This is a genomic window from Sporomusa acidovorans (assembly GCF_900101845.1).
GTDB classification, from domain to species: domain Bacteria; phylum Bacillota; class Negativicutes; order Sporomusales; family Sporomusaceae; genus Sporomusa; species Sporomusa acidovorans.
In genome coordinates this window covers 1-54,687 of sequence record NZ_FNAM01000040.1, presented here as the reverse complement: position 1 = coordinate 54,687, position 54,687 = coordinate 1, and the positions used below count along the sequence as shown (strand labels likewise).

The 54,687-nt window shown below is 44.1% G+C and carries 50 protein-coding genes, 8 tRNA genes, 1 rRNA gene and 4 pseudogenes; 40 read left to right on the top strand and 23 right to left on the bottom strand.

What is annotated here, in order from left to right:
• From BLR65_RS21850 to BLR65_RS31865, 4 genes are all read left to right on the top strand, one after another.
• Nucleotides 1-76 (top strand) — tRNA-Val (locus BLR65_RS21850).
• A 71-nt stretch (nt 77-147) separates the two neighbouring features.
• Nucleotides 148-224 (top strand) — tRNA-Asp (locus BLR65_RS21845).
• A 103-nt stretch (nt 225-327) separates the two neighbouring features.
• Nucleotides 328-404, top strand: a tRNA-Arg gene (locus BLR65_RS21840).
• Between the two features lie 195 nt (nt 405-599).
• A complete protein-coding gene (locus BLR65_RS31865) occupies nt 600-839 on the top strand; it encodes a helix-turn-helix domain-containing protein (protein ID WP_169716934.1) in 240 nt (79 codons plus the stop codon).
• 262 nt (nt 840-1,101) lie between these two features.
• Here BLR65_RS31865 and BLR65_RS21830 read toward each other — a convergent pair whose 3' ends face one another.
• The 11 genes from BLR65_RS21830 to BLR65_RS21780 all read right to left on the bottom strand — a co-directional run bounded on the left by BLR65_RS21830 (nt 1,102) and on the right by BLR65_RS21780 (nt 10,949).
• Nucleotides 1,102-1,587 (bottom strand): hypothetical protein, encoded by a 486-nt coding sequence (locus BLR65_RS21830; RefSeq protein WP_245692976.1) that lies wholly within the window; start codon nt 1,585-1,587, stop codon nt 1,102-1,104.
• Between the two features lie 76 nt (nt 1,588-1,663).
• Nucleotides 1,664-2,278, bottom strand: coding sequence for a TetR/AcrR family transcriptional regulator (locus BLR65_RS21825; RefSeq protein WP_093796290.1), 615 nt, complete (start codon nt 2,276-2,278; stop codon nt 1,664-1,666).
• Nucleotides 2,279-2,304: 26 nt separating this feature from the next.
• Nucleotides 2,305-2,529, bottom strand: coding sequence for a TrkA C-terminal domain-containing protein (locus tag BLR65_RS21820; protein ID WP_169716933.1), 225 nt, complete (start codon nt 2,527-2,529; stop codon nt 2,305-2,307).
• Entirely contained in the window at nt 2,526-3,293 is a 768-nt protein-coding gene (locus BLR65_RS21815; RefSeq protein ID WP_093796288.1) for a potassium channel family protein, read from the bottom strand. The genes BLR65_RS21820 and BLR65_RS21815 overlap by 4 nt, the downstream gene beginning before the upstream one ends.
• 54 nt (nt 3,294-3,347) lie before the next feature.
• Nucleotides 3,348-4,010, bottom strand: a complete 663-nt coding sequence (locus BLR65_RS21810; protein WP_169716932.1) for a flavodoxin family protein — start codon at nt 4,008-4,010, stop codon at nt 3,348-3,350.
• 83 nt (nt 4,011-4,093) lie between these two features.
• On the bottom strand, nt 4,094-4,330 hold the full coding sequence (locus BLR65_RS21805; protein ID WP_093796286.1) for a hypothetical protein: 237 nt from the start codon (nt 4,328-4,330) through the stop codon (nt 4,094-4,096).
• A gap of 264 nt (nt 4,331-4,594) precedes the next feature.
• Nucleotides 4,595-7,699: an efflux RND transporter permease subunit gene (locus BLR65_RS21800; protein ID WP_093796285.1), complete on the bottom strand. Its 3,105-nt coding sequence runs from the start codon at nt 7,697-7,699 to the stop codon at nt 4,595-4,597.
• On the bottom strand, nt 7,696-8,820 hold the full coding sequence (locus BLR65_RS21795; protein WP_093796284.1) for an efflux RND transporter periplasmic adaptor subunit: 1,125 nt from the start codon (nt 8,818-8,820) through the stop codon (nt 7,696-7,698). The genes BLR65_RS21800 and BLR65_RS21795 overlap by 4 nt, the downstream gene beginning before the upstream one ends.
• Nucleotides 8,821-8,824: 4 nt before the next feature.
• The gene (locus BLR65_RS21790; RefSeq protein WP_093796283.1) at nt 8,825-9,052 is read right to left on the bottom strand and encodes a hypothetical protein; all 228 of its coding nucleotides are present in this window, start codon (nt 9,050-9,052) and stop codon (nt 8,825-8,827) included.
• A gap of 166 nt (nt 9,053-9,218) precedes the next feature.
• Nucleotides 9,219-9,782 carry a TetR/AcrR family transcriptional regulator gene (locus BLR65_RS21785; protein ID WP_093796282.1) on the bottom strand — a complete coding sequence of 188 codons (564 nt, stop codon included), beginning with the start codon at nt 9,780-9,782 and terminating at the stop codon, nt 9,219-9,221.
• 444 nt (nt 9,783-10,226) lie between these two features.
• Nucleotides 10,227-10,949 (bottom strand): reverse transcriptase/maturase family protein, encoded by a 723-nt coding sequence (locus tag BLR65_RS21780; protein ID WP_245692975.1) that lies wholly within the window; start codon nt 10,947-10,949, stop codon nt 10,227-10,229.
• 452 nt (nt 10,950-11,401) lie between these two features.
• Here BLR65_RS21780 and BLR65_RS30010 point away from each other — a divergent pair, with 452 nt between their 5' ends.
• The 10 genes and pseudogenes from BLR65_RS30010 to BLR65_RS21730 all read left to right on the top strand — a co-directional run bounded on the left by BLR65_RS30010 (nt 11,402) and on the right by BLR65_RS21730 (nt 20,018).
• Nucleotides 11,402-11,578 carry a hypothetical protein gene (locus BLR65_RS30010; protein ID WP_176772786.1) on the top strand — a complete coding sequence of 59 codons (177 nt, stop codon included), beginning with the start codon at nt 11,402-11,404 and terminating at the stop codon, nt 11,576-11,578.
• A gap of 91 nt (nt 11,579-11,669) precedes the next feature.
• Nucleotides 11,670-12,659, top strand: coding sequence for an amidohydrolase family protein (locus tag BLR65_RS21775; RefSeq protein WP_093796281.1), 990 nt, complete (start codon nt 11,670-11,672; stop codon nt 12,657-12,659).
• 176 nt (nt 12,660-12,835) lie between these two features.
• The gene (locus tag BLR65_RS21770; RefSeq protein ID WP_093796280.1) at nt 12,836-14,242 is read left to right on the top strand and encodes an amidohydrolase; all 1,407 of its coding nucleotides are present in this window, start codon (nt 12,836-12,838) and stop codon (nt 14,240-14,242) included.
• A gap of 328 nt (nt 14,243-14,570) precedes the next feature.
• Complete coding sequence (locus BLR65_RS21765) at nt 14,571-15,323, top strand: CPBP family intramembrane glutamic endopeptidase (protein ID WP_093796279.1); 753 nt, start codon at nt 14,571-14,573, stop codon at nt 15,321-15,323.
• 119 nt (nt 15,324-15,442) lie between these two features.
• A pseudogene (gene folP, locus BLR65_RS21760) lies at nt 15,443-16,236 on the top strand (dihydropteroate synthase).
• A 131-nt stretch (nt 16,237-16,367) separates the two neighbouring features.
• The gene (locus BLR65_RS21755; RefSeq protein WP_093796294.1) at nt 16,368-17,048 is read left to right on the top strand and encodes a Crp/Fnr family transcriptional regulator; all 681 of its coding nucleotides are present in this window, start codon (nt 16,368-16,370) and stop codon (nt 17,046-17,048) included.
• 142 nt (nt 17,049-17,190) lie between these two features.
• Nucleotides 17,191-18,405, top strand: a complete 1,215-nt coding sequence (locus tag BLR65_RS21750; protein WP_342741403.1) for an MFS transporter — start codon at nt 17,191-17,193, stop codon at nt 18,403-18,405.
• Nucleotides 18,406-18,462: 57 nt separating this feature from the next.
• A complete protein-coding gene (locus BLR65_RS21745) occupies nt 18,463-19,104 on the top strand; it encodes a class I SAM-dependent methyltransferase (RefSeq protein ID WP_169716931.1) in 642 nt (213 codons plus the stop codon).
• Nucleotides 19,105-19,138: 34 nt separating this feature from the next.
• On the top strand, nt 19,139-19,471 hold the full coding sequence (locus BLR65_RS21740) for a YbaK/EbsC family protein (RefSeq protein ID WP_093796275.1): 333 nt from the start codon (nt 19,139-19,141) through the stop codon (nt 19,469-19,471).
• A 220-nt stretch (nt 19,472-19,691) separates the two neighbouring features.
• Nucleotides 19,692-20,018: a M20/M25/M40 family metallo-hydrolase gene (locus BLR65_RS21730; RefSeq protein WP_169716930.1), complete on the top strand. Its 327-nt coding sequence runs from the start codon at nt 19,692-19,694 to the stop codon at nt 20,016-20,018.
• A 213-nt stretch (nt 20,019-20,231) separates the two neighbouring features.
• On the opposite strand, the gene BLR65_RS30005 is transcribed toward BLR65_RS21730, so the two are convergent.
• Nucleotides 20,232-20,393 (bottom strand): hypothetical protein, encoded by a 162-nt coding sequence (locus tag BLR65_RS30005; protein ID WP_169716929.1) that lies wholly within the window; start codon nt 20,391-20,393, stop codon nt 20,232-20,234.
• Between the two features lie 200 nt (nt 20,394-20,593).
• Entirely contained in the window at nt 20,594-21,250 is a 657-nt protein-coding gene (locus BLR65_RS21725; protein ID WP_169716928.1) for a nitrilase-related carbon-nitrogen hydrolase, read from the bottom strand.
• Nucleotides 21,251-21,401: 151 nt separating this feature from the next.
• Here BLR65_RS21725 and BLR65_RS31635 point away from each other — a divergent pair.
• A pseudogene (locus BLR65_RS31635) lies at nt 21,402-21,871 on the top strand (PEP/pyruvate-binding domain-containing protein).
• A complete protein-coding gene (locus BLR65_RS21720) occupies nt 21,853-23,508 on the top strand; it encodes a PEP-utilizing enzyme (protein ID WP_245692974.1) in 1,656 nt (551 codons plus the stop codon). Before BLR65_RS31635 ends, BLR65_RS21720 begins: the two are co-directional and overlap by 19 nt.
• Here BLR65_RS21720 and BLR65_RS21715 read toward each other — a convergent pair.
• From BLR65_RS21715 to BLR65_RS21700, 4 genes and pseudogenes are all read right to left on the bottom strand, one after another.
• Nucleotides 23,505-24,086, bottom strand: a complete 582-nt coding sequence (locus tag BLR65_RS21715) for a cyclase family protein (RefSeq protein WP_093796272.1) — start codon at nt 24,084-24,086, stop codon at nt 23,505-23,507. The genes BLR65_RS21720 and BLR65_RS21715 overlap by 4 nt on opposite strands.
• Nucleotides 24,087-24,387: 301 nt before the next feature.
• On the bottom strand, nt 24,388-25,713 hold the full coding sequence (locus BLR65_RS21710) for a lipase family protein (RefSeq protein ID WP_425441021.1): 1,326 nt from the start codon (nt 25,711-25,713) through the stop codon (nt 24,388-24,390).
• A 142-nt stretch (nt 25,714-25,855) separates the two neighbouring features.
• Nucleotides 25,856-27,972: pseudogene (locus BLR65_RS21705) on the bottom strand (efflux RND transporter permease subunit).
• Complete coding sequence (locus BLR65_RS21700; RefSeq protein WP_483881000.1) at nt 27,969-28,334, bottom strand: efflux RND transporter periplasmic adaptor subunit; 366 nt, start codon at nt 28,332-28,334, stop codon at nt 27,969-27,971. Before BLR65_RS21700 ends, BLR65_RS21705 begins: the two are co-directional and overlap by 4 nt.
• Before the next feature lie 271 nt (nt 28,335-28,605).
• Between BLR65_RS21700 and BLR65_RS21695 the strand changes: the two genes are divergently transcribed.
• From BLR65_RS21695 to BLR65_RS21665, 8 genes are all read left to right on the top strand, one after another.
• A complete protein-coding gene (locus tag BLR65_RS21695; protein ID WP_093796271.1) occupies nt 28,606-29,202 on the top strand; it encodes a TetR/AcrR family transcriptional regulator in 597 nt (198 codons plus the stop codon).
• Nucleotides 29,203-29,232: 30 nt separating this feature from the next.
• Nucleotides 29,233-30,285: a C45 family autoproteolytic acyltransferase/hydrolase gene (locus BLR65_RS21690; protein ID WP_093796270.1), complete on the top strand. Its 1,053-nt coding sequence runs from the start codon at nt 29,233-29,235 to the stop codon at nt 30,283-30,285.
• A gap of 195 nt (nt 30,286-30,480) precedes the next feature.
• The gene (locus BLR65_RS30000; RefSeq protein ID WP_169716927.1) at nt 30,481-30,624 is read left to right on the top strand and encodes a hypothetical protein; all 144 of its coding nucleotides are present in this window, start codon (nt 30,481-30,483) and stop codon (nt 30,622-30,624) included.
• Between the two features lie 8 nt (nt 30,625-30,632).
• On the top strand, nt 30,633-30,842 hold the full coding sequence (locus tag BLR65_RS21685; RefSeq protein WP_093796269.1) for a Rossmann-fold NAD(P)-binding domain-containing protein: 210 nt from the start codon (nt 30,633-30,635) through the stop codon (nt 30,840-30,842).
• A gap of 202 nt (nt 30,843-31,044) precedes the next feature.
• A complete protein-coding gene (locus BLR65_RS21680) occupies nt 31,045-31,959 on the top strand; it encodes an alpha/beta fold hydrolase (RefSeq protein WP_093796268.1) in 915 nt (304 codons plus the stop codon).
• A gap of 77 nt (nt 31,960-32,036) precedes the next feature.
• On the top strand, nt 32,037-32,846 hold the full coding sequence (locus tag BLR65_RS21675; protein WP_093796267.1) for a carboxylesterase family protein: 810 nt from the start codon (nt 32,037-32,039) through the stop codon (nt 32,844-32,846).
• A gap of 54 nt (nt 32,847-32,900) precedes the next feature.
• Complete coding sequence (locus tag BLR65_RS21670) at nt 32,901-33,611, top strand: CTP synthase C-terminal region-related (seleno)protein (protein ID WP_093796266.1); 711 nt, start codon at nt 32,901-32,903, stop codon at nt 33,609-33,611.
• A 47-nt stretch (nt 33,612-33,658) separates the two neighbouring features.
• Nucleotides 33,659-34,201: an HIT family protein gene (locus BLR65_RS21665; RefSeq protein WP_093796265.1), complete on the top strand. Its 543-nt coding sequence runs from the start codon at nt 33,659-33,661 to the stop codon at nt 34,199-34,201.
• 54 nt (nt 34,202-34,255) lie between these two features.
• Here BLR65_RS21665 and BLR65_RS21660 read toward each other — a convergent pair whose 3' ends face one another.
• Both BLR65_RS21660 and BLR65_RS21655 read right to left on the bottom strand, forming a co-directional pair.
• The gene (locus BLR65_RS21660) at nt 34,256-35,470 is read right to left on the bottom strand and encodes an MFS transporter (RefSeq protein ID WP_169716926.1); all 1,215 of its coding nucleotides are present in this window, start codon (nt 35,468-35,470) and stop codon (nt 34,256-34,258) included.
• Between the two features lie 228 nt (nt 35,471-35,698).
• Nucleotides 35,699-36,592 (bottom strand): LysR family transcriptional regulator, encoded by an 894-nt coding sequence (locus tag BLR65_RS21655; protein WP_093796263.1) that lies wholly within the window; start codon nt 36,590-36,592, stop codon nt 35,699-35,701.
• A 795-nt stretch (nt 36,593-37,387) separates the two neighbouring features.
• Here BLR65_RS21655 and BLR65_RS21650 point away from each other — a divergent pair.
• Together BLR65_RS21650 and BLR65_RS21645 are read left to right on the top strand one after the other, a co-directional pair.
• The gene (locus BLR65_RS21650) at nt 37,388-38,107 is read left to right on the top strand and encodes a flavodoxin family protein (protein WP_093796262.1); all 720 of its coding nucleotides are present in this window, start codon (nt 37,388-37,390) and stop codon (nt 38,105-38,107) included.
• Nucleotides 38,108-38,259: 152 nt separating this feature from the next.
• Complete coding sequence (locus tag BLR65_RS21645; RefSeq protein WP_093796261.1) at nt 38,260-38,841, top strand: DJ-1/PfpI family protein; 582 nt, start codon at nt 38,260-38,262, stop codon at nt 38,839-38,841.
• Between the two features lie 127 nt (nt 38,842-38,968).
• Here the strand turns inward: BLR65_RS21645 and BLR65_RS21640 are convergent, their stop codons facing one another.
• Nucleotides 38,969-42,130, bottom strand: a complete 3,162-nt coding sequence (locus BLR65_RS21640) for an efflux RND transporter permease subunit (protein WP_093796260.1) — start codon at nt 42,128-42,130, stop codon at nt 38,969-38,971.
• Between the two features lie 11 nt (nt 42,131-42,141).
• A complete protein-coding gene (locus BLR65_RS21635) occupies nt 42,142-43,296 on the bottom strand; it encodes an efflux RND transporter periplasmic adaptor subunit (RefSeq protein ID WP_245692972.1) in 1,155 nt (384 codons plus the stop codon).
• A 638-nt stretch (nt 43,297-43,934) separates the two neighbouring features.
• On the opposite strand from BLR65_RS21635, the gene BLR65_RS21625 reads away from it, so the two are divergent.
• From BLR65_RS21625 to BLR65_RS21605, 5 genes are all read left to right on the top strand, one after another.
• Complete coding sequence (locus tag BLR65_RS21625) at nt 43,935-44,255, top strand: hypothetical protein (RefSeq protein WP_093796257.1); 321 nt, start codon at nt 43,935-43,937, stop codon at nt 44,253-44,255.
• A 202-nt stretch (nt 44,256-44,457) separates the two neighbouring features.
• On the top strand, nt 44,458-45,060 hold the full coding sequence (locus BLR65_RS21620; protein WP_211285172.1) for a nitroreductase family protein: 603 nt from the start codon (nt 44,458-44,460) through the stop codon (nt 45,058-45,060).
• Between the two features lie 346 nt (nt 45,061-45,406).
• Entirely contained in the window at nt 45,407-45,955 is a 549-nt protein-coding gene (locus BLR65_RS21615; protein WP_093796256.1) for a LytTR family DNA-binding domain-containing protein, read from the top strand.
• A gap of 19 nt (nt 45,956-45,974) precedes the next feature.
• Nucleotides 45,975-46,394, top strand: coding sequence for a hypothetical protein (locus BLR65_RS21610; protein WP_093796255.1), 420 nt, complete (start codon nt 45,975-45,977; stop codon nt 46,392-46,394).
• A gap of 118 nt (nt 46,395-46,512) precedes the next feature.
• The gene (locus BLR65_RS21605; protein ID WP_093796254.1) at nt 46,513-47,343 is read left to right on the top strand and encodes a helix-turn-helix domain-containing protein; all 831 of its coding nucleotides are present in this window, start codon (nt 46,513-46,515) and stop codon (nt 47,341-47,343) included.
• 69 nt (nt 47,344-47,412) lie between these two features.
• Here BLR65_RS21605 and BLR65_RS21600 read toward each other — a convergent pair.
• Nucleotides 47,413-49,979: pseudogene (locus BLR65_RS21600) on the bottom strand (efflux RND transporter permease subunit); the annotation flags it as partial.
• The gene (locus BLR65_RS21595) at nt 49,960-50,244 is read right to left on the bottom strand and encodes a hypothetical protein (RefSeq protein ID WP_093796253.1); all 285 of its coding nucleotides are present in this window, start codon (nt 50,242-50,244) and stop codon (nt 49,960-49,962) included. The pseudogene BLR65_RS21600 and the gene BLR65_RS21595, both read right to left, overlap by 20 nt.
• A gap of 206 nt (nt 50,245-50,450) precedes the next feature.
• Between BLR65_RS21595 and BLR65_RS21590 the strand changes: the two genes are divergently transcribed.
• From BLR65_RS21590 to BLR65_RS21550, 9 genes are all read left to right on the top strand, one after another.
• Nucleotides 50,451-51,101 (top strand): TetR/AcrR family transcriptional regulator, encoded by a 651-nt coding sequence (locus tag BLR65_RS21590; RefSeq protein WP_093796252.1) that lies wholly within the window; start codon nt 50,451-50,453, stop codon nt 51,099-51,101.
• Between the two features lie 176 nt (nt 51,102-51,277).
• Entirely contained in the window at nt 51,278-52,510 is a 1,233-nt protein-coding gene (gene fabF, locus BLR65_RS21585) for a beta-ketoacyl-ACP synthase II (protein WP_093796251.1), read from the top strand.
• 77 nt (nt 52,511-52,587) lie between these two features.
• A complete protein-coding gene (locus BLR65_RS21580; RefSeq protein ID WP_093796250.1) occupies nt 52,588-53,469 on the top strand; it encodes an AraC family transcriptional regulator in 882 nt (293 codons plus the stop codon).
• Nucleotides 53,470-53,658: 189 nt separating this feature from the next.
• Nucleotides 53,659-53,734, top strand: a tRNA-Thr gene (locus BLR65_RS21575).
• A gap of 111 nt (nt 53,735-53,845) precedes the next feature.
• Nucleotides 53,846-53,930: transfer RNA gene (locus tag BLR65_RS21570), tRNA-Tyr, on the top strand.
• 5 nt (nt 53,931-53,935) lie between these two features.
• Nucleotides 53,936-54,012, top strand: a tRNA-Ile gene (locus BLR65_RS21565).
• A gap of 7 nt (nt 54,013-54,019) precedes the next feature.
• Nucleotides 54,020-54,105 (top strand) — tRNA-Leu (locus tag BLR65_RS21560).
• Between the two features lie 118 nt (nt 54,106-54,223).
• Nucleotides 54,224-54,309, top strand: a tRNA-Leu gene (locus tag BLR65_RS21555).
• Nucleotides 54,310-54,618: 309 nt separating this feature from the next.
• Nucleotides 54,619-54,687: ribosomal RNA gene (locus tag BLR65_RS21550) — 16S ribosomal RNA — on the top strand; the annotation flags it as partial.

Genomic DNA, 54,687 nt, shown 5'->3' with positions numbered 1-54,687 from the left:
GGGCGATTAGCTCAGCTGGGAGAGCGCCTGCCTTACAAGCAGGATGTCGGCAGTTCGATCCTGTCATCGCCCACCATCCTCGATATTCGACGCTAGACGTTCGACATTCGAAAAATCGAAAATCTAAAGTCGAGAATCGAATAATGTGGCCCTGTGGTGTAGCGGTCTAACATGCCGCCCTGTCACGGCGGAGATCGACGGTTCAAATCCGTTCAGGGTCGCCATAAGCAGCGAACCAGGTTCTCACAAGCCGATAGGCGAAATGAGAATCTGTGTGAGTCGCTTAGTTCTGAGCGATAGCGAAGAACATCTTTATTATTATTCATTGACTCCGTAGCTCAGCTGGATAGAGCGTTTGACTACGAATCAAAAGGCCGCGTGTTCGAATCACGCCGGGGTCACCATAGATATTTCAAGGGTTTTACGATGTTTTCGTAAAGCTCTTTTCTTCGTTTTCATAGCAGTTTTACAACTGTACAACAACGCGGCGGAAACTGCATTTTCTAATCAGTCTGTTAAGTGAGTGTCTCATGAGTAGATCGGTGCGACCGGAAAGAATTGAGCCATGAGGCGATTTTTTTCTGGCCGCCGGATATCCTGTGCTTAGCATCTGTTGCGGCGCTCAGCGCGTTTCACTTATCCCGTGTATTTGCAAAAGAAGTTGGCGTACCGCTACATGCCTATCAATTACAAGTCCGCTTAAAAAAGCGACCAACCTGTTAGCTTCCGGTAAATCACTTGTTGAATCGGCGCTTGCAACCGGGTTTTCCGACCAAAGCCATTTTCAGAAAGCCTTTAAAAAGAAATTTGGTATTTCTCCAGGACAATATAAATGGTAGAAAAGGTTTGCTTTTTTATTTGATATCGAACTTTTTTGCTAATAAATTATTTTTTAGTGAGGCGAGTCTTAAAATAGACATTTATGTCTCTAAAAACGTGAATAAAAGCCTCAAGAGGAGTTAGATTATACGTCCCGCTAGAAAAAACAGCGGTATCGATTATGCTGCCTGTTGCCGTATCATATACTATCTGCGTTAAAGTTATGTAATATGTGTTTTTTTCTTGTTTTAAGCATAAACGCCGGTAACCGGGTCACCCGAATTAACGATTCAATTGGTCAAGCAGCGATAATGCGGGGACATGATTATTACGCAGAGTAGCAGCCGGCCCGGCCTGTACAAATTCATAAAATCCCCGGTGAACTTTTGGCACAGTGTCAGGAAGTCCCTTTTTCGCGGCATTAGCGGCAAATTCAGCTAAATTAGTACCGGCAAAGTATACTTTGTCGACTTTTAAATCTAATTTTACATCTTGGGAGGTTTCAGTACCGACAATAGCAACAACGTAAGTTGTGCCGCCTGCGGGATTGGCCTTCTGCGCAACAAGAAAACGGGCTCCGCTATATCCTTCGGCCTGCACGTAGTGGTCAATTCTCCAGCCATCTTGCTCAAGATAATGTGTGACAACTTCGCCAATCCGGTCATGATATGCTGCAACGCTGGCTCCGGCAGTTATATAGAGTTGATAAGCTTCTTCATAGTCTTCCTGCAAGCCGGCATAACTGCTGAGTGGCCGAAGCAGCAGCAACAACGTGCAAATTAAACGTGCAAATTAATAGAAAAAAACGTTTCATGATCGATCACCTGATGATGATAAATTTCCCTTAAAGCGGGATACGCCGAATTCCTTGCAAGTAATGGTAAGTAGCTTGTACGGTATAATCCTTGCGCTTATCCTGGACTGATAAGGTCTGTTCCGTTAGCAGCGAAGCAGGGATATAAGGAGCATGCATCATTTCCAGTAGTACGGAGGCTGTGCAGTAAGGGTCTACGGTGGAGAGAAATTCTTTTTGCGAGATTCCGTGACATAAGGCAGAAAAGATGTATTGATACAATTGAACAATATATTCTTTTACAACTTTTACGACAAAGCTCTTTTGGACGGCATCGTGACGGTTAATTTCGTAATGCCAAAGTGAAGCTAGATAAGATTGCTTACGTCTGACCGCAGCAATCACCTCTACGTAGTCAAGCAAATGTTCAGTTGCTGTTAAATTGAAACTTGCTTCCACTTCCCGAAGTGCCTGTAGTGCGGGTGAAAATTGGTTATCCAAAATCATCTGGTAAAGAGTCTCCTTGCTGCCAAAGTAATAGGAAATAGCGGCGCTATTTACATTGGCTGTTTGCGCCAGTAGATTTATAGTGACGTTTTCAAATCCGAGTTCGGCAAATAAGGAAGTGGCGGTATCCAGGATTTTGTTCGCCGTATTCCTTTTCATAGCACCAACTCCATGTTCATCTTTATCTACCCCCCTTCTATCAATCTGGTCAGTTTCTGAATTGAGGCAGGCGGGCCAATCACAATGAGAATATCGTTGGCGGCTATTGTTTCTGTTTCGAGTGAAGTAGGAAGAAAAGCATGGTTTCGGTTGATGGCGGCAATAGTTAAATTAAGAGTTTCCTTAGCCCAAAACTCCCCAAGTTTTTTCCCTACAAGTTTTGATTTTTCGCTAATGCGTATTTCGGTCATGTCAATATAGAGTTCCTGGTTGTAGAACATATTTTGAAAAAAATTATGGGCAAGCGGATTGTTATTGCGGCTAGTATCTGTCTTCCGCCCGAAATGGAAGGCGATATGACCATTGTTGCACCGGCTTGCTTCAGTTTAGATTGAGCCTCTTCTTCATCTGCGCGTGCCGCAACGGTAATATTGTGATTTTGGCTTTTGGCTGATAACGTAACATATACGTTGTCAGCGTCATCTGATAAGGCGGCTACCAGGATATCAGCCTTCTTAACGCCAGCCATCTGCAGTACTTTATCTAGCTTGGCATTGCCGCAGATTGCCATGATCTCGTTTGCCAACAATGAATTGACTTTTTCCGGAGCCATTTCTATTACGACAAATGGCTTCCCGCTGGTTTTTAAGCCTGCTATTACTTGCAGGCCGACCCGTCCGGCCCCGCAGACAACGACATGATGATTCAAATTAGCTATTTTTTGCAGTATCGTGCGCCTCCCCAATCGATCTTTTATATGTCCTTCAATGACGATGCTCATGATCAGTGTGAGCATATAGCCTGCTGTACCAACACCACAAATCATAAAAAGAATAGTAAAGATTTTTCCGGCTGCGGTTACCGGTACTACATCTCCATAGCCGACGGTGGTTATCGTTGTGGTGGTCAAATAGATGGCATCGAGCCATGGCAAGTGTTCAATGGAGGCGAATCCGATGACTCCGATAGCCGCCACGCAGAGAATATACACTACAGCCATTTTTAGTTGATTCATCGAAACACCCGCTTCGCAGAGCTTTTTTGTTTATAACATTGTTTTTGAGTGCGGTTAATATCGAGCCTTTAATTTTTCTGTTGCAGCTTTAAATCCTTGTAAGTATTCATCAATGGGAATAATGGGTTTTTCCAACGCACATTGCGTTTCTACGGATAGTTTCAGATTTACGGCAATTTCCTGACCTGCTTTATACAACAGCTCTCTATATTCTTTTCTTATAAGATCAAGGCGTGATGATTTGGCTGTTAAAACCGGACCCTCAGCTGCATATATTTCTGCTATCAACTCAGAGTGCTTGGCAAAGAAATTCATGGTCCGAGAAAGTGTTTGGAAGCTGGAACGATGGGGAGAACCGGCATTAGCGATCGCTATAATTTTGGGCGGAGTACTTATACCAAGACAATAATTGCGGTCAATGAATACCTTGAGTACACTTGAGACTGTTTCAAAATAAAGTGGTGTGGCGAGTATGGCTATATCGGAAGCAACATATTTGCTAAGTAACTCTTCCATATCATCGCTAATTACGCACTTTCCATCCGCGGACAAACGACAAGAATGGCATCCTTTACAGTGGTTTATATGTTTGTTAACTAAGAATATGTTCTCGACTTGGGCTCCTGCTGATTCCGCACCTTTTAAGAATGCAGCAACCATTACATGGGTATTACTAGTTTCAGCCTTTGGACTTCCATTAAAGGCAGTTATCTTCAAGATGAATCACCTCTCCAGTTAACTTTTCCGATTATTAGTATAGTGTTTATCTTAGTAAGCGAGTTAGGACTCCCGCCTACAGGCTACCATCGGTTCAGATGGAGAAGACTCTCCACCTGAATTCTCGATGTAAGCAAGGTCGCCACCGGCGGATTCATCATAAATCTTAATGTCGTTACGACAGAACCCACTTCATCAGGAATCTCTTTAAAGTCATCCCAGCTTTTGCTGTAATACTCCCGGAACTTTTCAACCCCCAAAGAATATAAACTTTCAAAATCGGTTTTTAGTAAATTTTCAAATTTTGGATTTAACGGCATGATTCATTCCTTCTTTCTTTACTATTTTTTATAAGTAGACTTAGCTTCAGATGGGAGGGTAACCCCACCTGAAGGTTAGTCGCCCTTATCCAGGGATTTAGCCGCTCTTACTCCCGCTTGGAGAAGAGGGAATCTTAGAGCGGGTTAGTCATCGGATAAACAGGGAAATACGCAGCGGCATGTTGCGGCCGCTTAATTTCGTATCTCCCAGTTATCCGAACCACAGAAAGGGCCGTGTTCTCTATCTGATCATAGAGATAGGAATTAGGCTAAAGGAGCATTGCCTTGTTTGCCAGATCCCATCGGAATCTGTGTCGTATGGTTAGGCTGTACTTTGTAGCAGGTGGCATACATAACCGGTAAAACCAGGAGAGTAAGTATGGTGGCACCTAATAAGCCGGCGGCAATGGTTACAGCCAGCGGTCCCCAAAAAACACTGGAAAGAAGGGGAATCATCCCCAAAATTGCTGCCGCTGCTGTCAACAAAATAGGCCGCAACCGGATGACCGTTGCCTCAATTACGGCATTCCACGGGGAAACCCCGGCGGCGATCTGCTGGTCAATCTGGTCTATAAGAATGACTGAGTTACGCATAATAATACCTGACAGGGCTAAAATGCCAAGCTGCACCACAAAACCCAGAGGCTTTCCGGAAATGAACAGGCCCACAGATACACCGATAATGCCTAACGGCGCCGTCAGCAAAGTAAGAATCATTTTCGGCATGCTTTGCAGCTGGGCCATCAAGATGACCATAATAATAACGAACATGGCCGGTACCGGCTCCAAAAGAAAGTTAAGTGCCTTAGCACTGTCTTCATTAGAACCGTCATATTCTATGCTGTAGCCGAAGGGCAGGCTTTCGCGCAACGGTTTAAGCTGATCGTATATTTGTGTGGCCACATCCTGGCCGGTTACATTGTCAGATTTGAGTTCTGCCTGAACTAAGATCATTGGCTTTAAATCACGGCGGTAAATAAGGCCTTCTTCGGCGTCATAGCTGATTTTGGCAATTTGATCCAAAGGTACATAGCGGCCATTACCCGTGTGAATGTTGATATCTTTCAGGTATTGAGGATTGTTGCGGTTTTGCGGGTCAAAGCGAAAGACCATATCCACGGTTTTGTCATCTTCCCGGAATTGCGCTATGGGTAAGCCGGAAAGCTGGGTCTGCAGTGTGGTTGCCAACGGTGCGGACGAAACTCCCAGTTTCCTGGCTTTATCCTGATCGATGGACAGATGTACAATCTTGCTTTTCTCATTCCACTTCATGTTGACATTTTGCACGTGGGGATTTGAAGCCATGGCCGTTTTTACCTGTTCGCTGATTGCACGAACTTTGTCGACATCATACCCCTTTACACGGAGCATGACCGGATAATCAGCGGACGGGCCGATGCTAATGACTTTAGTGTGATATTGTACGGCGGGAAAATCGTCATTTAGCACTTTGGCGTATTTGGCACGCAGTTGGTCGCGTACTTTATCATCCTTGGCGACAATGACAAATTCGGCAAAATTGGTTTTTGGCAGTTCGGGTTCGATTGTCAGGACAAAGCGCGGGGCCCCCTCGCCAACATGGTAAGTATAGTAATCAATTCCGGGATCATCACTAATTCTTTGCGCAAAATCCCGGGCTGCTTGTTCTGTATTTTCGAGGGAAGCGCCTTCATGGAGTCTAAGCTGCACAATTAATTCCGGACGGGCTGACGACGGAAAGAACTGCTGGGTAATATGCGTAAGTAAAAGCACGCCTAAAGCAAAGGAGATGAGGGTTCCTCCCAGCATGATGCCGCGGTGGCTCAGACACCAGGAAAGAAGTCCTCTAAACTTATGGTAAAAGGGCGTGTCATAAACATCATGGCTGCCTTCGCCGGAATGAGGCTTGACTTTAATGAATAGGTAGCCAAACAGCGGAGTGGCGGTACCGGCTACCAGCCAGGATATAAGGAGCGACATAGCAATAACGTAGAACATGGTTACACAGTACTCCGAGGCATTTCCGTTTGAAAAGCCTACAGGAATAAAGCCGGCGCAGGTAACTAATTCACCGGTCAGCCGGGGATAGGCGGTGGAAGCATAGGCAAATTTGGCGGCGCTTAAACGATCCCAGCCTTCTTCCAGCTTTACGACCATGGTTTCTATGGTGATAATAGCATCATCAACCAATAGACCCAGAGCAATAATCAGGGCGCCCAGGGAGGTTCGATGCAAATCGATTCCATTGATTTGCATGACCGTGAACACGGCCGCAATGACCAGCGGTATGCAAAGAGCCACAATCATTCCGGAGCGGAAGCCTAAACTGATAAAACTTACAATTAATACAATACCGATCGCTTCCGCCAGCGCTTCGACAAAATCATCAATGGAGTTTTCCACAACTTTGGGCTGATTAACCGTTTGATGAAGTTCCAAGCCGGCCGGGAGTTCTTTTTGGATGTGCTCCACGGTTATTTCCATATCTTTTCCCAGGTTCAGAATATTACCGCCTGTATCCATGGCCACAGCAATGCCGATAGCCGGCTGGCCGTTGTAATAGAACTGGGGATCGGCGGGGTCGGAATAACCGCGGGTCACTTTCGCAATATCCCCTAACCGGAAGCTGCGGCCATTTATTCCTATGGGAAGGCTTTGAATATCTTCAAGGTTCTCAAACATGCCGGTAACCCGCAGATACACATTGTCACTGGCGGTCTGAAGCATGCCTGAAGGCGCCATAGCGTTTTGCGCTTGGAGGGTGGATAGAATTGTCTCCGGAGGAATTCCGAGCTGCGCCAATTTACTGTTTTCAATCTCAACGTAAATTTTTTCGGTTTGTACGCCGAGCAGCTTGACCTTCCTCACGTTGGAAACACCCAGAAAGACACGGCGGATTTTTTCCGCTTTTTCCCGCATTTGCTCGTAGGAATAGCCGTCGCCGGTAAGCGCGTACACAATACCGTAAACTTCATCAAAGCGATCGTTAAATATCGGATCTATGACGCCGGTCGGAAAGGTACTCTTTACGTCATTGACCATATTTCTGGCTTCCACCCAACGGTTTCTTATTTCCTTTTTGGGCACATTGTCTTTTAAATTAACATAAATAACGGTAAGACCCGGTGTGGAATAGCTTTTTAAATAGTCGAGCCCCGGCAAATCCTGCAATTTTTTTTCGACTTTATCGGTGACTTGCTCTTCCATTTGGCGGGCGGTAGCGCCTGGCCAGGGAACAGCGATGACCATCTGCTTAATTACGAAATCGGGATCTTCCGCACGGCCCATACTTTTATAGGCGAATATGCCGGCGATGAAAGAGAGGATGACAAAAAAGCAAATAAACTGCTTATGTTTCAGCGCCCACTCCGTCAGATTGAATTGGTTCATAAAGAGTCACCGCCCAATTTCACGTTCTGCCCTGCAGTGAGTTTATGTACTCCGGCCGTTACAATCCGGTCTCCTTGCTGCAGTCCGGCGACAACCTGAATGGTTCCATTGCCGAATTTACCGGTTTTAATCGGACGTAAGGCAACAGTGTTGTCTGTTACGACCCAAACACACGGCGTGTCGCCGTTTTGGTAAATCGCTGCCAATGGAATCGTTGCCGTTGGTTGTGTTTCGCTATCCAAAAGAGTAACGGCAGCGGTCATGCCCAGTTTCATTTCCGGTGGCGGGTTAAGTAAGCTGATGCGTACTTTATAGGTACGGGTTACCGGATCGGCCATAGGCGCGATTTCCCGTACTTTGCCGTCCAATATTACATTGGACAGCGCCCAAAATGTCACTTTGAGTTGCTGGGCTTTGCGCAATTCTTCTATCCGATTTTCCGGAACACTGATTTCCACTTCCCGTTCGCCATCCTGCACAATAGTCAGCACCGGCTGTCCGGCACTGACCACCTGACCCACTTCCGCCTTGATGGCGGAGACGACACCCGGCTTGTCGGTGCGCAGCAGGCTGTAATCAAGCTGGTTGGCCCCCTGCGAATGTTGGGCTGAAGCCTGCTGCACCGCAGCGGCAGCCACTTCATAGGCACTGACATTCTGTTCGTAAGTCATGCGGCCGACAGCACCGTCTTCATAGAGCTGCCGGAAACGGTTTAAATTGTTTTCGGCCAGCCGGAGCTGTGACTCAGCCGAGGATACCTGGGCCGAAGTACTGTTTACAGTTTGCTGAATATCCTTGGGATCGATCTGCATCAGCACATCGCTGGCGTTTATTACGCTGCCCAGTTCTACATTCCGTTTTATAATTTTACCGCTGACCTGGAAAGCCAGTTGACTTTCATAGCGCCCGCGGACTTCCCCGGAATACGTATATTCTTGCGCAGCGGCGGCAGCACCAATTACGGTGGTTTGTACTGCTGTAATATCTTCAGCAACTACTTTGGTTTGACGATGTGCATTCCATACCATTCCGCCGATGATACACAACGCCGTTACTATCGCAGTTAAACTGTAATATAATTGCTTTTTTGACACTTTAGTTAGCCAATTCCATTGTTGCATGATGTTACACCTCGCTTTGGTTACGTTTTAAGGGGACATACTGGATTGATGGTTTTTCATAAGAACAGACATGGATCAATTGTCCATCACTAACCAGCTCGACTTTTCCCAGTTGTCTGCCTTCCCATGCCCATGTTTGGATGAGATCGGAAATAAGCTCGTTGATTTCTTCTTTTGGCAATGCCGGGTCCGCCATGACAGGGATGCCGTGAATGATAGTGTATATTTCCATTATTCCTCCTGATCATCAGATTGGTTGATGTTGAAACAAGTTACTGTTGGGGATATTTTCGAAAAAGATGCATAGATTTATTTGTACCGAATTTACATTTTTAGTACAGGTGGTACAAAAGGGTATTTTTAAATCGCACAAAGGTGCGATTTAAAAATACGGTATCTCATTTATTAGGTGGCAGCAGCCCGAATACGAAAATATCAGCCATTGCTGATAGTGAATCTGCATATGTCATGTTGCTTTCTTCAAGGAAGCGGTAGTTGAACAGGTCCTTCGTCACACTCGTTATGATTTGCTTAAGCACAGATACATTAACAGGACGAAGTGAGTGAGTTTCAATACTTTGGATGACAAGAGAAGTCAGGCGATTCAACTGTTCATCGCGACAGTCTGATACCATCTGCCATTCATTTGGATAATAATGGCGAAGGTCATCATAGAGACTATGATTATTGATGGAGCCGAACACCTTTGGGGCGAGTTTAAGCAGAGCCTGAATTTTTTCCACAACGGATAATCCGGAGTTATTGTAGATTTCTTGTTCCTGGTTTTGAACGTCTTGGATGGCTGTAGCTAAAATGTCATGCACAAGTTCATTTTTGGAGGCAAAGTGCTCGTATAAAGAAGTTTTGCTGAGACTGAGACGCCGTGCCAGGTCGCTCATTGTAAATTTTACGCCACGGGTTTTCATTTCATCGGCCGCGGCCATGAGAATTCGATTACGCAAATAAGATCACCTCATCAATTTTGTACCGAAATGACAAAATGGGTACTATGGAATTCAAATTAAGAATATACCACTTTCTAGCAAGTGTCAATACACATCGTAAAAAATCGCAGGCAAAATTTCCCGAATTTTATTCGGGAAATTTTTGGCGAGCATGGCGATCAATAAGCGATTATGGGGTGACTCTTTGACTGATGCAATATTTGTATTGACAGATGATAAAAAAAGGCATATTATGGCACTGTAATATATGTACCATTTTTGTCATACCAGTACAGAGTGATAAATATGGAGTGCTGAAAAGAATTGAACGGAATACCAAACACAGTTAAAAGCTGTGTAATATATTTTCTAATGAAATAGGTGGATTAACAAAGTAACCCACCCCTTCCCGAACCGTACAAGCGACTTTCACCGCATACGGCTCTCCATATTCCAAATGAATTATCGTCGGTTGAGTTGATTGAGCTGAAACTTGTTAGCATCATACGATTTAAGGGCAATGAGACCAATTAGAAAATCATCGGCATACCGGACATATTTTACCCTGCGGAAATGCGGGTCATATCTGTCCGTAGCAGGGAGCTTCTTCATTTCGTTTCGCAGCGATTTGACAATCTTGGCATCGCTACCCTGGCTGACCGCTTTCTTGTACTGATACCTAGCCTTGGCGTATAGAGGATTTTGTCTGCGGTAGTCACCAAGTGTATCTCGTTCGATAATATGTTCCATAAAGCGGTCCAGTTTATCGAGATAGATGTTACAAAGAATAGGACTACAGCAGGAACCCTGAGCATTTCCGATTTTGCCTTTGTGATAGTTAAGTTGCATGTCGAAATATCCGGCTTTGAGAACTTTATTGATGAGACGTAAGAAGCGCTCATCGTTAATACGTTCTCGAAGGATTGATTCCAAGACGCGATGATCAATTTCATCAAAACAAGCGGCAATATCGCCCTCAATTAGCCAGATGGTACCGTTCCAAGTCTCCACATCAGCCAAAGCACTTTGTGTAGAGCGTTTTGGCCGGAAGCCATGTGAGAGGGTAGAAAAGGTAGGTTCATAAATGCATTCTAAGATAATACGAATGGCTTCCTGAACCAGCTTGTCTTTGCCATTGGGAAAACTAAGCTTGCGCATTTTACCATTGCTTTTTGGTATCATCATGGTTCGATTTGGTTGAGGTTGGTAGGATTCTGTGCGCATAGAAGCGATCAGATCGTCAATCCACTCTTGGCAGAAACCATGCAGGGAAGTGCCATCAGAGCCGGAGGTTTCCGCCCCGTCGTTAGACTTAACGGAGTTATAGGCAATGAGGTACAATCCTGATCGTAGAACAGACGATAACCTTCCAATTTCTGCATGAGTTTTGCTTGCTCCATTCAAAGCAACTCCTTTCAAAATGGGAACTTGGAATACTGCCCCCCTTCACCATGTGCCATCCATTACAGAAGGCCGTTGAGCTACTATTAGGGCTCTCTGCCATATACCGTAAAGTACTTAGGCAGGTCACGTTTGACAGCTCCATATAGTGTATCCATACGTAGGTATCCGGTTGGTCGTTTCCCTGCTTACCGCAGGTGCGTCAATGAGCCTGCTTATCCCAAATCTCACCTATATTGGAGATACCCATTGATACCGGAATGGTCCGGCAGCGTTCTTGGCCACAGACCCGGATTCAGCCCACAGGCTTTACCATATATGGCCTGACTCGCCAGGTCACTCGACAGCAGGCGCTGTCTAATCCTGACTTTACCGACATGCTGTTGTCCCCCAGAGGCTTTCGCATGAAGTAAGTCGATTGTCTTACATCGCAACGCAGGAGCGATGATTTCTGTGAAATATATATGAAGCGCACAACGTGCGCACAGCGAGGAGAGAAAGAGAATGAAAAAAACTATGGAAAGCGTAATTAAAAACTACAAGGGAAGCAGTTTGCCTAAAATCGATGTGCATGTTCATTATGTGCCGCAAGCTTATCAGGAAGCGTTATTAATCAACGCCAAGAAAAACCGCGACCGGTTTCCAACCCCGGAGTGGGATATAAAGACTCATTTGGACATAGCCGAACAGTTGGGCATTGTTACTACCATGCTGTCAATTACCTCGCCGCATATTCATTTTGGTGATGATCATGCCGCTAAGGTCCTGGCACGAAAAGTAAATGAAGACGGCGCGGAACTTGTCCGGAAATATCCGGGTCGGTTTGGCTTGCTCGCTTCTTTGCCATTGCCTGATATAGACGCCAGTATGGAAGAAATTCAGTATGCTTTAGATGTTTTGCACGCCGATGGATTTACATTACCAACCAACTCTCAGGGAGTCTACCTGGGTGATCCGCGCTTGGACCCCGTTTTTGCAGAACTAAATAAGCGCAAAGCTATAGTGACCCTTCACCCTACTACTCCCGGCGCGGTACCGGAAAATATTCTCGAAGATTTGCCGATGCCGCTCGTGGAATTTTTCTTTGACACAACCCGCACCATTATTAACATGATCTTAAAAGGCACCTTAAAGCGGTTTCCTGATATTAAAATCATTGTTCCTCATGCCGGTGCCTTGTTGCCAATCCTTGCAGACCGGATGCAGGTCGGTCTTCAGGTATTAAATAAAGGGGAAGCCGTTATCGACGTATATGCCGCTTTACGGAGTTTGTATTATGATGTAGCCGGAGTCTGCCTGCCACGGCAATTGGCGGCTCTGCTGCAGCTGGTAGATAATGACCACCTGTTATATGGCAGTGATTATCCCTATACGCCGGCGGCTGGCTGCATTTATTTAGCAGACGCATTGGATAAGACAAATTTGCTTACCGATGAGCAGCGGCGTGCCATATACCGGGACAATGCGGTTAAATTATTTCCGCGGCTTAGGTAGAAATGCCATTATGCTGCTCGTCAAAACGCAAGGTCCTTGGCCAGTATCCAGGCGGGCGAGAACGAGAAGAAAACAAAAATGGATAGGTGAGCGAAGCATGAGTAGATCGGGAACGAAAGAAAGAATAATAACTGGTTAACCTAATCAACCTCAATGTATTTACAAGGAGGGTCACTATGCTAAAGCAAAAAGTTTGGAGCAACATTGATGAAAATAGTCAGATGTTGAAAAAAATGGCGCGGGATATCTGGGAAAATCCCGAGGTTTCACTGGAGGAAGTATTTGCTTCAAAGCTGCAGGCCAAGGTATTGGAAGAGGCGGGACTAAAGGTATCGCTTGGCCTGAAAGGCATGCCTACGGCGCTTATCGCCGAATACGGGGAGGGAAAACCGGTTATCGGCATTCTGGGAGAATATGATGCGCTCGAAAGTCTGTCGCAGGATTCTGCGCCAGATAGAAAGGTACGGGTGGAAGGCGGTCACGGACATGGCTGCGGTCACAACCTGCTGGGTGTGGCCGGCGTCGGTGCCGCCATAGCCATCAAAGAGGCGATAGAACGGGGAGAACTCAAGGGCACCGTTCGTTATTATGGATGCCCGGCGGAGGAGGAACTTATAGGAAAGCTATTTATGCTACGAGACGGATATTTCGACAATTGCGACGCACTACTGTATTGGCACCCATCTTCTAACAACACCCCCTGGCGGGTGCCGTGTCTGGCGGCCACTTCCGTGCTGTTCAGCTTCAGAGGGCTCACCGCCCATGCACCTCAGGCGCATATGGGACGCAGCGCGCTGGACGCGGTTGAATTGATGAACGTGGGTGCAAATTATCTGCGTGAGCATCTTCCGCGCGAGGTCATGTTTCATTACTCAATCTTAGGCAATGGAATCGCTCCAAACACCGTGCCGGACAGATGCCAGTCCTGGTATATGATGCGGGCTCCCAAACGGACACAACTGGATGAGGCGTTTCAACGTCTTGTGGAAGTGGCAAAAGGGGCGGCGATGATGACGGGGACCATGTTGGAAAACGTTGAGGTCCTTGGCGGAGGAAATGAAGTAATAGTGAATCAGACGATTGCTGATTTGTTCGTAAAGAATATGAACGAACTGGGGGGTGGCCCGGCCTTTACGGAGGAGGATTACGCCTTTGCTGAAAAACTTACCGACCAATTTACGCCCGAGCAGAAACTCAGGGGTGCGCAGGCGTTCCAGATTCCACCCGAATATTATGATAAGGTCTTGATGGACAAGGTAGTATCCAAAACCAACTGCGACGTATTTCCTGTCTCGGGAGATGCAGATCCAAGCTGGTTATTCCCGTTGGGAGCCGTTTACTGCGCCACATGGCCTATAGGTGTGTTTACACACACCTGGCAGGCTACGGCATGTACAGGCTCTAACATCGGTTTTAACGGCATGCTATTTGCGTCGAAAACACTGGCGGGCGCGTGTTATGAATTGATGACCGACAGTGGTTTAGTAGAAAAGGTCAAAGACGAATTCCGGGAAACAACAAAAAATCTGAATTATAAAATGAACATTGGAGCCGATGCGGTGCCCAAGAAAGTGAAACTATAAATAAACAAGGAAAGGATATCTGTCGTTGGTAGATACTGACCACCTTCTGTATGGAAGATTAAAAGTCAACACAACCCAGCAATAGTCTTTGATTACATTTTAGGAACGTCTCCAGACCAAAATACTTCCGGCATTTCCACGTCGGTCTTGGAGTTTCGTAAATAAAACGATAATGCTTCGACAATACGTCATGTCATCTGTTCCCGTGAGGAACCTTTCCCGTAACATTAATTGATCATTAACAAGGTAAAGCTATGTGTGAGCCTTTTTCGCAACACGCCGCAGGTTGAGACAAGTATCAATTCAGGGATGTGAAGGGGATATAAAATTGATACAAACTGAATTTTCAGTGGAACAAACAGCTATTATCCATCCGGAAACGGAACTGCTGATATTTGGAAGCTATGCGGGATTCTACTGCATCATTATCTGGATATGCTCGCTGTTAATAAAAAACTATCCGATCCCTTTATTTGGCTGCCACGAATTCGGCAATGATTTATGGTATGTGTTATTCGCTAAAATAATATTTCTTCTGGTTGTTCCACTTTTTATATACTGCAATAGAGGTTATCATCTATCATCATTACTTCAATGGAAGTTTCAAAGTAAGGAAAAGAATGTTATTGCCACAGTATTCTTTTTGACGGTTGGGCTGCTTATTAATCACAGCTATCTTCGGAGGATTATTGATGTAAGAGACCATATAAATATAATGATGGTGTTGATTTCGTTTTTTATTCCTCTACTCACGGCGGCTATCCCGGAAGAAATCTTTTATAGGGTTATTTTACAAACGCGAATCGAAGAACTTTTCGGTAGTACGATAGGCGTAGTTTGTTCAAGTATAGCGTTTGCCCTGTTTCATTTCCCATCACGATTTATTTTATCTAACGACATGGAAGGCGTGGCGGGGAATGTATTATCAGTGATGATGGGGACGGTATTTCCTGTATTTATAGTAGGTCTTATTTTCGGACTTCTTTGGTCTAAGTTCAAGAATATGTATTTATTAATAGCTCTTCATGCAGGTATAGACTTTTTTCCACAACTCGCAGATTTACTGGGAATAAAGACATGAGTCGATATTGATAGGAGTCTTGCAACAATGTTTGTGATTAGTGGTGAAAATACTGTGTTCGTTCAGTAGATATTTATATATGAAGCGCGCAACGTGAGCATGGAGAGGTTTTTGTGAAAATATCTACCCCAAAAATATTAGGAGTTGTAAATATTACTGACGACAGTTTTTCGGATGGTGGACTTTATCTACAAACAAAGCTATAGAAAAATCTCTTCAGCTTGTGGAAGATGGCGCTGATATCATCGATCTAGGGGCTGCTTCCAGCAATACTGTAACAAAAGAAGTGAAGCCGCAAGAAGAAATTAATCGTCTAAAACCGGTGGTTAATTCTTTGCTATCGCAAAAGATTCCGATTTCAATAGACACTTTTAAGCCTGAAGTTCAAAAATATGTTTTAAAGAATAATGTTCATTATATAAATGATATCCAGGGGTTTCCTCATGCTGAAATTTATTCTGATTTAGCAGAAGCTAATTGTAAACTCATTATAATGCATTCCGTCCAGCGTTTTGGTCCGGCTACAATTGTTGAAACTGAACCCGAAAAAGTATTTAAGGGAATGGTCACTTTTTTTATCGAACGTATTAAGACGCTTCAAAATTCAGGTATTTCATTGGAACGAATGATTTTAGATCCGGGGATGGGAAATTTCTTAGGATCTAATCCGGAATCTTCAATTTATGTTTTAAAAAATATAAAACAGTTGAAGGAATATTTTAAATTACCAATCCTTGTTGGAGTTTCTCGAAAATCATTTTTAGGTGACATCACCAATCGCAAAGTAAATGAGAGAGGGCCAGCTACTTTAGGAGCAGAAATTTATCTAAGTTATATGGGCGTAGACTATATCCGTACACATGATGTACGTGCTTTGAATGATGTACTAAAAGTGATTAACACATTAATCTAGTTTCAATTAAAATAAATTCTAAAAAATATTGGTTGATGTAAAGTTTTCAACTTGATTAGGAGTTTTTTCATTTGCTTTTCTCCTGGATAGGAACACTGTGTATTTATTATTTTCTAATTAAGGATGAGGTTATGGGAAAAGGAAAATACCTATGTTTACATGATACTCCTGTTTTTTTCGGGATTGATATGGTTTCATTTCGTTTGTTTTGTCATGCCATGCGCAAATATTTAAAGAAAAAAGGAGAATATTTGTTCCGACAGGGAGATCCGGCTGATACCATATACTTTCTCAAAGACGGCAGCTTCAAACTGGTTAGTGTAACGCAACAGGGGGAAGAGATGATCACTCAGATTGTTGGACCGGGTGAAGTGATCGGCGAAGCCGCTTTATTTAAAGAAGACATCGTTTTAGCCAACTCAGCAATTGCATTAGAAGAGGCAAAAATCTGTTGCCTTGACCGTCAGGCATTTGAAAATGTTATTGAAAGCCATCCTGAGCTTGCCATACAGATCATTAGAAACCTTGGCAAGCGTTTACATGATACCTGGGAACGATTTGCCGAATTCAGTACGCAAACAACGCAAGAAAAAATAGTAAGTTTATTTATCCGGCTGGCACGAGAATATGGACAATCTTGTAATGAAGGCACGTTAATTAAGCTATACTTGACGCAACAGGAGATTGCGGCGAGTATAGGTGCTTCCCGGGTTATGGTTTCACGAGTTTTACAGCAGCTTATAGAAAGTGACTATATTTGCAAGAATCAAGGATATTATGTTTTAAAACGCAAATGTGTAGTTGATTTGTAAGCCCATTTTTCGCAGTCCTTTGTCATTCGATGACAATAATTTGCCAAATGTGGGTGTAAAATAGTTTACAGATATAATTTCCTTCCTAGTATTACAATGAAAGGCAATACTGGTGAAGGGAAGTGCATTTATTTTGAAAAAGATGCATAGCGGAAATACGGGCACAGCCGTTATGGAGAGCTTATGGACAATGTCATTCGTTCTTACCATATTTACAAATTTTCTAGCCTACTTTGGCAACTTCATGCTTATGTCAACATTACCTTTACATGTCTTACATATTGGAGGAAATAAAATCATGGCGGGACTGGTAACCGGTATTTATTCTCTAACCGGTTTTATTTCTCGTCTAAAAATTGGCGGATTGCTGGATCGGAAAGGAAGAAGGCCGATTATGCTTGCGGGTCTTTCTTTGTTGTTGCTGACAATCATCTCTTACAATGCGGCCGCGTATTCCATAATTTTGTTACTAGCGCTGAGAGCGATACACGGAATAAGTTGGAGCGCAACCACCACATCAGTTAGCACCCTAGCTTCTGACCTGATCCCAGCCGCCCGCAGAACCGAGGGAATGGGCCTTTTTGGCATCTCAATGTCAAGTGCTGTAGCTGTCGGTCCTGGCTTGGGATTATACTTGATGGAGTATTATAATCACACAGCACTTTTTCTTTTTTCAGCGGTATGTATCGTGTTGGCATTACTTACGGGCTTTTGGGAAAACAGATACTATCATACTCAGACGAGAGTAGAAGCTCCGATTATTAATAAACTTGAACATAGTGTGGGGCAAATTACAAAATCAACGGTTTTTGAAAAAAAGGTGATTTGGCCGTCTTTTTTGTTTTTTATCGTTATGATGACCTACTCCACTATAGGAATCTTTCTGCCCGCTTATGCGAGTGAGCAAGGCATTGCCAATATCGGGCTGTTTTTTGTAGTTACCGCACTGTCTACGATATTTGTCAGGTTGGTATCAGGTCGAGTTGCCGACCGGCATGGAAATAACAAAGTATTGATACCGGGCATGGTTTTATTGGCAGTTGGCCTGTACCTGTTATCTGTAGCTAGGTCGTTCCCGCTGTTTCTTGTGGCCGCTGTGGTTTACGGCAGCGGCCATGGTGCGGTTCAACCTACCCTAAACGCGTTGGTTATATCACTTGCGCCGGTGGAAAGACGCGGAGTGGCTAATGCCACATTTTTATGTGCTATGGACATAGGACTAATCATTGGCTCTGTTATTTGGGGTAGTGTGGCTCAAGCTTTTGGCTTTACTTACATATACAGTACTTCAATGATTCTAATTATTTTATCTATTGCAATATATTTGGTATTTTCGCGAGGAAGGTTAAATGCATGATTACAGGTATCTTTATAGTTGTGAATAGACAAACCTAAATGAATGGAGATGCATGCCATGACAAACGATGTAACAATCTCAAGATTCGATAAAGGAAGTGAACATTATCAAACCGATTCCATCAAATATAGAAAACTCTCCGCCGATAGGGTCTCACAATTAGTAGCGCCTGCTTTAACCGATATCATACTGGACATCGGTTGTGGAACGGGGACCCAGTTAATCGAATTAGCAGGTATGATAAAAAGGGGTATAGGAATCGATATAAGTTCTGGAATGGTTCAAAAGGCCAACGATCAATTAAAAAAGGCCGGCTGCGCCAACTTGGAATTTTATATAGGAGATTTTATAACCCCGGAAAGAGAATTTCCCCTGGATAAGATGAAAATCAACAAGATCATCAGCAACTATGCATTACATCATTTAAAGCATGTCGATAAAAAAAAGGCTCTGGATAAGATGATCAACCTTGCTGGCGATAATTTGGAGATGATTGTTATCGGCGATCTCATGTTTTTTGATGATCCGGAAAACTATGCCAACCAGTACGATCAAATCGGCTACGGACCGGGGACAGACCTGCCCTGCTATGCCGATGAATTAGTCGGTCTGTTTGACAGGGGTGTTTTTACCGTTACATTGGACAGGATTCACCCTTTGGTGGGTGTATTAAAGGCTATGAGGGGTATTAACCCATAAATTTATCTCGTGTCTAAAAGGAGGAAACCAGAGCATGAATATTCGTAAGAAAATTTTTGATGTAATGGGACGTATGAATATCTCATACGATGTCATTGAATATCCAGCAGTATATACCATAGAAGACATGGATAAATTGAATATCGACAATAAAGAGGCAATAGTTAAAAATCTATTTATTCGGGATGATAAAAAGCAAAGATATTTTTTAATAGTGCTTCACAAAAATAAGCGAGTTAATTTGAAAGAAATTCGAAAGAATTTACATTGCAGGCCGCTAAGTTTTGCTTCAGAAGCAGATTTATATAAATATATGAAATTCAATTTCTTGATTTACTATTATTGGCGGATGAACAAGAAGACATGATTGATAGGTACTTAGACCACGGGGATATGTTTGCTCTATATGATGGTGATTTAAGGAGTGTCTGTGTGGTAGCATGTGAACCTAATGGTATTTGCGAACTAAAAAATATAGCCACTTATAGACAATGACCTTGAATTTTTCACGGATTACCTTGAAGAATGGGAATGGGGAAGTTGGCTGTGACATCCGTGTACCAGTAACTGTGAACCCGGAAACTATAGTGGAAAAAATCAAAGCAGCTACAACTGCTTTAGGACTAAAATTGGAAATACCCGAAATTACCCAGCCTCTATATTATCCTAAAGACAGCTTTTTGGTCACGACATTGACTGAAATTTTTTGTCGGCATTTTGGCAAAGACGTAGCACCTATGACTACAGGTGGCGGTACTTATGCAAAAACAATGCCTAATACTGTGGCGTTTGGTATGGCCTTTCCTGGAGGAATTTCTAAAGGTGAACATGAGGCTGACGAAAAACTTGATTTAGATGAATTGATGTTAGCAACAAAAATACTTGCGGAAGCCATGATAAAACTAGCGCAATAATAGCGGAAGATTTGCAAGGCGGCGGATTGGAGATTCGCCGTTTTTCTTTGTCGAACCTGAAGAGTACCCGCTGCCTTAGAATCATCATAGCTGGTTTTATATGAGCATACACTTATCCTCATAACAGATTTACCTAACCACTTTGCCCCTCCTAGCCAGCAAACACCCGATTTTTGAACTTCCGCAACTAACTTTTCTGTTATATTATCATTATCACAATATACTACTACTTGATTGTCCCGGGGTAAGATTAACTTGTTTTTCATCCCATTTCACATGTTTATTGATAAACTCAACAAACCCAAGCCGTTTTAGATAGGTGTGGGCAATTTTAATGGACATCGGCGTTTGGGTGGTGGTAGTATATCGTTTCATCACGAATCACTCCTCAATTAATACTTTTAAGGAGATATTCGCCATGAAGGACGGAAAATCATTTTCTTGTATTGATAATCCCTAATGTATTTTCCATGCGAATTTTTGTATTTTCCACAAGCATGCGAGATGTGAACTGCCGTGGAATCCAGACATTCAGAAGAAGGAATCATCGGATCAGGGTGGAGTGCGTTGTTTTATCATTTTCTCTTAAGCCGGAAGAGGGCCAGAGACGTTCCGAACAAGCAGAGCCAGGCCAGCCAGTCCCCCTGCAGGCTGTACAGAGAATAACCGCTGCCCAGCTGAACTTTGGCAAGTAGGCTGGTTTCATCCTGATTGCTGACTGGTACTGTTCCCTGCAGACGGCCGCGGCTGTCGCTGACCGTGAGTAATCCCCACTGTGCGGCGCGGACTACGGCGACATTTTCTTCCACGCCGCGTAGAATAGCTATACGGGCGTGCAGCCAGCCGTCAGTATGAAAGTCCAGAGCAGGCACCAGCAGGAGACCGGTCCCCTGCTGGCTGTATTCCCTTGATGGCAAAAGAAAGTCCATATCCTTGCAGATGACAATTCCGGCGCTGGCGGTTGCGCCGGTTTCCAGTAATGCAAGGTCTTTGCCGGGAGTGTAGCTGTTTTCATAGGGGGAAAGCAAATGCTGCTTATTATACGACTGAATCAGAGAACCGTCCGGGGCAAATACCAGAGCGGCATTGCGCAGCCGTTTCTCCTGCAGGCTGAGGCCGGCAATCAGGGTAACCCGGTTTCGGCGCGCCGCCTGACTTAGTATGGATAAACAGGAAAAATCTCCGTATGGGCGAAAGCAGGAGGATCGCGCCGGTGAGACGCTTGGTGCCACTAGCGGGCTAGGTGGCGAGCTAAGATAATAAAGTGAAGATGAAGAAGTTAACGTCCTTAAAAACAAAACGAAAATTTGTTCACAGGCGTATACGAATTGAAACACGTGTAAAAATATTCGATAGATTCAGCTTGACTAGTATTTAAAATTCATCAGGATTGGTGTTGATTTAAAGTTTACGGCCGACCCAGTTAGCGGAAATCGCACTGTCGTTTCCATAGACGCCAGCTTCGGCCTGGGAGAAGCCCTGGTGTCCGGCTGGTATCCGCCGACCTCTACAAAGTAAAACATGATAGAGTCATCAGTAAGCAGATATCACACAAAAAGTTAGCCATTTATTCCTTGCCTGACGGCGGTACAGTTACCCACGAATTGTCACCGGCGCAACAAGCGACGCAAGCCCTCACCGATCACCAAATTAGGGACCTGGCCGCGTTAGGGAAAAAAATCGAGCGACACTATGGCAAACCGCAGGACATCGAGTTTTGTATGGCCAATGGTGAGTTTTTTATCGTCCAGAGCCGCCCCATCACCACGCTGTACCCCCTGCCGGACATTCCGCAGCAGCCGCTACGGGTGCTGTTATCCTTCGGCATGTGCAAATGGCGACCGACGCCATGAAGCCTTTAGGTTTATCGGTGCTGCGAACCATATTTCCGGCTAATATATTCAAGGAGGCAGGCGGAAGGGTCTTTATCGATATCACCGACCTGCTTCATTACAAAATTGCGCGGTTCGTTTTCCCAAAACTATTGACCAACGCCGACGAAGCCATGAGCCGGGCCGTAGAGGCCATCATTAAACGTCCGGAGTTTTTTGAAGGGCACCAAGCAGTAAATGTCAATGGCCTCGCTGCTGTTCGAAGAGTTGTAGGCCCCATCATAAAAAAAGTGTGGACCAATCTTCGTTCCGGCGATCCAAAACTTGCTAAATCCCAGGTCGAAAACTTCATGCAGGCAAGAATGAAACAGACTAAGCAGGCCATTGGCCGGGTACGAGGAGCCGAACGGATAAAAGAAATTTATCAGCAATTAGCTAGCTTGCTGCCGGAGGTTTTAAACAGGGTCATACCTTATGTTGCTCCAGGGATTATCGCCAATGCTCTGCTGAAAAAAATAATTGTCCGCAGGTTCAAAGATACCACGGAGCTTAACAAGCTAAATAAGTCGCTTCCCGGGAATGTTACCAGCAAAATGGGATTGGAGCTCGGTGACCTGGCCGATATGCTTAGAGAACTTCCCGACGTGCAGACATACCTCAAAACCGCTGTCGATCAAACCTTTTATGCAGGGCTTGAACGGATTCCTGGCGGCAAACAGTTCCGGCAGGCTTTTGAAACTTTTATCGGCAATTACGGCATGAGATGCCCGGGTGAAATCGACTTAACCAATCTCCGCTGGTATGAAGCTCCGACACAATTGGTAGCGGCGCTCTTCAGTCATATACAAAGCCTGCAATCTGGTGAACACCGGCAGCGTTTTGCCGAAGGCGAAAAAGAGGCGGAAGCGGCTGCACGGCGTATTATGGACGTGGCTGAAGGAACCTATTTTCCAAAAAAGATTCTAACCCGCCTGATTACTGTGTTTCGTAATATGGGGGGCTTGCGGGAGCACCACAAATACTTGCTTATCAGTGTAATGGGTGAATGCAAAAAAGCGATTCTGGCGGAAGCGACCGGGCTTGTGCAAAAAGGGGTTTTAATGCAGGCGGAAGATGTCTACTTTTTGAGCCTGGAAGAATTAATCCAAGTATTGGAAGGTAATTTGACGGTGAACGCGTCCGAATTGATCGCTAAGCGCAAGGAACAGTATCAATGGCATCAAAGTCTAAAATCGCCACGCGTAATGACAAGTGAGGGAGAAATTGTGGTGGTTCCTGCGCGCCGAGGTCCTATTGCGGAGGGGACGCTTATTGGCAGTCCAGTTTCGGCAGGAGTCGCTGAAGGGATAGCCCGCGTCATTTTCCGGCCGGAAAATGCGGTTTTGCGTGAAGGCGAGATTCTGGTTGCGCCGCATACCGACCCTGGCTGGACCCCCTTGTTTCAATCGGCAATTGCCATTATTACCGAAGTGGGAGGCTTGATGACCCACGGGGCGGTTGTAGCCCGTGAATATGGCATTCCGGCGGTAGTAGGGGTTGATGATGCAACTACGTTGATCAAAGACGGGCAAAAGATCCGGGTAGATGGCACCCAGGGCTATGTGATGATCATAGACGGCGCGGAAACTGCGAAAGGGGACAATCCGGAGAGTCACTAAATTTCGGCAACAACCCGGCAGGGTAATCCCGTCAGCCCTTCATAGTTGACAGGATAAGTATGTACTATAAATGTCTGACCTTTAGCCGCTGCAAGCAATGTCTCCAGATTCGCCAGATTTTCAATCACAAAGACACCGTGATCGGCACAATACTGGTCAGCCCGGTGATGTTCGGCAGGCTTACGGATACCGGCAAAGTCAATACCAATCATGCTCACCTTTTTATTTATAAGATCGCTTATTAGCGCATTTGATAGTTCGGGATGGCTTTGACAATATTCGGGAGTTCCATACTTTTTTTCTTTTAAGTACCCCGTATAGAACATAATAAAATCGTGTTCGGTAATTTCGTCTATATGGATATCACCAGCTTCAATATCTCTTCCTTTTACGTGGCTGACATCAAATAATTTTCCATTTCTCTCAGTATTCTCCAGGGAAAACTTTTTGTCCATAGCGTCGAAGTGGGTGCCGATATGGCCGAATTTAGCGACAGGGGGTATTTGACCAGCGGCAGTCATATTCACCATTAAATTTAGAATTTCTTCGGTAACAGTAACGGACAAATCAATTTTCATTATGCATCGCTCCATTGTGAGAGTTTATAGAAACGTTGTTAGTCATGGCTAGTGACAAAATGTCAAAATGTCCGAGCAAATATCCCCCCCGACTAATGCCGGGGGATATTTATTTTATTGCAGTTTGGGTAAAGCATTGGTCTGTGGCTTTCCAACTTGAAGGCTGTGGTCGCTGATGTATTTTATAGCTGAGACAGCACGAAAAAGGAGACAAGAGATATTCGTTAACAATAAAGGCCGCAATTGAGTGAGTACGAGAACTATATGACCACAGAATATTTTTCCAGTCATGATCAAAACATTAACTTGCTTTTGCAAATTGATCTGTCAAATGAGCATGCATCCCTTTGAAAGTGTGAATGAAAGCTTCCAGGGGAGTCAGGTTGTAGGTTGCCGTTGAGAAAGTGGCAGTAGCGGTTACGGTGCCGGTAGTGACATCATAAACAGTTTGCGTTAACGTGATGTGGTACGTGTTCTTTTCTTGTTTGATACGCATGGCGCTGACTTCAGAGACAATGGCCCACCGGCTACCGGTGGCACTGGCCGGTTGCTGCCAGTCAGTCTGATTATTAGCTATGACATAGTCCGGTAATGTTTGTTGATATTCGTTCAGCAATGCTTCCTGCATGTATAAATAGTCTGCCGCCAACTCGGCAGGAAGGTTATTGACGAGCGGGGCAATATAAATACGTCCCGGATTTTTTTGTTTGTCGATAGACGGGAGTGGAAGCTGTACTCCGGCTGCAAGAGCTAAACGGCGTTTGTCATAATAATTTTTTATCGCCGCATCGATATAGGCCGTTAGTTGGTGGGCGTCATCTGCCGTATCAGGCGGCTGCCATTTAATTTTCCGGCCAAACTGCCGATAGCCGCCTACCAGAGTCTGCAAGGCACCAGTTATCTTATCACCGGAATTGACAACACGGGTTAAATTGAGAATAGGCTCAAATTTAGCGGCAAAGGCATCGTTGCCTACAGCAGGCGCGCCGAAGGTAATGATTGTTAACTGCTCCGGGCTGATGCCCGCACTGAGAAGCCTGGCTCCGGCCAAGGTAGCGGCTGCGCCGCCTAGACTATGTCCGGTCACGTACAATTTGCGGGTTTTGTCAGACTCGAGCAACTCGGGAAGTGAGAGACTGGTTTGCCGGGGATTGCGTAAAACGGCTGATAGTCCGGCCTGGACAAATTGATTAAATCCCTTGTGAACTTTAGGTTCGGTACCGGGAACATCCTTTTTGGCAGCATTGGCAGCGAATTCCGCCTCATTACTGCCGGCGAAATATACTTTGTCAACTTTAAGGTCAATTTTAATATCCTTATCATTTTCCGTGCCGACAATGGCCACCAGGTAGTAAGGGACGTCTTTTTTTTGAGCAATCAGATAACGGGCACCAGTATGGCCCTGCGCCTGAACGTAATGATCAATTTGCCAGCCATCCTGTTCCAAATAGCGATTGGCCAGTTCGCCGATCCGGTCATTATAGACCGCCGCGCTGGCAGCGGCTGTAAGATAGAGCGTATAGGCTTCCTGGTAATCTTCTTTCGCACCGGCATGGCCTGTGGCTGGAATAAAGGCCAGTATGCAGGTAACAAGGTATAGTAGCAAAAAATGTTTCAATTTTATCACCCCGCAAATTACCATTGCCACCAACGGTTGCAAATGTTTTGTGTTTGTCTCAAGGTGGATAATTGCCTTAAGCATTTTTCTAATAGTTTTGTTGTAGATAAGTAAAGGAATTCGGGCTAACACTACTTACTATTATAAACCGCTAAGTACTTGTATTAAATAGAAATTTTATCGGAGTATCTCTCATAGGCTGGTTGACCTTGTACCAGGTTGCATACAGGACCGGTAAAACGATGAGAGTCAAAACGGTAGCGGCAAAGAGTCCGCCGGCAATGGCAACAGCCATGGGGCCCCAGAAAATGCTGGATACTAACGGCAGCATGCCCAGGATCGCCGCCGCGGCCGTGAGCATGATGGGGCGAAACCGGCTGATGGTTGCATGGATGACCGCATCCCACAGCGGTTCGCCGGCATCGATATGCCGGTCTATCTGATCAATCAGTATAACCGAGTTTCTGATGATAATCCCGGCCAGCGCCAGAATGCCTAATTGTACGACAAACCCCAGCGGGCGTCCGGTTAGCAAGAGCGCCGGAGTGACGCCGATCATTCCTAGTGGTGCCGTCAGCAAGGTCATGAGCGTCTTGGGAATGTTGTGTAACTGGAACATGAGCAGGGTAATTATGAGGACTATCATGGCCGGTACAGGCTGAAGCAGCCAGCGCATAGCATTTTCACTGGATTCTGCTGAACCGTCGATTTTGATATCGTAGCCTGACGGCAAGGAAGTGCGGAGATCTTTTAATCGTTCATAGGCAGCTATTGCCGCATCGTCTCCCAAGACACCTTCCGCAGTATCGGCCTGGAGTGTAATCGTCGGTTTTAAATCACGTCGCCAGATCATGCCTTCTTCGGCCTCATAGCGGATTTTGGCGATTTGATCCAGCGGCACAAAGCGGCCGCCGTCGATGTGAATGCTTAGATCCTTAAGACGGGATAGGTCCTGGCGGCTGTCACGATCAACGCGAAACACAATACCGACCGTTTTATCTTTTTCTCGGAACTCTCCAACTGCCGCGCCTGACAGCAGCGTCTGAAGGCTGGCTGTCAATACCTGATTGTCTAGACCCAGCGCCCGGGCTTTAGTCTGATCGATGTCCAGGCGCAGGACTTTACTTTTTTCATTCCAGTCTAAGCTGATATCGGTAAGGTTAGGGTCAGTGGCGAGGATGTCTCTGGCTTTCCCGGCAATGTCCCGGACTTTGTCGTGATCCGGGCCGCTGATCCGGAGCATAACCGGATACGGGTCGGTCGTCAATGGATTGTTTGACTACAGTGGGTTGATTGGTAACGGTATTTAGTTCCAGCCCGAGCGGTAGCTCTTTTTTGATTTGAGCTGTGGTTTGTTCCAGGGATTTGCCCAGGGCAAGAATGTTGCCGCCTTTTTCCATGGAAAGCGCCAGACTGATGGCTGGTTGTCCGTTGTAAAACATTTTCGTTGCCGGCGGGTCAATGTACTTGCGTTCAATTTTGGCGATATCGCCAAGGCGGAAGGTGCGCCCATTGGAACGCAGCGGTAAATTTTTCAGGTCATCGATATTTTCAAACATGCCGAACACGCAGATAGACGTTATCGGCAGCGGTTTCGATCATGCCGGCTGCCGTCATAGCGTTTTGCGCCTGCACGGCGCTGGTAATGTCAGATGGCGCAAGCCCCAATTGCGCTAACTTGGCGGATTCGATTTCAATATAAATTTTTTCCGCCTGTACGCCCAGCAAATCGACTTTTTTTACACTGGGCACTGTCAGCAAGGTGCGGCGGATAGTTTCCGCCCGTTCCCGTAGGTCCTCGTAGCTGTAGCCATCGCCGGTCAACGCGTAGATGCAGCCGAACACATCATCAAATTGGTCATTGAAGTAAGGGCCGTCGACGCCCTGCGGCAGGGTGGCCTTGATGTCATTGACCATATTGCGCACTTGCAGCCAGGTGGGCTGTACCTTATCGGCGGTAACCGTATCTTCTTTCAGGGATACATAAATTACGGATTGCCCGGGCAGCGAATAGCTTTTCAGATAGTCCAGACCCGGAGTGTCCTGCAATTTTTTTTCGATTTTATCGGTCACCTGTTCTTCCACCTGGCGGGCGGTTGCGCCAGGCCAGGCCACCGATACGACCATCTGGCGGATAGTAAAATCAGGGTCTTCCATCCGGCCGAGATTCTGGTAGGCAAACAGTCCGCCCAGGAAAATGACAGTGATGAAATAGTAAATTAGTTGTTTATGGTTGAGGCTCCATTCGGCCAAATTAAAGGTGTTCATTGTTGGACACCATCCGGTAACCGGACTTTTTGTCCTTTGCGGAGTTTGTGCACGCCAGCCGTGATGATGATTTCACCCGGACGGAGACCGGTCACTTGTACATGGTCATTACCGAGATTGACGATCTGAACAGGCCGCAAATGGGCAATACCATCAGTCACTACCCAAACACTGGGCGTATCATTGGTTTGATAGATGGCCGCCAGGGGAATGGAAATCAGGTCGGTGGTTTGATCGCCGCCACTGGTCAAGGATACGGCGGCCGTCATGCCTAACTTGATTGCCGGCGGTGGGTTCAATAAACTGATGCGCACTTGGTAGGTGCGGGTGGCCGGGGCGGCCATAGGCGCGATTTCCCGCACATAAGGCTGGTATTGAGGTTAGACCTTTTGATTTTAAAGTTGCATATGCAGCATTCAAAATATTGGGATCCAATGGGCGTGATGTTTGATAGACGAGAATTTCTTAAGCGAAAAGGCATTAAAAAATATGGCAATATTCCTGCAGGAATATAACTGCTAAATAATGATCATTGAGAAAATGCTTTTTTCATTGCTATTGACGATCAGCATTATTTTGCAGTAAAATTAATCTACCGACTAGTCGATAGATTAATTTTTTCAGGAGAAACATATGAGCAAACAAACCAAAGACAGAGTAAAAGAAGTAGCGCGGGTGCTCTTTGCCGTCAACGGATATGACGCCACTACAATGGACCAGATTGCTGCGGGGGTCGGCATAAAAAAGCCGACATTGTATGCTTACATTAGCAGTAAAGAGGAATTGTTCTTATCCATCTATAGTGAACTGGAAAATGACTACCGGAGTTATATGGAACAAGTAATTGCGGAAACTGAAGGCATGGCCCCGCCGGAAAGATTATATTATCTTTTTAAGCAATATATTATTTATTCTACCCGCGATATGGAAACAGCAATATTATGGAACCGCATCTTGTTTTTCCCGCCGGCATTTTTAAAGGATGAACTCGCTTCGCGGGTATTCAGCAATGAAATGCAGCTCGGGCGGAAATTGATGGCAATCATCCGGGAAGGTATTGATCAGGGCCTGCTGCGGAAAGCACCACCTGAGGAAGTGCTGTTCGCTTACTATAGTCTGCGGGAAGGCGTGCTGGCATTGCTGCTTGCCTTTAAGCGCCCGGAAGAGGAAAATGCCAGAAGAGTGGATATAGCCTGGCAAAATTTCTGGTTTGGCATCAAAGAAAAGTAAAGGAGGAGAGCAAACAATGCAAGAAAAAAAATGCTTACTTTCGTGGAATGTCAAGGCACTTCCTATGAAATGGGACGGCAATATGGGGAGGCATGCCGGGACCAGCTGGCGAAAGCGCTGGAGATGAACATAAATAAATTAAGGCATTTTGCCAAAATAAACCGGGAGGATATCCTGGCTAATGCCCACAAGTTTCTGCCACAGGCGGAAGCGTTTGATCCGGAGCTTATTGCTTTTTTGCGAGGTGAGGCTGAAGGTGCAGGTATTCATTTTGATGAAGCCTTTTATCTTAGATGTTCGCTCGAAATACTGCTGTATTACGGCAAGATTGCCAGTCTGTGTACTTCCTTTGCGGCGACGGGCATGGCAACAAAAGACGGCAAAACCATTCTGGGTCAGAATATCGACTGGTTTAGCGACTTTCCTGTCGCCTTACTGAAACTGAGATATGCTAGTGGTTTGGGGCAACTGGCATTATCCTTTGGCGGCGTTGCCGAATATGTTTTAAGTTCCAGGGGGTTTGGCCTTTGTGCTAATTTAACACTTGCGCCACGCGAAAACTACCGGGCCGGTTTGCCCTATGGCTGCTATTTACCCAAAGTGATGCGACAGGAAAAGATTGGGGACGCGTTGGGCGTTCTATGCCAAGTTGCGCGAGGTACCGGTTATTATCAACTGGCAAGTTCGGAAGGTGATCTTGTCGGCTATGAAAGTACGTACGATGATTTTAATGTCCTTCATCCCGATAAAGATATGCAGGTACATGCCAATCATTATCTTACAGAACGTTTCCAAAAAGGGGACTGGGGTTATACCATTTTTCCCGATACCTACTTGCGGGTAAACCGGATCAAGAGGCTTATGGAGCTTCAGTACGGGGAAATTACGCCGGAAGTTATGATGAAAATCCTTTCCGACCATAACAACTATCCGGATGCGATCTGCCGGCATGCGAATCAGAATCTTTCACCGGAGCATCATTCTGAAACGTTGGCGTCTTTCATCATGGTTCCCGAAGAACGTAAGATGTATATTGCCTATGGTAATCCTTGCCAGTCTGACTATCTGCAGTACACGCTATAATGTGCTTTCAGCATGCTGGCATAAAAAGCCAGTTATTGACAAGAAATAGATGACAACATATACTATACACGTGGTGAATTTAATATACTATCGGTATAAAAAACATAAATTGCCTGATCCGCATGATTTTAAGATTGCTGTTTTTCTTGTAAAAAGTAACCATGGGCGGAAGCTAAGCATGAGCAGTTGTTGTCAGTGAATAGTAAAAAAGACTTGAACGTGGTTTGTGAGGGGATTTTAACAGTGACAAGGGAAACCATTCGTATATTTGATGGCGCTGTCGCCATCATTACCGGCGGCGCGTCGGGAATTGGTGCCGCACTTGGCAGATTGATTTAGCGGAAGATGTGGCTGCTGCCATTCGAGAGGAAGGCGGGAGCGCGGTTGCGACTGAACTCAATGTAGTAGATTATGCTGCCGTGGAAGCCTTGGTTTATGAAACAGTCAAACGAAGCGGCAGATTGGCCGATTTGTTGAAAAATTTAAGCCTATGCCGGCAGATGTTTTTGCCAGGAAAGCGCTGGATGCAGTTGCCAGGAATGAGGTTGTTATTGTAATTCCGGGCAGCAATAAATTATTCTGGTGGTTTGACCGCCTTTTCCGGAATGGAATTTACGGTTGCTGACAAAGAAAGTCGCCGCGCTTTTTCAGTAAGGAAAGTCGACTGAATAAAATAACCCATTTACAGGAGCATTTTTTTGAGATTTATTTTGAATATAATGCAATTTAAATGATAAGCAGATTTGGAGGAGAAAAACAATGCCTAATGTGACGGCCAATCGAATTCAGATTGAATATGATACTTTCGGCGATAGGTCTTCTCCCGCCTTACTATTAATCGCCGGCAATGGTGCCCAACTGCTCTTCTGGGATGCCGAGTTCTGCGAATTATTAGCGAAAACGGGGCTTTTTGTTATTCGCTTTGACAATCGCGATGCGGGTCTTTCGACAAAATTTGATGAAACTGGAGTCCCAGATATTATGGCTGCAATCAAAGCCGCTATGGAAGGCAAGGATGTTGCAGCGGCATATTCTTTAGACGATATGGCAGACGACTGTGTGGGGTTACTTGATGCTTTGCACATTGAAAAAGCGCATATCTGCGGCGCTTCGATGGGCGGCATGATAGCCCAAGTTGTTTCTTATAGGCATCCACAGCACGTTCTGAGTCTGATTTCCATCATGTCAAACACGGGAAATCCCCATCTTCCGCAGGGAAAGCCGGACGCGATAGCTGCCGTTGTCGCACCGCCGCCGACGGAGCGCACAGCATATATTGAACACAATATAAATGTATGGCGAAAGATTTGGAGCCCCGGCTTTCCCTTTGAGGAAAAAAGAGCTCGGACATACCTAGAGAAGAGTTATGACCGCTCATATTACCCACAGGGAATGGCGCGTCAAAATATGGCTATTCTTTCCCGTGGCGATAGAACAGCAGCGCTTTCATCCATTAAAGCCCCAACACTCGTCATACACGGGTCCGGTGATCCGCTGATCCCAGTCGAGGCGGGAAAAGATACAGCTCACGTAATTCCTGGGGCAGATTTATTGATCATTGACGGAATGGGGCACGATCTTCCCACAGGGGTTTGGCCGGAAATAGTAACCGCTATTTCCCGTCATATAGAGCAGGCCCGTTTGAGATCCCCACAACGGTCCAATAACCTTTGATGACATTGTAGGAATTATATATGGGGATAGTCTGTATTATCCCGCAATAACGCCGCCATAAGAAGGGGATTGCTATTTTGAAAAAAATTGCTGGTATCTTCATCTTTCTCGTAATCGTAGCATTAGGCTACTTTAGGCAAAATGATTATCAGGTTAATGAACAAAAGGTTACAACGATTGAACCTGCATCTGCGCTTACACCAAGTACATCTGAAACGATCGAACCATCAGATGGTTTTGTGGAAAAGACAAGTGCCTTTATGTATCATGATCAAAAAATTCAATACCTGATTATTTTTCCTGCGGGATATACCCAAACGACAAATCAGTGGCCAATGATTTTATTTTTACACGGAGGTTCTTTACGAGGGCAAGATTTAGAACTTGTAAAAAGCTATGGGCCTCCCTGGGTTGCTGAACAAAGTGCCAATTTTCCATTTGTTGTTCTTGCACCACAATGTCCTGAAGGGGAAGATTGGCTGGAAAAGTCAGATATTTTGGCTGCACTGCTTGATGATGTGTTGCGTAAATATCGTATCGATCAAGAGCGAGTTTATTTGACAGGAACAAGTTTGGGCGGGAATGGAACATGGTATCTGGCATGTCAGCATCCGGAGTACTTCGCGGCGATCGCTCCACTAGCATCAAATCCAGTTATTCCCGATAATTGGAATAAAGGTTTTCTTTCAATGCCGGTATGGGCTTTCCATGGAGAAAAAGATACTGTTCTTCCACTAAAAAATCATGAAGCTATGATTAGTGAATTACGCAAGCAAGGAGGTACGCCTCGCTTCACTGTTTTGCCCGATCAGGGACACTATATTGCCGGTGTATATAAAAATCATGAATTGTATGACTGGTTTCTTGCTAATTCTCGACAACATTGAAAAAATAGGCAGGGAGTTATCGAAAAAAGATCTTCACTTAGAGAGGTATGAAACATGAGTAGTTTAATTAAAATAGGAGTAATTGGCGATTTTGATAAGGAACGGGCATCACACAAAGCGACAAATGAGGCATTACAGCATTGTGCCGGTTATTTGAAAATGAAGCTAGACTTACAATGGCTGTCTACCGAATCGCTGGAAGGCGATATCGATAAAAAAATGAGCAATTTTGACGGACTGTGGTGTGCGCCAGGAAGTCCTTATAAGAGCATGAAAGGAGCAATTAATGCAATTCGTTTCGCGAGAGAAAAAGATTATCCTTTTATCGGAACGTGTGGCGGATTTCAACATGCCGTTATTGAGTATGCTCAGAATATATTAAAACTAAATGACGTACGACATGAAGAATACAACCCGGATGCATCGAACTTATTTATTACGGCTCTGTCTTGTTCTTTGATTGGAGAAACACGTAAAATTTTTATAAAGCAAAGCTCAAAGATTTTTAATTTTTATTGCAAAACAGAAGTTGAAGAACGTTATAATTGTAATTTTGGAGTAAATCCTAAGTATCAAAATTTAATCAATGAAAATGGCTTTAAAGTGGTTGGCACTGATGAGAAAGGCGAGGCAAGAATACTTGAGTTACCCCATAATAAGTTTTATATCGCGACATTATTCCAGCCACAACTAAGTTCAACACCTGCAAACCCCCATAAACTTATTTTGGCCTATTTGAGATGCGCAAGCGGTCTGCCTGTTTAAACTTTCTAACATATTTCTTTTAAATGGATGTTTTGGAGGAAGATTAGATGTGTTTAACATGCTGTATCGTGGATGGTACGAAAATACCTCCCGGTAGTTTAATTTATAAGGACAATGAGATTATTATTCACCACTGTATTGATGTTAACATTCCCGGGTATCTAATTCTTTCGCCAGTGCGGCATGTGGCGGCCTATCAAGATTTGACACAAACAGAGATAATGGCGATGGCAATGAGTTTAAAAAAGATTACGGCTATTCTGCAGCAAATCCCTGATGTTGAAAAAGTGTATATATTAAATTTAGCAGAGGAAACCCTACACTTCCATTTTCATATTTTTCCCCGCTATCGCTGGATGCTTGATTTATTAAAAGAGGAATTATTTACGGATGGAAAATTGGATGGTGCTAAACTGTTTAGTTATTATCGGCGAGAAAATAAAGTAAATTACACGCAGGATTTATCTGGCTTGGAGCAGACGGTTGAGTTCATAAGAGCTTCTCTCAGGCAAGCACCTATTGATAGATTACATCAGGTAGACTCAGCAGATTTTTTAAATAAGCTTAAACTAAAGAAGCGGATAAAATGAAATAAACGCACTAGCACTTGGTGCGTCGGCATAGCTGATATGGAACTGAATTCACTACATTAAGTTTAGTAGTTTTTTTACTGTTGCTAAATACAAAATAACAGCTAAAACTATTAAGATAGAAGAAGCAATGTAAATATAACTAAAGCCAACTAGCTGGGCGACAATACCCCAAACAACGGCACCAAGAATCCCTCCCAAATCCATGGCACATAAAAAGGTAGCATTGGCGGCACCTCTTCTGTCAACCGGGGCACGGGAAACCACCAGTGCATTTAAAACAGGCTGAACGATTCCGTAGCCCAAACCGTAAAAAACAGCGGCAAGCAAAAATAATGGCAAGGATGAGGAAAAGAATAATATCTGTAAGGCAATTGCCAGTAAGAACATGCCAGGCACTAAGACTTTGGTAGCTCCATAGCGGTCGGCAATCCGGCCGGTTGTCAGTCTTGTAAACATCATTACCAAAGCAATGACAATAAAAAATGTCCCGATATTTGTTATACCTCTTTCACTTGCGTAGGGTGGCAAAAAAATCATAATGGTAGAATAAGTTGTAACAATGATAAAAAATAAGAAAGAGGGCCATAAAGCAGTTTGCTCGATAACTGCAATTTTTTTCTGCGCTGCAGGTGCCGGTGTTTTTTCCGTAACCGATTCAACCATACTTATTTGATTTTGGCAACAATATTTCTTGCCCCATTCGGTAGCTAAGGCCAGTACAATGAAACAGGCTGAAAGCAGGAAAAGCAACGTATAGCTATAATGTTCAACAATAAATAAACCTAATCCAGGCCCGATAACCATTGCCAACGATATGGAAATGCCGAAAAAACCCATGCCTTCATTTCTACGGGTAGCTGGAATTAAATCAGAAGCAATTGTGTTTGTTGAGGTGGTTACTGTACTCCAGCCGATACCATGGACAGCCCTTAGCAGCAATAATAAGGCAACCGAATAGGCTAGTGCATTGTAAGACATGATGATTAACAATAGTAAGCTCAATCCGGCAAACATAATCGGTACTTTACCCCTTCTGTCCAGCAAGGTTCCTATTTGTAAACGTGACACAAAGCCTGTTAAAGAATAGATACCGGTTACCAGTCCGGCAGCCACTTTGCTTCCGCCAATATGGAGCATTAGTAGTGGGAGCGTAGATAATAACATAAAATTACCGACATAAGTAAAAAAATTTACGGCGATAATGAGTATAAACGATGCTGTCCAGAGTCTTTCTTGTACATATTCCTGACTTGTTTTCTTAATCATACTTACTCCTCTTTTCGTTATATCCTTAAAATGAATTACTGCTGAAAAGAACTTTGCCATGGTTTAGGCATTCGGTTAGGCCAATCTAATTGTTTTTAATTATACCAAGTGAATTTTAATATGTATAATACAAAAATAATTGAAATTTCATATGAAAAAAGTATGATGATTATTAAACATAACCCCCTGCAATAAAAAATGCAGGGGGTTTAGGTTTAAATGTTCAATTTAGTTGTTATCCTGTTTTACTAACTCTATAAAATGCCGGGCAGCAGCAGAAAGATAGCGGTCTTTCTGCCAAATGACGGAAAGCGTTCTTGTCATTAACGTCGGTTCGATAATTTCTTTGAATAGTAAATTGCTATTGGGAACTAAGTTCGCCGCGGATTTTTGTACAAAGGCCACACCAAGTCCGGCATTTGCCCACAACAGCATAGAGCGAATATCATCGTGTGTGCAAAGTATTCTTGGTTTTAACCCAAGCTGCTGATAATACTTCAAAAGTCGTTCCTCATACTTGCGGTATACGATAAGCGGTTTATCCGCGAGAGCGGCTAATGGTATAGTATTTGTCGATAAATCAGTATGCCATTTTGGCGTAAATGCGGCAGCAACAGGTTCAGAAGGCAGAGAAATTGTTTCATAGATATCTAAATTAGCCGGAAGTCTTGTAATGCCGATTTCTATTACTCGCCTGGTTAGTAAGTCCTCAATTCTGCATATATCGCCTTCCCATAATTGAAAGTTAATTTCCGGATAACACTTATGGAAGCTGCAAATTTTTGTTAATAAAAAGGAAGCTCCTAAAGTGATACCCCAGGGCATTGCAATTCCAATCGCTAGTGTCCCCTGAAATCCGTCACCCACATCTTTCACTTCTTTTTCCGTTTGATTGATCAATTCCATTATTTGTTCAGCGCGGCTTCGCAATGCCTGTCCGGCAGTTGTTAATCTGATTTTACGGCTGCCACATCTGTCGATTAACTGAACTCCCAATTCAGTTTCCAGCAACTTAAGCTGTTGACTCAGCGGTGGCTGAGCCATATGTAAGGTTTGGGCAGCCTTAGTTATTTGACCTTCTTCCGCTACAGCAAGGAAATATTGAAGTCTTCTAATATCCATAAACAATGATCTCCTATATTTTTTTAATATAAAATTGAGATTATTTTTGTATTTTGCGTATTAAAAATCTGTAGCTATAATTATAAACAAATCAGAGATATAGTCAAGAAGGGGATGAACCTGGAACGGCAGAAGGCACCTTAAATGATAGTTCCAATGTTTTTTGATGCTTTAGGTATTTTGGCTGCAGAGAGATTTGATTTGAGGGGCAGTGATTTAATCTTTTAACAATTGAGAACAATTATATTTTTTATCATGACGGTGGGCTGGTTTCTTAAATAGTAGGGACATGGCAAAGCAAGAAAAACCTATCCGGAGTAAAGAAATCCGGATAGGTTTATTTTTGCTTATCAGAAAGTATAACCCTTTCTGATAATAAGTAAGAACGACTAAGCTTTCTGCCGGCGTCCTAAAGGACTTGGCACAAGCCAAGTCTTTTCTTAATGTATCAGAAATTATAAGTTTTGGGTGGTGCTGAGACCTTATAAAACAAAGGGTGCGGGTACAAGGCCCGGCGCAGGCGGCGGTCATACAACGCTCCGCCGCTGGCGCTTAACCTCCGCTTATGCATAACGGCCGCCTGCGTCTCAGTACCGTTTACGGTTGTAAGGACCGCGCTAGCGGTTTTTCTTATAAAATTAAGTTTTTCTTAAAGCCGTTAAAGCATAAAAGTAACTTAAAAAGTCATTATTTTCTATGAATATTATACCATAATATGGATTTAATTTTAAGACTGCAATTTACTGGATTTTGCAGGTATAATGGCTAATAGATTAGAGGAAAGAAGTGAGGTCAATGAAAATTGCCGTAATTAATGGCAGTCACCGGGGCAAGAAGGGGAATACCAATATTATGGTTACCGCTTTCTTAAAAGGTGCTGCGGAGGCCGGGGCGGAAGTCGTAACTATTTTTTTGTCGGAAAAAAAGATCGATTATTGCAAGGCCTGTAAAGCCTGCTGGTTCCAAAACCCGGGAAAGTGCGTAATAGAAGATGATATGGCTGACATCGTAGATTTGATAAAAGACGCAGATATCCGGGTTTTTGCTACGCCGCTTTATTTTGACAACATTTCCAGTCTGCTCAAAGTCTTTATGGACCGGATGATGGTCACAGTCAGTCCGTACTGGGGCAAGGATAGTGAGGAAGAATGCCGCCATTTGACAACGGGAATATCGCCTCAATTGGTGATGATAGCTAATTGCGGCTATCCTGAACGGTCGCATTTTCAGGTAATCTCTCACTGGATTAAACGGCATGCGCGCAATCTTAATACGGAGGTAATTGCCGAAATATACGCGTCACAAGGCGCTCTCCTGGGCATAAAAGAAAGTGAGGTGGGAACAATTGTATCTCAGTATCTAAAAGCATTGGAAACGGCGGGCAGGGAAATTGCCACTAATAAAAAATTAACAGCAGAAACGATGACGCGATTAGAACAAAAGTTTATTCCTGACGAAATATACATCCAGGAAGTCAAAAAGTATGTTGATGGTATGCTGGGAGCCGCAAGATAATATCTTATCTAACAGGTTTACAACGATAAAGGAAATCGAATTTAAAAATGAAGCAAAAATTAAGCACGAAGGCGGTATTTACTTGATGGCTCGCGATATTTGAAAATACAATTGATTGATAGGAACAACGATAACCATAGGATGGTGATAGCATGAAAAAAATTTTGTTATTGCTGGCAAACGGTTTTGAGACCTATGAAGCCAGTGTTTTTACCGATGTACTTGATTGGAATATGGTTGAAGGTGACGGCTCAACTAAATTAATATCTTGTGGCAAACGTAAAAAACTGGTTTGTACCGGACATTTAACCGTTATTCCCGAATTATTGACTTCAGAGGTTAATGTTGCAGAATTTGATGCTTTGGCAATTCCGGGAGGGTATGAATCATACGGCTTTTATGAAGATGCCTATAGCGATGAATTTTCTTCCGTGATTCGAAATTTTGACCAGGCGGGAAAAATTATCGCTGCGATTTGCGTTGGCGCCTTATCTTTGGGAAAAAGCGGCGTCTTATGCGGGCGACAAGGGACGACATATCATTTGGGCAATGGTTGCCGGTTGCAACAACTAGCCGCTTTTGGAGTTAATGTTGTTAACCAGCCGCTCGTAATTGACGGCAACATTATTACTTCCTCGTCGCCGGCAACAGCCTTGGAGGTAGCTTTTACATTATTAGCGATGCTGACATCAGCAGAAAATTGCCAGCATATCAAGCAGTTAATGGGGTTCTAGTAAGAATACATATAGTAAGGTTATTTGAAGAAAGATAAGGGGCTGCCGCACTAAGAATTTAGTGTGGTGCCCCTGTTTTGCTTCGTTGTCTTATTTCTGCCGCCCTTGCTAAAGGTAAGAATTTGTTTTATTTACGAATGCCTCCTTTAAGGCATGGGCGTAGCTTTCCTAGCCAGTTGCGGATCATAACTTTTCCGGATACTTTTTCAATAACAACAAAGAGCACCGGGATTAAAAATATTCCGAGGACTGTACCTACGAGCATACCGCCAACAACGGCTGTTCCCATGGCTTTCCTTGCACCGGCACCGGCTCCGGTCGCAAGGGCCAAAGGAATACACCCGATGATAAAAGCCAGTGAAGTCATTAGAATGGGACGCAAACGAATGGTAGCCGCTTCAATAGCAGCCTGTACCGGCTCCATGCCGCTATCGACTCTGACTTTGGCGAATTCCACAATCAGTATGGCATTTTTAGCCATCAGCCCGATCAACATGACGAGTCCAATTTGCATATAAATGTTATTGTCCAAATGAGTTACATACTGAAATAAGAAGGCACCAAAAACACCTGTAGGTATGCAAAGGATAATCGCTAACGGAATACTCCAGCTTTCGTACAGTGCTGCCAAACAGAGAAACATAAAAAGCAATGCCAAACAAAACACGATAGGGGCACGGCCGCCGGATATTTTTTCCTCCCGGCTTTGATCCGACCATTCGTAACTAAACGTTTTCGGCAGTGTTTGCGTGGCCACTTCTTCCAAAGCGGTTAATGCCTGTCCTGAGCTATAACCTGAGGCTGGGGTACCACCGATTTTAATAGCCCGGTAACTATTGAACCGTTGAATTAAGGATGGCCCGGTAACAGGTTCCGGTTTTATCAGCGTATTTAACGGCACCATTTTTCCGGAGGCAGAACGTACAAAAAAGAATCGGCTGGCGTCTACGTCGCTTCGAAACTGGGTTTCAGCCTGGATTACCACTTTGTAGGTGCGGTCAAAAATATTAAAATCATTGACCTCCAGACCACCCAGGAATACTTGCAAAGCATTAAATACGTCATCAACCGGGATACCTAGTGATTTTACTTTATCCCGGTCTACTTCAAAACGGTAGCCAGGGGTATCTACCCGGAAGTTTGAATAGACTGTGCCAATTTCCGGGCGCTTACGGGCAGCCGCGAGAAACTCTTTGGAAATCCGGTCCATTTCCTCATCGGAAGTACCACCCCGGCTTTCGAGCATTAAAGTAAAGCCGCCCATCGAACCAACCCCGGGTAAGGAAGCTGCATTGAAAGAAAGAACAGACGCTTCGGGCAATGACCGTGTGCGTGACAGAGTCTGGCGAATTTCCTGATCAACCTGTAATTCCGGTGTTGTCCGTTCATCCCAGTGTTTAAGCCCGACAAACATATTAGCTGTATTTGGCTTAGTCGCTCTCGTCAACAGATCGAGGCCGCTAACAATGGCAATGTCTTCTACGCCGGGTTGCGAGCTGAGTAACTCGCAGACTTTTTTGCCTGTTTCCTGTGTGCGGTCAAGACTGGCGGCTTCCGGCAAATTGATGGAATTGAGATAATATCCCTGGTCTTCAGGCGGTACAAAGGAAGTCGGAACCATCCGGAATAATCCGGCACTTGCCGCCATTAAGACTATGAGGAGTGAAACAGAGATAGCTGAACGGTGAATGACTTCAGCGACTCCCTGACCATAGCGATTTACCATTTTTTCAAAGCAGCTGTTGAATTTTCCGAAAAACCTGGCGATCAAGCCACTGTGTGCCTCAGCCTGGTAGGGCTTAAGCAATAGCGTGCAAAGCGCCGGCGTCAGCGACAAAGCTACAATGGCGGATAACCCCATAGAAATGGCAATTGTTAAGGCAAACTGTTTGTATAATATGCCTACCATGCCGCCGATAAAGGCTACCGGAATAAAAATTGACGCCAGCACAAAGGCAATAGCGATAACCGGTCCGGAAACTTCATTCATGGCCCGCACAGTGGCATCATACGGACTAAGTCCGTTATAACGCATGTGATGTTCCACCGCTTCAATGACAACGATGGCGTCATCAACCACCAGACCGATAGTTAACACCATGGCAAACATAGTGAGGGTATTGATAGAAAATCCCAGCGCCAGAAAAGCGCCAAAGGTACCGATAAGCGATACAGGGATGGCCAGCATGGGAATTAAGGTGGCCCGGACGCTTTGTAAAAACAGGAATACTACCAGTAGTACAAGTAATAATGCCAGGACAAAAGCTTTTATCACTTCTTTCAGTGATTCCCGTACAAATTTAGCCGTATCAATAACCATCTTGTAACTTAGATCAGGAGGAAAACGTTTGGCAGCATCTTCAATGACCTTTTGACAAGTACTGACAGTTTCTAAAAGGTTAGCATCAGTGGTCGGCTGAATCATAAAGAAAATAGCTGGGTGACCATTAAGGTCACAAGCAAAACTATAGTTTTTACCGCCAATTTCAACTTTAGCTACATCGCCAAGACGGATGAAGGAACCGTCCGGTCTTGAGCGGACAACGATTTTGGCGAATTCCTCCGGTTTAGTGAGCCGGCCTTGCACAGTTGCGGTGTATTGGAATTCCTGTTTAAGTGAAGGCCTCTGTCCAATTGTTCCGGCCGGTGCCTGGACATTTTGTTCGTTGATAGCCTTGGCAATATCACTTGTGGTAACACCTAATTTTGCCATTTTATCAGGCTGCAGCCAGATTCTCATGCTAAAATCGGCGCCGTATTCGCTGATATTGCCGACACCTTTGACGCGCTTAAGGTCTTCAATAATATTTATATCACCATAGTTTTTCATAAAGGTACTGTCATAAGTTCCGTTTGGTGACCATAAGGCAAAGACGAGGGCAAAATCGGATGATACCTTTTTGGCGGTAACACCGGCTTGCGATACGGATTGGGGAAGAGAAGAATTGGCTTGTGCCACCCGGTTTTGTGTTTGCACAACCGCCGTATCCGGGTCTTTTTCTAACTCAAACTGAATATCCAACTGATAAGAACCGGAATCAGCGCTGGTCGATAACATCGACACCATATTTTCTATACCATTGATTTGCTGTTCGAGTACCTGGGCAACCGTTTTTTCGACAACCTGGGAGTTAGCCCCGCGATAGTTTGCTTCGACGCTAACATGTGGCGGCGTAATCCGGGGGTAACGGTCAATCGGCACGTTAAAAGCGGAAATCAGACCAACAAGTGTAATAATTATTGATAATACAATGGCAAAAACCGGATGTGCGATAAAAAATTTTGCCATAATTTCACCCTCTAATTCTTCATGATATTCTGCAATTCGTCTGAGTTCATCATTTCTACTTCAAGTGCGGTGCCGGGCGGAGCTTTGCCGAATCCTTCAACTACTACAGAATCTGTTACTAATAAGCCTTCTTCTACAACCCACATGTTGCCAACACGAGGCCCAAGTTTTACCGGTCGCACCTCCGCTTTATTATCTTCTCCGACAATCGTAACCATGGTTTTGCCCAGCAATTGCTGTACAGCCCGCTGGGGGATCAGCAAAGCTCCTTGCCGGATTTCGCCTTGTGCTACGACTCTGGCGAACATGCCTGGCATAAGCAGAGCATCCGGATTGGCAAAAACCGATTTCAAGGTAAGTGTTGCCGTATCCTGGGCCAAGCCCCTGTCAACCTGTTCGATGTGACCGGTAAGTGGATATCGTGTACCGTCACTTAAAATCAGCTGCAAGTTGTTTCCCCATGCTGTCGGCGAAGTTCCTAGACCAAGATGAGTAAAACGCAAATATTCATTTTCACTCATACTAAACTGGATAAAAATCGGATCTACCGCTGACAATGTAGCAATGATTGTCTGACCAGCCTGGACAAAACTGCCAGTACTTAGGTCATTTGTATCAATGCGACCGCTGAAAGACGCAATAATTAACGTATCTTGCAAATCCGCTTCGGCCCGCTGTACGCGTGCGCGGTTGACATTGACCAGAGCGGTATTTTGCCTTTCTGTTGATAATGCGGTGTCCAGAACCTGATTAGCAATTGCCTGTTGGTCAGCAAGTTTCTGGTACCTTACCGTATCCAGATGGGAGTTGTTCAGCGCGGCTTCTGATTGGGCCAATTGTCCCTGCGATTCAAGCAGTGCCGCTTCGTATTGGCGACGGTCTAGCAGAAATAACGGCTGTCCTTGCGTAACCGTATCGCCGCCATTAACCATTTTCTCCACAATATTACCGGATATTTTGGCACGAATTTGTACTTCTTTTTTAGCGATTACCTGCCCGACGTATTCGTAGGTTACCGGCGTATCCTGCTGGATGACCTGCAGCGCTTTTACTGTAACAGGTGGTGGTTGCGCTGCCTGACGGTTATTACAGCCGGTCATCGCTAGCATTGCGATTATGGCACTAAGACTAAAAAGAAACTTACGATTTTGATATGTAAAAATCAATAGGGATTCCTCCTTCGACATTTTTTTTGAATAATTTCGCTTTTATTATAGCAATCAAATTTTGATATTCATAATATATAAATAATCTCATTTTCATATGAAATAAGTATGTGACGAGAAATACAACCATTTTTTTACAAAATAAAATGAGCCATCTGCACTACATAAGTGTAGATGGCTCGTTTTATTTATGCCTTACCTAATAAATAAGTAAGGTATATTAAAATTCATACGTTTTCTATATAAAGTAGAGATTTTTTTGGTATTATACATATCTAAACCATCCTGCTATAGTATAGATAAAATCTCAAGTTAGCAATACACGTGGTAAAGCGGTAAAAAGGTATGACTTGCCACCTTGCACACGTGTGTTGTTCGCAAAGATTGAGAGGACGGGAAGGTGGGATATTTTATGGTAAGCAGCCAAAGAATGCGAAGCATGGATGGTGCAAATACGCTAGAAGAGAACAATGCAGATTTTTGGGATATGAAAGCGTTGCTTTATCTGATTGCTGCAAAGCAGGCTAATTGGTTTAGGTGCATAAGCGACATCAGGTGTAGAACCCAACAAGCACGGTTGCCTCCAGGCTTGTTGATAGTTAATGCGTAATAAAAAAGTGTAAGGGGAGTTGAATTTAGTGAAAAAGAGCCTATTAGTAATTCTTATGATTACGGTTATGGTATGTGTAATTTCCGGCAGTTGCTTTGCTAAAGAGGGTGACGGTGCTAAGGCATACGCTGAAGAGCAAGCATGTGATGCCGAGATGAATAAACCTGTTATCTGTGATAAGGATTATCCTGAATGGGGATTTCGGGCCCATTCATGGATCACTGGTACTGGCAGTAACACGATTGCCCATACTCAATTAATTGATAGGGTCAATGGTATGGTGATCAAAGAAATAAACACGCGCTGTAATTATGTAGATCCTATTTTTGATTGCAGCGGGAATAATTAAATCCTTAGATTTCTAAAAAATGAATAAATGCTGAAACAAGCCCGCCGAAAACAGGCGGGCTTGTTCTTCCTAATTTTTAGTTACTGTAACATATAAGTTGCTAAAAGCAACTTATTAGCAGTTTTTAGCAACTTATCATGTAATTGTTGGCGTAAAGAGGAATTTCTTCTATTATAAAAGTGATAGAATAATCATGTGCATATTGAAGGAAATAGCCGAATTTAAAAGTGAAGGGAAGAGGATAAGAATGAATGAGGTATTACAAATAATTAAAAGCCGGAGAAGCATAAGAAACTTTACGGAACAGCAAATCAAGGAGGAAGATTTACGAGCTATACTTGAAGCCGGGCAATATGCACCCAGCGGAATTGGCAACCAGCCCTGGCATTTTATTGTTGTCCAAAACCAAGAACTGCTTGGAGCACTAAGTGATGCCTCCAAGCAAGTCGCTAAGAATCACAAAATAGAATTTTTCAGAAAGCTAGCCGATAATAAAGAGTTTCACGCATTTCATAAAGCACCGACCGTAGTGATTATTGCAGGCGATGAACAAACGCCGTGTTCGCCAGCGGATTGCGCGGCCGCAACTCAAAATATATTGCTGGCAGCAGAGGCTCTTGGATTAGGTGCCTGCTGGATTAATTATGGCCTTTTCGTGTTTGATGGCGAGGAAAGCGTACATTATAAAAAGCTTCTGAACATTCCAGCGGGATTCAGACCTTTCTATTCGGTGGCGCTGGGTTATAGAAAAGGTGAGGTACCCAAGGCTGCACCAAGAAAAGAGAATGTTATAAATTTTATATAAAACAAAGGGTGGTGGGTACAAGGACAACGCTCCGACGCTGGCGCTTAACCTCCGTTTATGCATAACGGCTGCCCGCACTTCAGTAATGTTGACGATTGTAAGTAAGGACCGCGATAGCGGTTTTTCTTTTTTGGGGGGGAATTTGCCGATATCCAGCAACCAAATTTAGTAACTTACGCATTACCAATCGTTACTTACTGGTGTTTTTTGTCACTTGTCAAGTAATGATTGTTGGCGTTGGAGAATTTTATTACTATATATAATATAAAGACAATAATTGAAGAAAAGTTGGAGATGAATTTGCATATAACCGACGAAAAAAGGTTAGGAGAGTGAAGGGGATTTTATGAATATTCGACTGTTGTGTTCGCGCGCTCTTCATTCACTATTGGCAGAGCATCTGGATGCCAGGGGATGGGAGGTTGGTGAAGAAGGTGATGTGACGTTGGTAGAACGAGGCCAGGAGGCGCCGGATCAAGGGGTGATTATTAGGTTTTCACCAGAGGATTTGGAAACTTTAACAGGTTTGTTTGATACACGGTCTGGACGAAGAGAAGGTATACGTCAGGTAATTGGCGGCTGGCATGAAAGTAAAGAAACTTTTGAACTTATTCCGCATGACCGGATATTGTACATTGAAGCCATGGGAAATTCAGTGTATCTTGTAACTCCAGAGCAATCCTTAAGTGTTAAATCTAAACTTTATGAATTGGAACATGCCCTGCGGGCTAAAGGTTTTATTCGCATTAGCAAATCGTTAATTGTGAATATTGTCAATGTCCGAGAAATTGTACCCTGGTTTGGGGGCAGGTATGTTCTGCGGTTAACAAACAATAAGGAAGTTGAAGTATCACGAACCTATATGAAAGACTTCCGCGCATTTTTGGAAATATAGTTTATGGAGGAGTACTTTTATGGATAGAAAAGATAATCTTAAAGCCTACGTTTGGACAGCCATCGCTTCGGGATTTGTTGGGTTGCTGGTAGGAATAACGGCAATAGTAATACAATTTTATGAGCCGGTCATGCTGCGCATCTTACTTTCATCGATATTGGCTGGTGCCCTCATCGGTACTTTTAGCCGCGGTATTTGTCTATGGCTGGTCGGTCAGAAGCAGCGTCAATTGACATTTCTCTGGATTTTGGTTCCTGTGATCATTGGCATAGGGACAGCGCTTGCTACCTGGTGCATTGGCAAACTGCCCTGGGGAAAAGTCGTTATTTTGGTAGCCGTGGCCGAAATACTGGGGATGGCGATTGCTTACGCTAATTACCGGCAATTTATCTATGTAAATGAAAAGTTACAGCAAAAACGGGAACAATTTCGTACTTAACTCAACCAGCGGTTGTATGTCTTGCAGCGGGTTACAACTACGACTTGGTGGACTTTGGAATCTTCCCAAGATACAATGGTATTGTCAGTACTGATAATCTTGAAAAGGAAGATTACCTATGCATATAAATCATGAAATTGGACTGCGTATCGCTGCCCTGAGAAAGGAACTAGGATATACGCAGGAACAAATTAGCGTTATTTTAAATGTTACCCCGCAAGCTGTATCCAAATGGGAAAAAGGCAATGCTTTGCCTGATATTGCATTATTGCCGCAGCTAGCAAAAACGTTGGCAGTATCAATTGACCGCCTACTAACTGGCGGATGCTTTACGGAAAAAACAGGTCCATATGATGGAGAATACAAGAAAGAGGAATATTACTGGGGGACGCAGCATTCTTTGCTTGCCGAACAAGTTGTAGACATTCTGCAGGCTAAAATGGATAAGCGTTTATTAGATATTGGCAGCGGAGAAGGACGGGATGCAGTCTATTTCTCACAATCCGGCTTTCTGGTAGATGCGTTGGAGATCTCAACACCGGGTGTAGAAAAAATCAGGCAGTATAGTCAAATGTCAGGCCATGAGGTCAATATTCTTCACGCCGATATGATCGGCTACGAACTTAGAAATGTATATGATGTAATTTATTCTCACGGTTCATTGCAATTTTTGCCGGTGGCCGAACGGCAAAATCATTTTGACAGGTATAAACGTCATACGAGCGCTGGCGGACTTAACGCCCACTTGATTTTTGTTGAAAAGCCATTTATCAAGATGGCGCCTGACTGGGAAAAGAATGAGTATTTTTATCTGTCTGGTGATTTGGCTAGGTATTATCATGACTGGGAGATACTTCACTGTGAGGAGCAAATTATAGAATGCAATTCAGCCGGTATACCTCATCGGCATGCTGTAAGCAGTATAATTGCCAGAAAGACAGAAGTTTAAGCATACAGGATTTATAAACGGACAACCGCACCAGTGAACGGGTGCGGTTGTTTCTTATCTAGTTTGAGTTTAATTATTTCCTGGCATTGCAGGACTTTTGTTATTTTGTTGACTATCTTTTTGCTCTAATTGCGAATTAGGTTTTATCTTAAACCAGGCTGCATACATAGTGGGCAAAACCAAGAGCGTTAATACGGTGGCGACCAGCAAACCGCCGGCAATGGCAACGGCCATGGGACCCCAGAAAACGCTTTGCATCAAAGGTAGCATGCCCAAGATAGCGGCGGCGGCTGTCAGCATTATGGGGCGAAAGCGCAGGATGGCAGAGTCAATAATGGCATCCCAGGGAGTTTCTCCGTCGTTGATATGCTGTTCAATCTGATCGATTAGGATGACTGAGTTCCGGATGATCATGCCGCTAAGTGCCAGTATGCCCAGTTCAGCCACAAAACCCAGCGGACGTTGCGTCAGCAGTAAGGAAACGCTAACCCCAATGACTCCCAGCGGCGCGGTTAATACCGTTAAAATCATATGAGAAATTTTTTGCAACTGAAACATCAGGAATGTAAGAATGATAATCACCATGGCAGGCACCGGTTGAAGCAAAAAGTCCATGGAAGTTTTGCTCCGTTCGAGCGAACCGCCGACATCAATGCTATAGCCCAGCGGCAAGTTTTCACGTAACTCCTTAAGTTGTTCATAAACTAGTTTTGTCATGTCATTGCCGGTGACGCCAGCGGTGACATCTGCCTGTACAGTAATGGTAGGCTTCAGATCACGTCGCCAGATTAGGCCGTCTTCGGCCTCAAAACTGATTTTGGCAATTTGCTCCAAGGGGACAAACTGGCCATTGCCGATATGAACATTGAGGTCTTTCACATGGGATAAATCTTTCCGGCTTTCCCGGTTGACACGATATACGATATCCACGGTTTTATCTTTTTCCCTAAACTCAGATATGGCGGTGCCGGATATCTGTGTTTGCAAATTCGTGGCCAAAGTCTGGCTGTCAATTCCCAGCATTCTGGCTTTGTCTTGGTCAATCGTTACGTGCATGACCTTGCTTTTTTCGTTCCAGTCCCAGTTAATATGGGTAATTTGAGCGTTGGCGGCCATGACATTACTTACTTGTTGGGCAATGTTACGGACTTTTTCATGTTCATAGCCTGTTACCCTGAGTATAACGGGATAAGGTGAGGGCGGGCCGGTCAGGATGACTTTGGTATGACCGCGCACGTTAGCGAAGTCTTCCGTAAATAATTTGCTTATTTTTTTATTTAATTCGTTACGCGCATCCAGATTCTTGGCTACAATGACAAACTGGGCATAATTATTGGCCGGGAGGGTGGGATCGGCGGTTAACACAAAACGGGGAGCCCCTTCACCAACATAATAGCTGAAGTTGTCAATGTCGGGGTCGTTAGTAAGGCTTTGGGCAAAGTGGTTTGCCTCTTGCTCGGTAGCTTTAAGCGACGCGCCTTCCGGCAACGTCATTTCCACAATCAACTCAGGACGGATGGATGGCGGAAAAAATTCCTGTTTTACAAATTTGAAGAGAAAAATTGAACCGATAAAACTGGCCAGTGTGATGCCTAGTACCAGTTTTCTGTGACACAGACACCAAATGAGTGTTTTTCGGAAAAATTGGTAAAACTTTGTATCATAGATGTCCGAGTGATTTGTTGCCGGTTTAGGTTTGATTATCTTATAGCCCAATAAAGGTGTCACCAAAACGGATACCAGCCAGGATATCACCAGAGCGATAGTGACCACGGTAAAGATGCTTTTAACAAATTCCGCGGCGCTTCCCTGGGAAAAGCCTACGGGGATGAAGCCGGCGCAGGTGATGAGTGTCCCTGTCAGCATGGGAAATGCGGTCGCTGTATAGGCAAAACAAGCAGCCTTAAAACGATCCCAGCCTTGCTCCAGTTTTACGCTCATCATTTCTACAGAAATAATGGCATCATCTACCAGGAGACCTAAGGCGATGATGAGGGCTCCCAGCGAAACTTTATGTAAGTCAATGCCGGTGAGTTTCATGCAGGTAAAGGTGCCGGCCAGAACCAAGGGAATACATAGGGCCACCACCATGCCGGAGCGCATCCCCAGACTTAGAAAGCTGACAAGCAAAACAATGATTACGGCTTCACGTAAGGATTTCACAAATTCATTGATGGACTCTTCAACAGTTTTGGGCTGATTGGAAACCTGACTGAGTTCTAACCCAAGCGGCAAACTCTTTTTGATTTGAGCAACTGTTTTCGTAAGATCAGCGCCCAAGGTAAGGATGTTGCCGCCTTTATCCATAGATATGGCAATGCCGATGGCGGGCTGTCCGTTATAATACATTTTTGGTTCAATCGGATCGGCGTAACTGCGTTCAATCCGGGCAATATCGCCTAAACGGAAAGTGCGGTCATTGGCGCGAATCGGCAGATTGCGAATGCTGTCGATGTTATCGAACATGCCGCTGACCCGTAAATAAACATTATCGGAGGAGGTATCGATCATGCCGGAAGCGGTCATGGCATCCTGCGCTTTAATGGTACTGACAATTAAATTGGGATCAATGCCCAATGGGCTAGTTTACTGCTTTCAATTTCAATAAAAATTTTTTCATCCTGTACGCCAATTAGCATTGACAACACTACCCAAATCAACATGGCGTTTGATAATCTTTCCCCCGACTTGAAAAGCCAGCTGGCTTTCGTACCGGCCCCGTACTTCGCCGGAGTAGCTGGCGCCCTGGCCGGTTTTTTCACTTTTTACCACCAGCGAATTGACTACAGCAACTTCATCTTTTTGTATTTCCGTTTTTGAACAACCTATTAATAGTAATGAAACTGCCACAATAAACCCGGTTGTGCAAAATAGGATGGATTGTTTCTGCCTTTGTCCCATAAAAATACGCTCCCCTTCATCTTCCGCGTTAAACCATACTGAATTCCCTGCATCAAAGGCTAAGCCAAATCATTGACAAAGGTAATTTGTACGGTCTACAATATACGCGTATAGTTACAACAATATACCGATGTTTAATTTAGTATACTAATAGTATAGTAAAACATAAAAATTTGAAAATCAAGAGTAAGGAGTGGAATTTTTTAGTGCAGAAATTATCCAGACGTCAACGGGAAAGGCAAACACGGGAAGCGGAGATTATCATGGCGGCTGAAAAAATTTTTTACCAAAAAGGATATGACGACGCTTCTATGGATGAGATAGCCAAAGAAGCGGAATTTACGAAGAAAACCCTTTATCAATATTTTATCAACAAAGAGGATTTATATTTTGCCGTGGCCTGCAAGGGATATCAAACAGTGTTTGATTATTTACTAGCGGCAGTTCAACAGGAAAACAACGGGTTTGAACAGATACGCCGGTTTATTTTTGCCTATTATCAGTTTTACATGGATTTCCCCCACACATTCCGGTTGTTAAAATTTTGTCCGTTTATCAAAAAAGATGGTGAGGAAAATGCTCATTGCCGGAAAGCAGAAGAGATAAAAGCATCAATGGTACAGTTTTTAGTGGAAACGATCGAAAAGGGGAAAAAAGACGGAAGCATTCGCAAGGATTTGGGCTCAAAGCTAAGTGCCTATTCAATGATATATTTTACAATAGGATTTTTTTATCGATTGTCGGAATTTGGGCCATCTTTTCATAACGATCCGGTACTCATTCAGGAAGAATTTATTCGTTTTGCCTTGGAACTGCTTAGTAATACACTGGCTCCAGTTAAAGCAGGGACAGGATAACAAAAGCCATTAATAATACACCACTATTTTTTTCGCGGAATAGTTGAAAAAGCAATAACGGTTCATTTCTGAAAGACTGTTTGTGCTAAAGTGTTCATGACGATTAAATTAACGGTTTGTGGGCACAGGTGATCATCTGTACCGAAATCAAACTGATTGAATTTGGAGGAATTGTCGTGAAAAAACGTGTAGTGATCACAGGGATGGGTGCGGTCACTTCTCTGGGGATAGGTGCGGACCCTTTATGGGAATCTGTAAGAGCCGGAAAATCCGGTATCAGCAAAATCGAACGTATTGATGTTAGTGATATGTCTACGCAAGTAGCCGCGGAAATCAAAGATTTTGATGCAAGCCTGTTTGTTGAGAAAAAAGAATTGAAAAGAATGGATAGATTTGCGCAATATGCGTTGGCGGCAACAAAGTTGGCTGTTGACAATGCACAACTGGACCTCGCTACAATCAATCGGGAGAGAGTTGGCGTAATTATCGGTTCCGGCATTGGCGGCATCGAAACTCTGGAGAAACAACAATGTATATTGCAGGAAAAAGGACCGAACCGGGTGAGTCCGTTTTTTGTGCCGATGATGCTGCCTAATATGGCAACCGGGCTTGTTGCTATTCAGTATAAAGTCAGGGGATTCAGTGAATGTCCTGTAACGGCTTGTGCGACATCTACCAATGCAATTGGTGACGCCTATAAAATTATTCAGCGAGATGCTGCTGACCTAATTATTGCCGGTGGGGCGGAAGCGCCGATAACCCGACTGGCACTTGCCGGTTTTTGTGCTATGAAGGCGATGACAACCAATTCAGACATTCATTCAGCCAGCAGGCCGTTTGATTTGAATCGGGACGGGTTTGTAATCGGAGAAGGAGCAGGGGTTTTAATTCTCGAGGAACTGAACCATGCATTACAGCGAGGTGCACAGATAGTCGCTGAAGTGGTAGGTTATGGGTGTACTAATGATGCTTACCATGTTACGGGAATTCCGGAAGGGGCGGAAGGAGCCATTCTTTGTATGCAAACAGCGCTTCAGGATGCGGGAATCAAGCCTTCCGGTATTGGGTATGTGAATGCTCATGGAACATCTACTCCCCTGAATGACAAAAGCGAAACAAAAGCAATTAAAAATGTTTTTGGAAAATATGCCTATCAACTTCCTGTTAGTTCAACAAAATCTATGACAGGCCATTTATTGGGAGCCGCAGGAGCCGTTGAAGCGATTATTACAGCATGTGCCCTTAAGTCGGGGTTTTTACCGCCAACGATAAATTATAATACGGCAGATCCTGAATGCGATTTGGAATATATCCCCAATGAAGGCAGAACGGCGGAAATTTCCTACGCAATGACGAATTCGTTCGGCTTTGGCGGGCAAAATGCCACATTGATTTTAAAGGCATTCTAGCATGTTTTACAAACAGAGATTTATATGGAACGTCAATCGCCCCAAGCGGCTATAACTTTATGAGGTTGAAAAGCATCATGATCGATACTAAAGAGACGATAGTAAAATGCGTGAACTTTATCGAGGCTCATCTTTACGATAAGATTAGCCTCGATGACATTGCGGCACATTGCGAAATTTCCAAGTACCATTTGCATAGGATGTTTAAATCCTTAACAGGGGAGTCTTTAATTGATTATGTCCAGGCCCGCAAGCTTTCGGCAAGTATTAATGATCTAGTTCATTCTGATATGAGGGTTATTGATATTGCTTTTAATTACGGGTTTGAGTATGAGCAGTCGTATATTAGGGCGTTTCGTAAAAAATTTCGGTTCACACCTCAAAAAGTGAGATTTGAACAAATGTCGCTGCGACTTACAGAAAGGTTAAGTATTGATGATATTTATGCTGTTCACAATTCCGCAATATACAAACCCTTTTTTGTTTTTAAACAAAAATTATACTTAATTGGCGTCAAACATAAAATTATGAGTAAATCGGGAGACAAAACAGCAAATTTGTACGGTAGAAATTTCTTTTATCATCAGCGGCAAAGAGTACCGGACCCTGTTGATTCACAAGCATATTATGGTTATACGGAATGGGGAGAACGCAGTAAAGGCTATATTTACTATATGCCATCTGTCCAGGTTCATGATTTGACGAAAATTCCTGAAGGCATGGACGGAGTAGAAATACCTGCCCATAAATATGTCGTATTTCGTTTTGTCGGTTTTTTCCGTCCGGATGAGATTAATGGCAGGCAAATAGGTCGCTTATTAGTCCATATGTATTCAAAATGGATATTAAAATCCGGATTTAAATGTGCGGATACATTTAGATTTGAGTATATCAATTCTTCGCTGACAACAGATAATTATTGCGAACTAGATGTGTATCAGCCTATTGTAGAGGCCTGATATGCTCAAGTAGTTGCCTAGTTAACAGGATTAACGCAAAGAATAGGGTCCTAGTTTTAGTATCTTTTGGCTAATTAGCTGTCGGTGTAAAAAAATATAAGATTCCTATTGCTAAACAAGTTGGTTTTGTGTATACTATCCAAGTGACGTTATTTCAGATTCCAATGAATGTGTTTGTCACTTCTTAATGCTGGCGTAGCTCAATAGGTAGAGCAGCTGACTTGTAATCAGCAGGTTGTGGGTTCAATTCCTATCGCCAGCTCCATAAGCAGCGATAAGCAGCGAACCGTGTTGTCGCGAGCCGAAAGGCGAAGCGAGAATACGAGTGAGTCGCTTAGTTCTGAGCGTTAGCGAAGAACATCCTTCAAATAATCTCGGAGGGATTCCCGAGTGGCTAAAGGGAGCAGACTGTAAATCTGCCGTCTTTGACTTCGGTGGTTCGAATCCACCTCCCTCCACCAATTTTGGATCTATAGCTCAGTTTGGTAGAGCATCCGGCTCATAACCGGCGGGTCCTAGGTTCAAATCCTAGTAGATCCACCAATAGCATGCGGTCGTGGCGGAACGGCAGACGCGCTAGCCTCAGGAGCTAGTGGGGGCAACCTCGTGGTGGTTCAAATCCACTCGACCGCACCATTCTCGATGATTCGATAGGTCGAGGATCGATTAATCGAAAAACAATTTGTTATAAGGAATTTGCAATATCGCAAATTCCATCGAATTTCGAACACACGAATATCGAGTAAACGAATATGCGGTAGTGGCGGAACGGCAGACGCACCAGCTTGAGGGGCTGGCGGGGGCAACCTCGTGATGGTTCAAATCCATTCTACCGCACCATAAGCAGCGAACCATCTTGTTGCAAGCTGGGGCGAAGCAAGAATATGAGTGAGTCGCTTAGTTCCAAGCATTAGCGCGGAACTTCCAATAAAAAACAATATTTTAAGTACATAATAGTGTTGACATAATTAAATGAAGATGCTATTATAATATTCCGCCCTAACAAGCGGACCGTTCCCTGAAAACTGAACAATGTAAGTAATGCATCAAAAAGCCAGATGTGCGGTTATATATCGCTTGCGATATATAAAACCAAAACAATTTCCAAATAGATTGTAAGAGCCAACAAATGGCTTCAATAAATATACTTTATTGGAGAGTTTGATCCTGGCTCAGGACGAACGCTGGCGGCGTGCCTAACACATGCAAGTCGAACGG

Coding starts and splice junctions, on each gene's coding strand:
- BLR65_RS21715 (WP_093796272.1), bottom strand. CDS start 24,086: ATGAAAATTGATTTGTCCGTTACTGTTACCGAAGAAATTCTAAATTTA.
- BLR65_RS21775 (WP_093796281.1), top strand. CDS start 11,670: ATGAAAAAAACTATGGAAAGCGTAATTAAAAACTACAAGGGAAGCAGT.
- BLR65_RS21745 (WP_169716931.1), top strand. CDS start 18,463: ATGACAAACGATGTAACAATCTCAAGATTCGATAAAGGAAGTGAACAT.
- BLR65_RS21660 (WP_169716926.1), bottom strand. CDS start 35,470: ATGATTAAGAAAACAAGTCAGGAATATGTACAAGAAAGACTCTGGACA.
- BLR65_RS21610 (WP_093796255.1), top strand. CDS start 45,975: ATGGATAGAAAAGATAATCTTAAAGCCTACGTTTGGACAGCCATCGCT.
- BLR65_RS21740 (WP_093796275.1), top strand. CDS start 19,139: ATGAATATTCGTAAGAAAATTTTTGATGTAATGGGACGTATGAATATC.
- BLR65_RS30005 (WP_169716929.1), bottom strand. CDS start 20,393: ATGAAACGATATACTACCACCACCCAAACGCCGATGTCCATTAAAATT.
- BLR65_RS21695 (WP_093796271.1), top strand. CDS start 28,606: ATGAGCAAACAAACCAAAGACAGAGTAAAAGAAGTAGCGCGGGTGCTC.
- BLR65_RS21815 (WP_093796288.1), bottom strand. CDS start 3,293: ATGAATCAACTAAAAATGGCTGTAGTGTATATTCTCTGCGTGGCGGCT.
- BLR65_RS21780 (WP_245692975.1), bottom strand. CDS start 10,949: ATGATGATACCAAAAAGCAATGGTAAAATGCGCAAGCTTAGTTTTCCC.
- BLR65_RS21770 (WP_093796280.1), top strand. CDS start 12,836: ATGCTAAAGCAAAAAGTTTGGAGCAACATTGATGAAAATAGTCAGATG.
- BLR65_RS21805 (WP_093796286.1), bottom strand. CDS start 4,330: ATGCCGTTAAATCCAAAATTTGAAAATTTACTAAAAACCGATTTTGAA.
- BLR65_RS21665 (WP_093796265.1), top strand. CDS start 33,659: ATGTGTTTAACATGCTGTATCGTGGATGGTACGAAAATACCTCCCGGT.
- BLR65_RS21825 (WP_093796290.1), bottom strand. CDS start 2,278: ATGAAAAGGAATACGGCGAACAAAATCCTGGATACCGCCACTTCCTTA.
- BLR65_RS21755 (WP_093796294.1), top strand. CDS start 16,368: ATGGGAAAAGGAAAATACCTATGTTTACATGATACTCCTGTTTTTTTC.
- BLR65_RS21640 (WP_093796260.1), bottom strand. CDS start 42,130: ATGGCAAAATTTTTTATCGCACATCCGGTTTTTGCCATTGTATTATCA.
- BLR65_RS21650 (WP_093796262.1), top strand. CDS start 37,388: ATGAAAATTGCCGTAATTAATGGCAGTCACCGGGGCAAGAAGGGGAAT.
- BLR65_RS21580 (WP_093796250.1), top strand. CDS start 52,588: ATGATCGATACTAAAGAGACGATAGTAAAATGCGTGAACTTTATCGAG.
- BLR65_RS21655 (WP_093796263.1), bottom strand. CDS start 36,592: ATGGATATTAGAAGACTTCAATATTTCCTTGCTGTAGCGGAAGAAGGT.
- BLR65_RS21750 (WP_342741403.1), top strand. CDS start 17,191: ATGCATAGCGGAAATACGGGCACAGCCGTTATGGAGAGCTTATGGACA.
- BLR65_RS21795 (WP_093796284.1), bottom strand. CDS start 8,820: ATGCAACAATGGAATTGGCTAACTAAAGTGTCAAAAAAGCAATTATAT.
- BLR65_RS21605 (WP_093796254.1), top strand. CDS start 46,513: ATGCATATAAATCATGAAATTGGACTGCGTATCGCTGCCCTGAGAAAG.
- BLR65_RS21645 (WP_093796261.1), top strand. CDS start 38,260: ATGAAAAAAATTTTGTTATTGCTGGCAAACGGTTTTGAGACCTATGAA.
- BLR65_RS21820 (WP_169716933.1), bottom strand. CDS start 2,529: ATGACCGAAATACGCATTAGCGAAAAATCAAAACTTGTAGGGAAAAAA.
- BLR65_RS21680 (WP_093796268.1), top strand. CDS start 31,045: ATGCCTAATGTGACGGCCAATCGAATTCAGATTGAATATGATACTTTC.
- BLR65_RS21690 (WP_093796270.1), top strand. CDS start 29,233: ATGCTTACTTTCGTGGAATGTCAAGGCACTTCCTATGAAATGGGACGG.
- BLR65_RS21670 (WP_093796266.1), top strand. CDS start 32,901: ATGAGTAGTTTAATTAAAATAGGAGTAATTGGCGATTTTGATAAGGAA.
- BLR65_RS21595 (WP_093796253.1), bottom strand. CDS start 50,244: ATGGGACAAAGGCAGAAACAATCCATCCTATTTTGCACAACCGGGTTT.
- BLR65_RS21800 (WP_093796285.1), bottom strand. CDS start 7,699: ATGAACCAATTCAATCTGACGGAGTGGGCGCTGAAACATAAGCAGTTT.
- BLR65_RS21790 (WP_093796283.1), bottom strand. CDS start 9,052: ATGGAAATATACACTATCATTCACGGCATCCCTGTCATGGCGGACCCG.
- BLR65_RS21615 (WP_093796256.1), top strand. CDS start 45,407: ATGAATATTCGACTGTTGTGTTCGCGCGCTCTTCATTCACTATTGGCA.
- BLR65_RS21720 (WP_245692974.1), top strand. CDS start 21,853: ATGGCGACCGACGCCATGAAGCCTTTAGGTTTATCGGTGCTGCGAACC.